This window comes from Paenibacillus sp. FSL P4-0081 (genome assembly GCF_000758565.1).
Classification (GTDB): Bacteria; Bacillota; Bacilli; order Paenibacillales; family Paenibacillaceae; genus Paenibacillus_AQ; species Paenibacillus_AQ phytohabitans.
The window spans coordinates 5,995,162-6,052,832 of record NZ_CP009280.1; the positions used below are offsets into that span (position 1 = coordinate 5,995,162).

At 47.9% G+C, this 57,671-nt stretch carries 44 protein-coding genes (2 of these 44 only partly in view); 11 read left to right on the forward strand and 33 right to left on the reverse strand.

Features of this window, described 5'->3' with window-relative positions; all coding sequences use genetic code 11:
* The 4 genes from P40081_RS25580 to P40081_RS25595 all read right to left on the reverse strand — a co-directional run.
* Window positions 1–619: the 5' portion of an extracellular solute-binding protein gene (locus P40081_RS25580; RefSeq protein WP_042139032.1), read on the reverse strand. The gene continues 953 nt to the left of window position 1, outside the view; the window shows 619 of its 1,572 coding nt (coding positions 1–619); its start codon is at window positions 617–619; its stop codon lies off the left edge, out of view.
* An 80-nt stretch (window positions 620–699) separates the two neighbouring features.
* Complete coding sequence (locus P40081_RS25585) at window positions 700–1,572, reverse strand: carbohydrate ABC transporter permease (RefSeq protein WP_231575194.1); 873 nt, start codon at window positions 1,570–1,572, stop codon at window positions 700–702.
* 21 nt (window positions 1,573–1,593) lie between these two features.
* On the reverse strand, window positions 1,594–2,559 hold the full coding sequence (locus P40081_RS25590; RefSeq protein ID WP_042139033.1) for an ABC transporter permease: 966 nt from the start codon (window positions 2,557–2,559) through the stop codon (window positions 1,594–1,596).
* Window positions 2,560–3,182: 623 nt separating this feature from the next.
* Window positions 3,183–5,399 carry a helix-turn-helix domain-containing protein gene (locus P40081_RS25595; protein ID WP_042139034.1) on the reverse strand — a complete coding sequence of 739 codons (2,217 nt, stop codon included), beginning with the start codon at window positions 5,397–5,399 and terminating at the stop codon, window positions 3,183–3,185.
* A gap of 759 nt (window positions 5,400–6,158) precedes the next feature.
* Here P40081_RS25595 and P40081_RS25600 point away from each other — a divergent pair.
* Window positions 6,159–7,352 carry an IS256 family transposase gene (locus P40081_RS25600; RefSeq protein WP_042139035.1) on the forward strand — a complete coding sequence of 398 codons (1,194 nt, stop codon included), beginning with the start codon at window positions 6,159–6,161 and terminating at the stop codon, window positions 7,350–7,352.
* A 536-nt stretch (window positions 7,353–7,888) separates the two neighbouring features.
* Here the strand turns inward: P40081_RS25600 and gtfA are convergent.
* From gtfA to P40081_RS25665, 13 genes are all read right to left on the reverse strand, one after another.
* The gene (gtfA, locus tag P40081_RS25605) at window positions 7,889–9,358 is read right to left on the reverse strand and encodes a sucrose phosphorylase (RefSeq protein ID WP_042139036.1); all 1,470 of its coding nucleotides are present in this window, start codon (window positions 9,356–9,358) and stop codon (window positions 7,889–7,891) included.
* A gap of 13 nt (window positions 9,359–9,371) precedes the next feature.
* Entirely contained in the window at window positions 9,372–10,328 is a 957-nt protein-coding gene (locus P40081_RS25610) for a carbohydrate kinase family protein (RefSeq protein WP_042139037.1), read from the reverse strand.
* A 32-nt stretch (window positions 10,329–10,360) separates the two neighbouring features.
* Window positions 10,361–11,215, reverse strand: a complete 855-nt coding sequence (locus P40081_RS25615; RefSeq protein ID WP_042139038.1) for an AraC family transcriptional regulator — start codon at window positions 11,213–11,215, stop codon at window positions 10,361–10,363.
* A gap of 152 nt (window positions 11,216–11,367) precedes the next feature.
* Window positions 11,368–12,495 (reverse strand): sialidase family protein, encoded by a 1,128-nt coding sequence (locus P40081_RS25620; RefSeq protein WP_197074268.1) that lies wholly within the window; start codon window positions 12,493–12,495, stop codon window positions 11,368–11,370.
* A 72-nt stretch (window positions 12,496–12,567) separates the two neighbouring features.
* Complete coding sequence (locus tag P40081_RS25625) at window positions 12,568–13,443, reverse strand: carbohydrate ABC transporter permease (RefSeq protein WP_052421997.1); 876 nt, start codon at window positions 13,441–13,443, stop codon at window positions 12,568–12,570.
* A 12-nt stretch (window positions 13,444–13,455) separates the two neighbouring features.
* Complete coding sequence (locus P40081_RS25630) at window positions 13,456–14,415, reverse strand: ABC transporter permease (RefSeq protein WP_197074269.1); 960 nt, start codon at window positions 14,413–14,415, stop codon at window positions 13,456–13,458.
* An 88-nt stretch (window positions 14,416–14,503) separates the two neighbouring features.
* Window positions 14,504–16,075 (reverse strand): type 2 periplasmic-binding domain-containing protein, encoded by a 1,572-nt coding sequence (locus P40081_RS25635; protein ID WP_042139039.1) that lies wholly within the window; start codon window positions 16,073–16,075, stop codon window positions 14,504–14,506.
* Window positions 16,076–16,258: 183 nt separating this feature from the next.
* Window positions 16,259–17,176 carry a 4-hydroxy-tetrahydrodipicolinate synthase gene (gene dapA / locus P40081_RS25640; protein ID WP_231575195.1) on the reverse strand — a complete coding sequence of 306 codons (918 nt, stop codon included), beginning with the start codon at window positions 17,174–17,176 and terminating at the stop codon, window positions 16,259–16,261.
* Window positions 17,177–17,228: 52 nt separating this feature from the next.
* Entirely contained in the window at window positions 17,229–18,233 is a 1,005-nt protein-coding gene (gene pdxA / locus P40081_RS25645) for a 4-hydroxythreonine-4-phosphate dehydrogenase PdxA (protein WP_042141465.1), read from the reverse strand.
* A gap of 4 nt (window positions 18,234–18,237) precedes the next feature.
* Window positions 18,238–19,602, reverse strand: a complete 1,365-nt coding sequence (locus tag P40081_RS25650; RefSeq protein WP_042139041.1) for a four-carbon acid sugar kinase family protein — start codon at window positions 19,600–19,602, stop codon at window positions 18,238–18,240.
* 72 nt (window positions 19,603–19,674) lie between these two features.
* The gene (locus P40081_RS25655; RefSeq protein WP_197074270.1) at window positions 19,675–21,426 is read right to left on the reverse strand and encodes a PrpR N-terminal domain-containing protein; all 1,752 of its coding nucleotides are present in this window, start codon (window positions 21,424–21,426) and stop codon (window positions 19,675–19,677) included.
* 74 nt (window positions 21,427–21,500) lie between these two features.
* Window positions 21,501–22,661 (reverse strand): iron-containing alcohol dehydrogenase, encoded by a 1,161-nt coding sequence (locus P40081_RS25660; RefSeq protein ID WP_042139043.1) that lies wholly within the window; start codon window positions 22,659–22,661, stop codon window positions 21,501–21,503.
* Window positions 22,662–22,901: 240 nt separating this feature from the next.
* The gene (locus tag P40081_RS25665; RefSeq protein WP_042139044.1) at window positions 22,902–23,567 is read right to left on the reverse strand and encodes a TetR/AcrR family transcriptional regulator; all 666 of its coding nucleotides are present in this window, start codon (window positions 23,565–23,567) and stop codon (window positions 22,902–22,904) included.
* 158 nt (window positions 23,568–23,725) lie between these two features.
* On the opposite strand from P40081_RS25665, the gene P40081_RS25670 reads away from it, so the two are divergent.
* The gene (locus tag P40081_RS25670; RefSeq protein WP_042139045.1) at window positions 23,726–24,679 is read left to right on the forward strand and encodes an aldo/keto reductase; all 954 of its coding nucleotides are present in this window, start codon (window positions 23,726–23,728) and stop codon (window positions 24,677–24,679) included.
* 193 nt (window positions 24,680–24,872) lie between these two features.
* On the opposite strand, the gene P40081_RS25675 is transcribed toward P40081_RS25670, so the two are convergent.
* A complete protein-coding gene (locus P40081_RS25675) occupies window positions 24,873–25,559 on the reverse strand; it encodes a DUF8580 domain-containing lipoprotein (protein ID WP_042139046.1) in 687 nt (228 codons plus the stop codon).
* A gap of 195 nt (window positions 25,560–25,754) precedes the next feature.
* Here P40081_RS25675 and P40081_RS25680 point away from each other — a divergent pair, with 195 nt between their 5' ends.
* The 3 genes from P40081_RS25680 to P40081_RS25690 all read left to right on the forward strand — a co-directional run bounded on the left by P40081_RS25680 (window position 25,755) and on the right by P40081_RS25690 (window position 29,958).
* The gene (locus P40081_RS25680; protein ID WP_042139047.1) at window positions 25,755–26,510 is read left to right on the forward strand and encodes a LytR/AlgR family response regulator transcription factor; all 756 of its coding nucleotides are present in this window, start codon (window positions 25,755–25,757) and stop codon (window positions 26,508–26,510) included.
* On the forward strand, window positions 26,497–27,795 hold the full coding sequence (locus P40081_RS25685) for an ATP-binding protein (RefSeq protein WP_042139048.1): 1,299 nt from the start codon (window positions 26,497–26,499) through the stop codon (window positions 27,793–27,795). The genes P40081_RS25680 and P40081_RS25685 overlap by 14 nt, the downstream gene beginning before the upstream one ends.
* A 123-nt stretch (window positions 27,796–27,918) precedes the next feature.
* Entirely contained in the window at window positions 27,919–29,958 is a 2,040-nt protein-coding gene (locus tag P40081_RS25690; protein ID WP_042139049.1) for a serine hydrolase domain-containing protein, read from the forward strand.
* 60 nt (window positions 29,959–30,018) lie between these two features.
* Here the strand turns inward: P40081_RS25690 and P40081_RS25695 are convergent, their stop codons facing one another.
* Complete coding sequence (locus tag P40081_RS25695) at window positions 30,019–31,185, reverse strand: hypothetical protein (RefSeq protein WP_042139050.1); 1,167 nt, start codon at window positions 31,183–31,185, stop codon at window positions 30,019–30,021.
* A 188-nt stretch (window positions 31,186–31,373) separates the two neighbouring features.
* On the opposite strand from P40081_RS25695, the gene P40081_RS25700 reads away from it, so the two are divergent.
* Window positions 31,374–31,910, forward strand: coding sequence for a cupin domain-containing protein (locus tag P40081_RS25700; protein ID WP_042139051.1), 537 nt, complete (start codon window positions 31,374–31,376; stop codon window positions 31,908–31,910).
* 12 nt (window positions 31,911–31,922) lie between these two features.
* Here P40081_RS25700 and P40081_RS25705 read toward each other — a convergent pair whose 3' ends face one another.
* A complete protein-coding gene (locus tag P40081_RS25705) occupies window positions 31,923–32,657 on the reverse strand; it encodes a CPBP family intramembrane glutamic endopeptidase (RefSeq protein ID WP_042139052.1) in 735 nt (244 codons plus the stop codon).
* Window positions 32,658–32,826: 169 nt separating this feature from the next.
* Between P40081_RS25705 and P40081_RS25710 the strand changes: the two genes are divergently transcribed.
* The gene (locus P40081_RS25710) at window positions 32,827–33,231 is read left to right on the forward strand and encodes a hypothetical protein (protein WP_156118689.1); all 405 of its coding nucleotides are present in this window, start codon (window positions 32,827–32,829) and stop codon (window positions 33,229–33,231) included.
* A gap of 50 nt (window positions 33,232–33,281) precedes the next feature.
* Here P40081_RS25710 and P40081_RS25715 read toward each other — a convergent pair whose 3' ends face one another.
* Window positions 33,282–35,399, reverse strand: coding sequence for a serine hydrolase domain-containing protein (locus P40081_RS25715; RefSeq protein ID WP_042139054.1), 2,118 nt, complete (start codon window positions 35,397–35,399; stop codon window positions 33,282–33,284).
* A gap of 383 nt (window positions 35,400–35,782) precedes the next feature.
* Here P40081_RS25715 and P40081_RS25720 point away from each other — a divergent pair, with 383 nt between their 5' ends.
* Both P40081_RS25720 and P40081_RS25725 read left to right on the forward strand, forming a co-directional pair.
* Window positions 35,783–36,694 carry a LacI family DNA-binding transcriptional regulator gene (locus tag P40081_RS25720; RefSeq protein ID WP_042139055.1) on the forward strand — a complete coding sequence of 304 codons (912 nt, stop codon included), beginning with the start codon at window positions 35,783–35,785 and terminating at the stop codon, window positions 36,692–36,694.
* 48 nt (window positions 36,695–36,742) lie between these two features.
* The gene (locus P40081_RS25725; RefSeq protein WP_042139056.1) at window positions 36,743–38,008 is read left to right on the forward strand and encodes an MFS transporter; all 1,266 of its coding nucleotides are present in this window, start codon (window positions 36,743–36,745) and stop codon (window positions 38,006–38,008) included.
* A gap of 59 nt (window positions 38,009–38,067) precedes the next feature.
* On the opposite strand, the gene P40081_RS25730 is transcribed toward P40081_RS25725, so the two are convergent.
* The 12 genes from P40081_RS25730 to P40081_RS25785 form a co-directional block, all read right to left on the reverse strand.
* A complete protein-coding gene (locus P40081_RS25730; protein ID WP_042139057.1) occupies window positions 38,068–39,402 on the reverse strand; it encodes a sigma-54 interaction domain-containing protein in 1,335 nt (444 codons plus the stop codon).
* A gap of 157 nt (window positions 39,403–39,559) precedes the next feature.
* Window positions 39,560–40,519 (reverse strand): DUF561 domain-containing protein, encoded by a 960-nt coding sequence (locus P40081_RS25735; protein WP_042139058.1) that lies wholly within the window; start codon window positions 40,517–40,519, stop codon window positions 39,560–39,562.
* Between the two features lie 66 nt (window positions 40,520–40,585).
* Window positions 40,586–41,824, reverse strand: a complete 1,239-nt coding sequence (locus P40081_RS25740; RefSeq protein ID WP_042139059.1) for an L-lactate MFS transporter — start codon at window positions 41,822–41,824, stop codon at window positions 40,586–40,588.
* Between the two features lie 40 nt (window positions 41,825–41,864).
* Window positions 41,865–43,451 carry an acyl CoA:acetate/3-ketoacid CoA transferase gene (locus P40081_RS25745; protein ID WP_042139060.1) on the reverse strand — a complete coding sequence of 529 codons (1,587 nt, stop codon included), beginning with the start codon at window positions 43,449–43,451 and terminating at the stop codon, window positions 41,865–41,867.
* A 699-nt stretch (window positions 43,452–44,150) separates the two neighbouring features.
* Window positions 44,151–46,538, reverse strand: a complete 2,388-nt coding sequence (locus P40081_RS25750) for a beta-glucosidase (RefSeq protein ID WP_042139061.1) — start codon at window positions 46,536–46,538, stop codon at window positions 44,151–44,153.
* Entirely contained in the window at window positions 46,535–47,641 is a 1,107-nt protein-coding gene (glf, locus tag P40081_RS25755; protein WP_042139062.1) for a UDP-galactopyranose mutase, read from the reverse strand. Before glf ends, P40081_RS25750 begins: the two co-directional genes overlap by 4 nt.
* A gap of 86 nt (window positions 47,642–47,727) precedes the next feature.
* On the reverse strand, window positions 47,728–48,744 hold the full coding sequence (locus tag P40081_RS25760) for a glycosyltransferase family 2 protein (protein ID WP_039293460.1): 1,017 nt from the start codon (window positions 48,742–48,744) through the stop codon (window positions 47,728–47,730).
* A gap of 26 nt (window positions 48,745–48,770) precedes the next feature.
* A complete protein-coding gene (locus P40081_RS25765) occupies window positions 48,771–49,367 on the reverse strand; it encodes a hypothetical protein (RefSeq protein ID WP_042139063.1) in 597 nt (198 codons plus the stop codon).
* Entirely contained in the window at window positions 49,354–51,753 is a 2,400-nt protein-coding gene (locus P40081_RS25770; protein ID WP_042139064.1) for a glycoside hydrolase family 2 protein, read from the reverse strand. The genes P40081_RS25765 and P40081_RS25770 overlap by 14 nt, the downstream gene beginning before the upstream one ends.
* 19 nt (window positions 51,754–51,772) lie before the next feature.
* The gene (locus tag P40081_RS25775) at window positions 51,773–52,195 is read right to left on the reverse strand and encodes a hypothetical protein (protein ID WP_042139065.1); all 423 of its coding nucleotides are present in this window, start codon (window positions 52,193–52,195) and stop codon (window positions 51,773–51,775) included.
* Between the two features lies 1 nt (window position 52,196).
* A complete protein-coding gene (locus P40081_RS25780; protein ID WP_052421999.1) occupies window positions 52,197–55,145 on the reverse strand; it encodes a glycoside hydrolase family 3 protein in 2,949 nt (982 codons plus the stop codon).
* A 33-nt stretch (window positions 55,146–55,178) separates the two neighbouring features.
* A complete protein-coding gene (locus P40081_RS25785; protein ID WP_042139067.1) occupies window positions 55,179–55,796 on the reverse strand; it encodes a hypothetical protein in 618 nt (205 codons plus the stop codon).
* Window positions 55,797–56,041: 245 nt separating this feature from the next.
* On the opposite strand from P40081_RS25785, the gene P40081_RS25790 reads away from it, so the two are divergent.
* Entirely contained in the window at window positions 56,042–56,755 is a 714-nt protein-coding gene (locus tag P40081_RS25790) for a LytR/AlgR family response regulator transcription factor (RefSeq protein WP_042139068.1), read from the forward strand.
* Window positions 56,752–57,671: the 5' portion of an ATP-binding protein gene (locus P40081_RS36645; RefSeq protein ID WP_052422000.1), read on the forward strand. The gene runs 412 nt beyond the window's last position; 920 of the gene's 1,332 nt are visible here — the first part of the coding sequence; its start codon is at window positions 56,752–56,754; the stop codon falls past the right edge of the window. The genes P40081_RS25790 and P40081_RS36645 overlap by 4 nt, the downstream gene beginning before the upstream one ends.

Sequence of the window (57,671 nt, forward strand, 5' to 3'; positions counted from 1 at the left end):
CGCCATTCGTGAACTTGGTCAATACATCCTCCAGCTCCGTCAGATCTTTGGGAGCCTCGCTATAACCAATCGCTTTCAGCCATTGTCCGTTATACCCCGGCATGAAGCCTGTGCTGCCGTTGGACCATACCTTTGGAACTCCCCAGTTCTTGCCGTTATAGCTCCCGGCATCCCATGCCTTGGGATCAACACTCTCCACGTCTGCCACATATTTGGGCATATAAGTCTTAATATCCTCCACCGGAATGCTGGCGATTACGCCCTGATCCGCCCATTGCACCATGTCCCCGACACTTCCATCGACAGCCAGAACATCCGGTATGTTGCCGGAGGCAAGCATGACCCCAAGCTGTTCTTTCCAGGTTGCCGTTTCAAATTTCACATTTTTAATCTTGACGTTGAATTTCTGCTCAATGAATTTCTGCACATAATTATTGTCAGCTTCCGGTGCGTTCCAGTTGTTCGCCCAAGTGATTTCAATTGGCGCTTCCGTTCCCGGATCTGCTGGAGTATTGGATGAAGAAGTACTATTATTTCCGTTATTGCTGCACCCGCTGGCAAGCAACGAGGTGGACAGCAGCAATGCTGCCATACCGGTCAACCATGGTTTTGTTTTCATTTTTCTAATATCCTCCCTTTTGTTCTCTGATGCTTGTTATTTAAACAATCCAGCCTCTACAGCAGATTGAGTAAATCCTGTTAACCTTTGAGCGAGCCTACCATTGTACCCTTGACGAAATATTTCTGCAGGAACGGATAGACAATGATAATCGGCAGAGCCGTGAACATCAGGGTCGCCGCCTTAATCGGCTCCTGATATCCCAAAGCCGTGTTTGTTGTATTGGAGGCGTACATGGACAGGTCCTCGCCTGTGATCACAACTCTCCGCAAAAAGGTGGTTAGAACCTGCTTGTCAGGGTCCTGGATATAGAGCACCGCGTCAAACCAGGCGTTCCAGTGTCCAACTGCCGACCATAGAGACAGCGTAGCCAGAACCGGCAGGGACAGCGGTAATACAATCTGGAAAAGAATCCGCAAGTCGTTCGCTCCGTCAATTTTGGCCGAATCCTCAAGCTCATCCGGAATCGCCTGGAAGAAATTGCGCAGAATGAGCATGGAGAAGGTGCTGACCAGCCCCGGTAAAATGTATACCGCCCGGGTATCGAGCAGCCCGAGATTTTTGATCAGAAAGTAGGTTGGAATCAGCCCGCCGCCGAAGAACATCGTAAATACGATCAGCAGCGTAAACACATTGCGGTGGGGCAGATATCTTCTCGACAGAGGATAGGCGCCCATGGACATGAAGAGAACCGAGCATACCGTACCTACTACGGTTCTGAAGACGGTATTGCCGAAGCCGATCCAGATATCATGTTTCCCGAGAACCCGCTCCCATGCATACAACGATACCTGCTTCGGATAGAGATGGATGCCCAGTCTTAACGACTCTGCAGGACTGCTGAACGAGATCGACAGCATATGAACGAATGGATATAACATGATTATGCAGAGAATAACCATGAACGAAATCAGAAAGATTTGAAACAACGTACTTCCTTTGCCTTGTCTCACTGCCTGGTGCTCCTTTCAAAATTAGAATAATCCGTCCTGCCCCAGCTTCTTCGAGATATAATTGGTGAACAGCACCAGCATAAAAGCGATCACATTCTTAAATAGCCCTACCGCAGTCGTCAGGCTGAATTGAAAATTCTGCAGACCTACCCGGTAGACATACGTGTCCAGAATATCAGCTACTTCGTAGGTTGCGGGTGAGTACAGGTTCAATATCTGGTCGAAGCCTGCATCGAGAATTCCGCCCATCCGCAGGATAAGCATCAGCACAATAACGGGCAGGATGGACGGCAGCGTGATTTTGAGGGTCTGCTTCCACCTGCTTGCCCCATCCATGACAGCCGCTTCATATAAATCGGGGGAAACTCCCGTCAGTGCGGCCAGATAGATGATCGTTCCCCAGCCTACTTCCTTCCAGATCGCCGAGGTCACCAGTGTAAATCTGAAATAATGGGGATCACCAAGAAAATAGATCGGGTCCAGACCGACCAATGTAATTAGATAGTTCACCACTCCCGTGGACGGGGAGAGCAAGGTGATCAGAATCCCGCCCAGAATGACCCAGGAGAAGAAATGGGGCAGATAGGTAAGCGATTGGGCGATCTTCTTAAACTTGGACGACCGGATTTCATTAATCATCAGCGCAAGAATGATCGGCGCGGGGAAACCGAATACAATATGATAGATACTGATGACAACCGTATTCTCCAGAATTTTGAAGAAGTCAGGCGATTGCAGGAACAGAAATTTGAAATGCTTCAGTCCGACCCAGGGGCTCCCCCAGATCCCATCCATAATCCGGAAATCCTTGAATGCCAGCTGAATTCCATACAAAGGCGAGTATGCGAATACGGCGTACCAGATCAGTACGGGTGTAAGTAATAGAAAGAGATACCTGCATTTTTTATATTCTTTCCATACTGCTGCAATCTTTGAGGTTTTCCTCCCGGCCTGGGTTTTCCCGTCCGAAGTGACTAGCGAGGTCATTACAGTTGCTCCTTTCCAAAATAGACAAGCTCGGTATATTCATCATGTGCCGCTCACAAATGTAAGTTTAGATTTATGGAAGCGCTTTTTCTAGTTCAACTTCATTCAATTCCTTATACTTTCTTTCGTTTTACCGCCTGCAGAAGTTCAATTATTTAAGCGGTTATCCACTTTAGGCCGAAATATGAACACATCAGCGACTCTTTCTTATGAATAGTAGCCGCTACTCAAAATGCTGAAGCGCTACCTCCCCTTATGAAATTAAGTGGTAAAACGTATCTTATTTTTGCTATTTTAGTATCGTTGAGATTATTAATTGGATAAACGTATCTTAATTTCGTATATTTCTCCTACTCTTGTCTATTTCCCTAATATTAAGTGCTCTTTTTCCACTTGCTGTTTGACATTGCCTCCTTCGCCCTTTAGCAAGTGTAGAATATCCATCTATTTTTCAGCTGCCGCGGTATCTCGACTCCCGTAGGTGTCTTCCCACGCCGTATAAGACGCTTCTTCACCGTTATCCTCACCTTTTCAAACTGCATCATTTCCTATACAAACAAAAAACCTTCATTGGCGTGAAGGTTCGGGATAATTAATATTTAAGGCTGGCGTTGCTAGGACATTCAATTCTCCAAAGTGATCCAATCCGCATGGTCCTTATGCGATTTCCGGTATTGGACAGGGGTAACGCCGTACCGGGCTTTGAATTTGCTGTGAAAATATTGCGGATTACGGTAGCCGACCTGCTCGGCAATTACCGCGATAGACAGCCGCGAATCGGCAATCAGCAGCTCGGCGGCCTTCTCCAGCCTCAGCTTCGTTACATATTCGGTGAACGGGGTTTTGGTGACTTCACTGAATAGGGTGGAGATATAAGCCGGTGCCAGCGAGACTTCCCTCGACAGAATCTGCAGCGATAAATCCTCATGCAGGTGACTGGATATGAAAGCTTGTAACGTACGGATGACCTCCGCATGGGCATGATTGCCTTCAGCATTCATCAGTTCTGTAATTTCTGTACACAGCTTCCGGATGCTTGTCATCGTTTCGTACAGGGTATCCTTCTTCAGCTCCTCAAACAGATTGGAATACGGAAGCAGATGCTGCAGCTTCAGCTCAATCACACATTGGTACAGCTGGGCAATCAGCTGGAGCACGGCCAGCTCTGCGGCATCAATCTGCACCTCCTCTTTATGCAGCGCAGAGACAAAGGTATCGAGGAAATCATTCACTCCCTTAAGGTCCCCTGCCTTCAGTGCATTGCTGTAATGCTCAAAATTGAAGAACATAGGCTCCGCATTCAGGGACTGCGTCTTGTGAAATGAAATAACCGTGTGCCTGCCGTAGATAAAATGATACCGGCTGGCCTGCTGCGCCGTCTGGTAGGAATCCGGGATGTCCTCAGCAGAGTGCACCTTCCGTCCGATGGCCGCCTGAAAGGTGAAGCCCTCGCCGGATATCCGCTGCAGCCCCTGCAGATCATTGATAAGGAAGGACGGGTCAAATCCATGCTCCTGCTCCAGGTAGTAAAGAATGACCGCCTCTCTTGCATTGAGCAAGATGAATTCTCCCGGAAGCGTGCTGTAGAGCTCATACCTGGCTTTCAACCCCTCCGGCTCCCCTGCGGTAAGCTGAAGGTATGCTGCGCAATAAGCGGTATCGGGCAGTACTCTTTCCTGAGGCTCCTCGCTCTGGCTGACCCCCAGCAGCAGGTTTATAAGCTCACTTTTCCTCGCCTGGGATTCCAGATCCACGATCTTGTCTTTCATTAAGGAAAAGGTATCCCCGATAATCATATACTCATTCCCGCGGGAGAGATGAGAATGGGCCGGCTGGAAGCTGCCGATCTTGGCCATCAGCTGTTTGATGGGAATATAGAGCTGTTTGGAGAACAGGAAAGAGATCAGAAGTCCGAACAGAATAATAATGGCAGAAGCGGTATACAGCCCTGTTTTTAGATGCTCGGTGAAGAGTTCTACGGTGTTGGTTGGCCGGTACATCGCATAGGTCCATTGATGAGCCGAATGAACGGATGGAAGCTGTGATAAGACTCCCGGCACTCCGCCCTCCTTAATCCTTCTTTCCTGGGCAGACCCAGAACCAAGCGCTTCCTGCAAAAGCTCATCGATTCTGCTATTCTCACCACCGGCTGAGAACAGCACATGATCCGCTCCATCCAACACCAGCAGCTTATCTTCCGGAGAACTAAGCATCGGAGCCACAACGGTCTGCAGATAGTTCACGCCTACATCGATGATGAAATACCCCGCAGCCTTCACACTCGGCAGTTGATAAGGAAGCTTAATCACATAGCTGATAACCTGCTCACCGTTTGCGTTGGTCCGGACTGTCCATTTTTTCAAAGGCATATGGGCCAGTTTCCAGTAGAATCCCGATTCCAGCGAATTGGCCGTTTTCATATAAAACTTGTCTGCATCCACCACATAATCATTCCCTGGGAAATATACCGCCACATTAGTGACCCCCGTATTCTCCACCTTGAAGAACTCCAGATCATTATTGAAGGAAGCCGCCCGGCTCAGATTCCCCTTCCAGCCCCCGTACAGCAGTTGGCTCAGGTTGGCGTTGCTTTGGATAAAATTGATGGACAAGGCCTTGTTCTGCAGGTTATCCTCATATTTTTTGAGCAGTGTCTGTTCAATAAACGTCTGAACGGCATTCAGCCGGGTAACACTGTCCTTGGCGATTTCCTGGTCCATCATACGGTTGGCCTGGGTATACCAGTAGCCGCCCATCGTGCTGATTAGAACAACAGAAAGAATGGTATAGGATAAAACCAGGTGATTGAATATGGTTTTTTTATAACCGTATTTGTTCATGCTGCTCCCCCTTTTCTGTGTATATCCACTTACTTTTTGGCATCCGCTAAATAAAACGCTTTCATAAATAATCTTCAATAACCTCCAAGGAAGCAAGCTTCCTGCACTCTCTTCATGATACCAGCTTTTTAAATTTCTTTACTATTATAAAATCTTTCGATTTATTCATTTTATTTGCGAAAACGGTCTATTCTGCGAATAAGCTATCAGGTGAAACATATAACTTCTTATATTTCAAGAATAAAATCGCCCGGAGGGCGAATCAAGTGGCACATCAAAAGTAAATTAACTATCCGGTGAGATCAGAAGGATTTACCCCTTTGTTTTTCCCGTACAGCCCATGTTCAAATGAATCAAAGGAATTCATACCCCATTTGGCTCCACTACCCTATCATTGGCACATTGTATTCGGTTTTTCGCATACATTTGGCTCATCTGCCTATCATTGGCACATTGTATTCGGTTTTTCGCATACATTTGGCTCATCTGCCCTATCATTGGCACATTGTATTCGGTTTTTCGCATACATTTGGCTCCACTACCCTATCATTGGAACATTGTATTCGGTTTTTCGCATACATTTGGCTCATCTGCCCTATCATTGGCACATTGTATTCGGTTTTTCGCATACATTTGGCTCATCTGCCTATCATTGGGATGGCGTAAAATAAGTTGTGTACCAGTATTTGGAGCCTAGTCAGGCAACAAAAAAGTAGGGTATCCTCAGGATTGCGAAACCACCAAGGAGGAACCCTACCAATGACTATTTTACCCGAAAGCTCACTGAATAATCTATTTGAAAAACTTGTTAACGATTTTGTGAAAGACCACTTGGAGTCCATCATGCGTGCAGAAATGCAGGCGTTCATGGCGAGCGAGGAAGCAGGTACACGCAATAGCCGTAACGGATACTACACCCGAAACCTGCACACGAAATACGGCAATCTAGAGGACCTGGAGGTCCCCCGCGACCGCCAAGGATTGTTTCAAACTCAGATGTTTGAGCCGTACCAGCGGCGGGACGGGTGGCTGGAGGAAGCGGTCATCCAGATGTATAAAAGCGGCATGGGGACGCGGGATGTGGCCCGGTTTATTGAAAGTATGTTTGGAAGCCATTACTCTCCAACGACCGTTAGCAACATTACGGCTACCGTCCTGGACGATATCCACCAGTGGCAGAAACGGCCGCTGAGCAAGCGCTACTCTGTGATCTACCTGGATGGGCTGTACGTGAAGCTCAAACGGGGTACGGTCCGCGGTGAGGTCGTTTATTTTGCGATGGGGATTGACGAAGAGGGACAACGTCAAATCCTAGGGTTCTACGTCGGCGGTCAAGAGAGTTCGAACGGCTGGCGTGAGGTGCTGAAAGACCTGTACGACCGTGGAGCGCAGGAAGTGTTGCTCGGTGTGTTTGACGGGCTTCCCGGGCTGGATGTGGCGTTTAAAGAGACGTACCCGCAGGCGGATGTGCAGCACTGTGTGGTGCACAAGGTGCGAGCTACGTTCCCCAAAATCCGGATCGAGCACAAAACCGATGTCCTTGAAGACCTGAAGACCGTGTATACCGCACCGGATGAGGTCGTGGCCCGGGCTAACTTTGATACGGTCAAAGCCAAGTGGAACAAGCTGTATTCGAAAGAAATGAAGTCCTGGGAGGAGCAGTTGTGCACACTCCTGACGTTCTACAAGTACCCGGAGCCCATTCGCAAAGCGATCTATACGTCGAATCCGATTGAGCGAATGAACAAGGAAATCCGCAAACGCCTTAAACCGATGAACAGTTTGACGAATATGGATGCAGCAGAGAAAATCGTGTATCTCGAAATGCTTGACTACAATGAACGTCATGGGCAGCGGGTCGTTCCTGGCTTTGGGATGGAACCCGTCAAAAAGAAGCTAAACGAGTTATTTGAAGCACGCTACCCTTCCTTGCCCACACCCGAAGAAGAATAGCGGATGAATCCAGTTTCTGGGGGTCGGGGTTCCCCCGACCCCCAGAAACACCTGCACCCCCAACCCGTAACCCGGGGAGGTACTTCTACTCTCTTACACAAACTTCTTGACGCTACCATCATTGGCACATTGTATTCGGTTTTTCGCATACATTTGGCTCATCTGCCCTATCATTGGCACATTGTATTCGGTTTTTCGCATACATTTGGCTCATCTGCCCTATCATTGGCACATTGTATTCGGTTTTTCGCATACATTTGGCTCCACTACCCTATCATTGGCACATTGTATTCGGTTTTTCGCATACATTTGGCTCATCTGCCTATCGTTGGCACATTGTATTCGGTTTTTCGCATACATTTGGCTCCACTACCCTATCATTGGCACATTGTATTCGGTTTTTCGCATACATTTGGCATGAAAGTTATCCACAACAGACGAATATCATAATTTCCTATATAACAAAAAAAGCGGTGTCTGACTGCACTTCCCTGTCAGACACCGCTTTACCATTTGATCATGCTATACCTCAAACCTCAAACCTCAAACTGAACACTCGACCCTTCCGGTCCCGCATAATCGATGACCGTCCGGTTAATGGCCAGATCAATATGCAGTGTGCAGCGCAGATCTCCCTTGGTCCACTGCAGCCGGACCTCATGACTTGCCGATTCCAGCACGCGGAATTCACCGTTAAACGCGCCGTATTCGTTGCGGAATCGGATCAGCGCAAGGAGACGCTGGACTACGCCCCTGCCAAGCGCCTGCTCAATCTCGTCTATACTGAAGTTATGACGGTTAATCTCCCGCCCTTCTCCTGTGCGGCGAACCGCTTCGTCATCGTTCTCTCCGGCCAGAAGTCCGGCGTAATACACCTGCGGGATGCCGGGAGCGAAGAACTGGATGGCACGGGCTGCCAGATAAGCGTCATCATCGCTGTTCAGTACGGAGTAGTAGGAGCAGCGGATCTGGTGTACATCGAATCCGTCCTCGGCCTTATGACCCTCAGAGACAATCAGGCTCAGATTGGCGCCGCGTTCAAGGCAAGCATCGACCAGCTTACGTGCTTCCTTCGTGTCGATCAATCCGTCGAGATCTGGCTTGACGGGGATACCGTCATGACAGTCCAGCATCGTGAACTGCTTCGCAGGGCGCGTAGTCAGGTATTCTTTCAGCGCTTCCGCATTTTTGTTGACAAGGGTATCAAGGATGCGGTAAGGCAGAATGAAATCATAGATCCAGAACCCGCGCTCCGCCAGTTTATATTGAATGCTGTAGTGGGAATGAACCTCCGGCAGCAACTCGATATCCAGCGAATCGGCCAGCTCCCTGATCCAGTCCAGGAACCCGTAGATCTCAGGCTCAACGAAGAAGCAGCTTGTACCCAGCTTCTTGATGATGTAACCTACAGCATCCAGCCGCACAATCTTTACGCCGTTGTTACGGAAATTCCCGAAGATATCCGTCAGCAGTTGCTTTACCTGATCCGAATGTATATCGAGGTCAATTTGTTCCGAGGGATCGGTTTTGCCGAAGGTCGTCCATACCTTCTCCTCTTCACCCGTCTCTCCGATCGTGAACGTGGAATAGGGCAAGGGGCGGCGGAGAAACATTTTGCCGATATCGGCCTGCACAGGCTGTCCGTCAGCCCAGACCTTGTCGAGTGTCAGGAACAAATCAGCGTACGGTGAGCGTCTTCCCTGTCTCAGGAAATCCTGGAAATACTCAGACTGCCGGGAAATATGATTAACCATCACATCCAGCAGCACATCATGTTTCTCCCCAATCACCTTAATATCTTCCCAGGAGCCAAAGGCAGGCTCGATCTCAAAATAAGTAAGCGGAGCAAAGCCCCGGTCTCCCGAGGAGGGAAACGGGGGAAGGATATGAATACCGCCCTTGAAAATATCTGAAAAATGCTCATCCAGCACATGGTTTAGGGTCTGCAGGTTCCCGCCCAGCGAGTCGGGATACGTAATCAGCTGCACTTGATTGTGAATTGCCATAACTCTCGCCCTCCTAGATTTGGTACTTCGTCTTGAATGCCTCAAGTTCCGGCAGCTCTACGACTGCCCCTGTATATTGCAGCTTGTACGCGCTGACTGCCAGCCCGAACTCCAGCGCTTTGCGGACCGGATAGCCCTTGATGAGTGCCGTGTACAAGCCGGACCAGAAGGCATCCCCTGCCCCCGTCGTATCTGTCACCTGCGTAGCCAGCGTACCCATCTTCACCGTTTCCTGCCCGTTTGAGGCGATCACGCCGTCTTTGCCCAAAGTCAGAATGACCAGCTTCACACCCAGGTCCAGGAATTTCTGCAGCTGATTCTCCGGGGTGTCTTTCCCGAACAGCCGCTCGGCATCGTCTTCCGACGGCTTGGCGATATCAACTTGCGGAAGGATCGTTTTGATATACTTAACCCCGTCCTCCCCTTTCTCCCATAGTGCCGGATGGTAATTAGGATCGAAGCAGACCAGAACCCCGTTCCGGCGCGCATCCCGGATCACTTGCTCTACCGCTGATCTCACCGGCTGTCTGGACAGGGGCCAGCAGGAAAAATGGATAATCTTCGTCCGCAGCAGGGCTGAGCGCAGCTCCTCGGTGTAGGTGAGGCGGTAATCAGCTCCCCGGTAGAAGATCGGGACCGGCGTGGACTTGCTCTTGGTCACGACCACCAGGCTGGTTGCTTCGTGTACATGCTGTACGCAGCTTGTATCCATCCCCGCTCTCTGCAAATGCTCTACCAGAAACAGCCCAAGCCCATCCGTCCCCACCGCAGACGCCACTAACGGGCGGATGCCCAGCCGCTTGGTATTCATGGCGATATTGGCCGGCGAGCCTCCGAAATATCTGTGGTACCTGCTGTACTCATAGGAGTCACTGTATCCCTCCGATATCATGTCTATCAGCAATTCCCCGACCGTTAGAAGATCCAGGTCCTTCTCATTAAACTTCAGGCTATGCTCAAAATCAAACATGGGTATTCCCCCATTCATCTATAAATATGGCTTTAGTTCAACAACCCCTGGTTGTGTTTCTTATAGGACATGGGAGAGACTCCCGTTACATTCTTAAACATCTTGGAGAAGTAGAGTGAATCCGTGATCCCAACGGAAGCCGAAATTTCCTGAATGTTAAGGTCGGTCTTCTGCAGCAGCATTTTGGCATTCTGGATGCGGATTTTGCTGATATATTCCGGGATCGACATCCCGGTGATCCGCTTAAAGTAACGGGAGAGGTAGGAACGGCTATAGTTGACGTGCTTGCACAGCATATCCACATCAATATGCATGTAGTAGTTCTGCTCGATGAACAGAACGGCCTGCTGTACCACGCTTTCAGAGCCGGTCCGCAGGCCGGCCTCGCCGTAATGCTTCGCCCCCTGCTCAACCAGGTGGAAAATATGCAGCAGATAGCTAATGCACAACAGCTGTCCGTTCCCCGCTTCCGGAAGCTCCTGGATCAGCAGCAGCATTTTGTTAATAATGGTATGTGTTGCAATTCCTTCCATACAGCAGTGATTAATATCGAGCCCCATCAGATTCAGATAATAGGGAATATGCTGGCCGCCAAAGGAGACCCACATAATCTCCCACGGGTCCTCGGGGTCAGCATAGTAGAAATGCTTTTCTCTGGGAATCAGGATAAACATGTCTCCCTGGTTCTGCATTTTGTTGACATGATCGCCTTGGGTTAAATAGCCCTTGCCGCTGAGGACAAACACCATTTTATAAGTCTCCAGGACGCGCGGGCCTACGACATGGTCTTTGCCGCATTTCCGGTGGCCGGCCCAGGTTATATAGGCAGACTGCTCCATTTGCGTTTTGGCCGGTGTGTAAAAATGCTGTACAATATGCTCTTCCATTTCTGCTTCACCTCAATGAAGTTGCCGTAATTTAGGTCTCTCACTGTACCGCACCGCTTTTTCTTTGTCAACCGGCCCAACTGGAAACAGCACTGCCGTCCTTTCATATTTAAAAGAGCCCCGTAAAGGGGCTCAGCCCGGCAGCATTCCGGTTACTCGGCACCGGTAACCCACTGCTCCGTGAAGGAGATAAATTTCATCGTGCGGCGGTTGCCGAAGGAATATGCTGCATGCAGACTTCCATCCTCCGCCTGCATGATGCATGGATATTCGTAGCGGCGGTTGCGGATTAAATTTTTGTGGCCGCTGAAGCCCTCACCTGTCTCCACATGACGGCGGTACGGCCACGTTCTGCCCTCATCCTCTGAAATGGCTACAGTAACAGGACAGCGTTCAAACGGCCAGACGGTAATATCCGGCTTGTCATTGAAGCGCAGATCATTGTAAATGATGGCGAGCTTGCCGCTCGCAAGCTTGATGGCGGAGATGCTGGAGTTGTTGTTCGGCAGCTCGGTGCGTACCGGTTCCGTCCAGGTCTCCCCGTTGTCATCCGATTTGGCAAAGTAAATATAGTCTGCCGCGCGGCTGCGGAAGAGCCCGATCAGCTTCCCTGGCGCCATCTCGATCACGTTGCAGTGCACACGGCCGCGGCTGCCGGGAACCTCGACGCTGCGCCAGGTCGCGCCTTCATCGTCGGAGATGTTCATGACCGTAATATCGCTGCCGTTGCGGGTATCATCATTGAAGCAGATCCAGTTCTCGAAGATCCATCTTCCGCTGGAGAGAATCTGAATTTTCTGGCGGCAGAATGAGCCTTCACGCGGGAACATAACCTCCGCCTCCCCCCAGGTATACCCGTTGTCCCTGGAAACCTTGCGGTAAATCTTGGAGGTGTACTGCAGATTGAACTCCGGCGGCTCATCGGCGGTACGGGCCCGCTGGGCCGTGTACATCACCCACAGCTCACCGTTTGGATGAAGAAACAGGGACGGATTCTGCTCGCTGAAGCCGTTATCGTCAGAAATTCTCACAGCGGGTGTCCAGGCATCCGCCCCGGCGTTCAGACGGGACATCACGATGCTGACATCCGGGTTGCCTTCATCCGAGCCGGCAAACCAGACGCAGAGCAGATCGCCGCCGGGCAGCTCCTGCAGGTCACAGGCATGGCTTGTTTCGAAATCACAGGGCAATAGGGATTCCGCCAAGCCGAGGCGGCGGTTGAAATACAGCTTTCCGTCTTCAGTAAGGTCATTTAATTCAATCATTGGATTATTTAACATAATGCACTCCTTTAGATAAAATATAATAATTCATAGGTTTCACTCGATAATATATCCTTCTCTATTAGTGGCTTATTTCACGGAGCCAAGCAGAATCCCTTTCTTGAAGTACTTCTGCACAAACGGATAGATCAGCACAATCGGCACCATCGCTACGAAGATGGCCGCTGCCTTCAGGTTGCCGGGGTTCAGCATAATGCCGTCCTGGATAATCGTGCGGAAGGCCGTATTGGAATCGCCCGAGCTGATGACAAGTCTTTTCAGCATAACCTGAATCGTCTGCAGGTTCGGATTTTGCAGGTAAATAAGCGGCATCAGATACTGGTTCCAGATAAATACGGCATAGAAGACGCCGATTGTGGCCAGAATCGGTTTGGAAATGGGAAGAAAGACACGGCTCATAACCTGAAAATCGTTGGCGCCGTCTATTTTGGCTGCTTCCTCAAGCTCTGTTGGCAGACCATCCAGGAAGGTCTTGGTAATAATCAGAAATTGTACATTGATCGCATTGGGAATAATCATTACCAGCCAATTGTCCACAAAACCAAGCTTATTCAAGACAATGTAGGCCGGAATAATTCCCGCTTCAAATACCCAGGTGAACACGAACAGGCTCATGATCAGAAAGCGGCCCTTAATTTGCTTGCGGGACAACACATAGGCCGTCATATACGTCAGCATAAGCGCAACAACTGTACCAATCGCCGTATAGATGCCCGAATTCAGCAGCCCGCGGAAAATGCCAAGACTGGAATTCGTCAAAATATATTGATAAGCTTCAAAGTTAGGGTTCTTCGGAAAGAACACGACGTCTCCTGAGGCGATGCTTCTTCCGTCACTGATAGAGAGAAAGAATATATACAGGAAAGGATACGTGCAGACAAGAGCGATCAATAGCAGAAAAATATTATTGCAGATGTCGAACAGACTGATCTTTGTTCTCATCATCCTTCTCCTTTCTCAGAATAGCCGTGTATCGGAATATTTAGTGGACAGCTTGTTGGTTCCGACAACCAGAACGTAAGCAACAAGCGATTTCAGCAGATTGACTGCCGTGCCGTAGCTGTATTCCGGGAATCCTGTGCTGGCAAAGGCCAGGCGGTATACATAAGTCTGAATAACATCAGCCGTCTCATAGACGCTTTGATTGTACATAAGCAAAATCCGGTCCAGATCGACCGTGAAAATGTTGCCGACGCTGATAATCAGCATAATGGCAAGCGTTGGCTTCAAGGAAGGTAGCGTGATGTGAAACATTTGCTGAAAGCGGCTGGCACCATCCAGTGAAGCGGATTCATAGACGGATGGATCAATAGCTGCCATTGCTGCAATATACACGATTGCCGAATAGCCGAAGGTCTGCCATACCTGGAGCAGTACATAATTGCTGCGGAACCATCCCGGTTCAGCCATAAAGTAGATGGTGTCCAGGCCAAAACGGGCCAGAATATCGTTAACCAGGCCGGTCGAAGGCGAGAGCAGCGTGTACAGAATGCTGACCATAACGGCCGAAGAGATGAAATAAGGCAAGAAGCTCAGGGATTGCACGCTTCCTTTAATCCAGCGGACCCGCACCTCGTTCAGCAGCAAGGCGAACAGAATCGGAATGGGAAACGTGAATAGCAGGGAATAGAAAGCGAGAATGAGCGTATTTTTGACTAGGGTCCATATATACGGGTCTTCAAAGATTCGCTGAAAATGCTCCAGACCGACAAACGGACTGCCCAGCACCCCTCGAAAAGCGCTGAAATCCTGAAAAGCGATAATCATCCCGCCCAGCGGAGCCAGTTTGAACAATACCAGGCTGATCAAACCGGGCAAAAGCATGAGCAGCAGGAGCTTGTTCGTATTCATATAGGCGAGAAAACGGCGCATCCCCGTTTTTCGGGGAAGAGGCGTCATTCTGTCACTTGTTATCACTTTCTCCACCACCCATTTGATCTGAATTTGTACCCTGTATTTAGGTGCCGCGCCTTCCGGGGGGGGAAGGCGCGGCCGGTGCTGTTGTTTACTTGTACATGGCGTCGTACGCTTCTTGCTGTAGGGCTACAATCTTCTTATACCCTGCTGTTTCCATTTCACCGAGGAAGGCATCCCATTCGCTCATTGGGCGTTTGCCGTTGACGAATTCCGTCACCCCTGCGGTAACCGCCTCATTGACCTTGGCGGAAAGATCAGCCAATTGTTTAGCCTGATCAGCCGAGTATGTCACCTGTACACCGGTTTTCAGACTTTCGTCTGTGAACAGCTCCAGTGCAGCATTGCGTACAAGCTCGGTATTCCAGGAGTAGAATGCGTCGTTGTCAATCGGCTTGACGAAGGTGAGACGGTCGTTAAGGAAAGACCAGCGCGGTTCTCCTGCGGGCGTTGCTTCCTGCTCCGTGAAGTCCACCGTATACTGCTTATTTCCGCCCTCATCTTTATAGCTTTCCCCTTCAACGCCCCATGAAACCAGCGTCTGGCCTTCATCGGAATAGAGATAGTCCAGGAATTTGATAATCGTCTCTGCTTTGTCTTTACTGTCTGCGTTAATAACCATCGCTCTTAGGGTGTTGTATTGGGTTTCCGTTGTCTGCACGGAAGGATTTCCGTTCAGGTCCTTCAGATAAGGCAGGATGGCAATCTTGTAGTCCGGATCGTTGTCCGGTCCTCCATTATCCATGAACCAGGATGGACGGGTCAGGTAGTCATAGCTGATGGAGCCTTGTCCTGTCAGCATTTTGGATTCCCAGCTTTCCTCCGTGCCGGAGCCTGCCACCCATTCAGGGTCGATCAAGCCTTCGCTGTAAAGGGTTTTATACCACTCCACCATTTTCTTGTATCCGTCGGAATACAGGTCAGTGCCTGTTTTGCCGTTGCCGTACACCCCTCTGGATATGCCGTCATCGTAATTCGCGGCTGCATTGAACGCGCTCTGGAAGCGGATATAGCCTTCACGGCCGACCATCGGATAGTAATTCTTATCCTCCTTGCCGTAATACGCTTTCAATTTGCGCATCGCATCGGTCAGCTGGTCAATCGTCTGCGGAGCCTCGGTAATGCCGGCCTTCTCGAAATGATCGGCGCGGTAGAAGATGAAGTCTGCAAAACGCGGAGCTTCGGCAACCAGTCCGAATATTTGTCCGTCCTTATCGGTAATCAACGTTTTGTAACTGGGGTTCTTCTCGATATAGCTCTTGATATTAGGCCCGAACTCTTCAATATAAGGAGCCAGGTCGACAAACGCGCCTTGGGCACCGTATACGGTAGCCTGTGAAACGGAAACAATACCTGAATCAGGGAAGGTACGGCTAATAATTTTCTGGTCCACGGAAGCGTAATACTCATCATCGTTAGAGCCGCCGGGAACAAATTCAACGGTCGTGCCTGTTGCCGTTTCCACATGCGGATACCACTTGTCTTCCTTCAGCCAGTTGATAAATTTATCATGCATCAAATAAGAAAAGCTGCTGCTTCCTTCCGCCCCGCTGTTGCCGTTGTTAGCGGTATTCGTTTTTGTATTTTGTGAGCAGCCGGCCAGCACAGACCCTGAAGCAAGCAGAGCAGCAAAGACTAAATAAAACGCTTTCTTTTTTCTCATTATTAGTTCCCCCTCGAAGTGTAATTTGAAATACTAAGAGTGTCTTCAGAAGTAGTATCTCATGACCCAAGTATAAAATTAATGCAAAAATAGCTATACCTCATGGAAAATTGCGCACAAAACCTTTTTTGTGCTACTGATTTTTAGTAGGAGTTGCAATTTGCAATACAATAGGCCGAAAAATTACAATAACCCTCTCGCTGTATAATCGGCCACCATACGGCGCACCTCCTCCAAGGCCTGGGGGGTGAGCGGAGCTACCGGCCGCCGGGCCGGACCTGCCGGCAAGCCGATTTCATCCAGCACAGCTTTCAGCACGGAAGGCAGGGTACCCAGCGCAAAGGCTGCCCGCAAACCGCGGAGGACACGCTGCGCCTGCTCTGCCTGCTCATATTCACCGCGGCGCCAATGCTCATAAATGGCCACCACTGTCGCCGGGAAAATATTGGCCGTTGCTGCAATAGCCCCGGTGCCGCCCGCCATCAGCGTGGACAAAATCAGCGAATCCGTTCCGGCAAGCACGGAGAAGGATTCAGGTGTGCGGTCGATCAGCTGCAAAATGTTATCGAAGCTGCCGCTGCTGTCCTTGATGCCAACCACATTCGGCAATTCCGCAAGCCTGGCCACAGTCTGCACACTGAGGGTATTGCCTGTACGGACCGGAATCGTATACAACACAAGGGGCAGCGATGTATCCCCTGCTACGGCTTCAAAATGGTATTGCAGCTCAGCCTGCGTATAGGTAAGAAAATAAGGGGTAATCACGGAAAGTGCGTCCGCTCCCGCCTGCTCCAGTCTTTGCGCCAGACGGCTGGTCTCGCCTGTTCCGGAACAGCCTGCACCTGCATATACGGGCACACGGCCGCGGGCCTCATCAATGACGATTTGCGCTACCTCCAGCTTTTCTTCAAAAGAAAGATTAAAGAATTCGCCGTTGGTCCCCAGGCAAAACAGCCCGTGCACTCCGGCATCAATGTAACGGTTCACCATCTTCCGCAGTGCCTTCTCGTCAATCTCCTCCCGCTGATCCAGCGGAGTGACCATCGCAGGTATAATTCCCTTCACTTCCAGCATGGTTCCCAGTCCCTTCCTGTTATTCATTCAGATTCATTCAGATCTATTTCAAGCGCAAACCTTCCCGGTATGTTGACGCTTAAACCGTCTGCTTCGGGGCCAGTTCAACAGCCGAACGGATCGCCTCCAGCATGCTTTTCTCATCCGCAATGCCTTTTCCCGCAATATCAAACGCTGTGCCGTGATCAACAGAGGTACGGATAATCCCGCCCTTCAAACCAACGGTAATATTAACGCCGTCCTCTATGCCCAGCACCTTAATGGGCGCATGTCCCTGATCGTGGTAGCAGGCGACAACAATATCAAAGTCTCCCCGCATGGCCCTGTAAAAAAGGGTGTCCGCCGGAGCAGGACCATATACATCCATTCCTTCCATCCGTGCTTTCTCTACGGCCGGAAGCAGCTTCTCTTCTTCCTCTCCGTTTCCGAACAAGCCGTTCTCCCCTGCATGGGGATTGATGCCGCACAGGGCAATCCGCGGGTTATTATTCCCTGCTGCCCGCAGCACCTGATCCGCGAGCTTCAGCACCTTATACGTCCGTTCCGGCGTAATCAACTCCACAGCCTTGATCAGCCCGACATGGGTCGTCAGGTGAATAACCTTGAGGCGGCCGGTGGACAGCATCATCGAGAAATCCTCCGTCTCTGTCAGCTTGGCCAGAATTTCGGTATGTCCGGGATAGAGATGCCCTCCCTTATGCAGCGCCTCCTTATTCAGCGGGGCGGTACAAATGGCCTGGACTTCACCGGACTTCGCCAGCTCAACAGCCTTGGCAATATAATGGAAGGCGGCATTTCCCGCCGCTGCGGACAATTGCCCGAAAGGAACGGCATCCGGCAGAAGCTTCAGGCTGATGCAATCAATAATCCCATGCTGGAAAAGCGCCTCAGCGGCTCCTTCTATCGGGCGAATCTTCATTGCATCCCGGCTGGAGACGGCAGCCGCCCTCTCCAGTGTTTCGGTGTCACCGACAACGAGCGGGCGGCACACCTCATAAATATCTGGATGCGATAACGCCTTCACAATAATCTCAGGACCAATACCGGCCGCGTCCCCCATAGTAATGGCAATAATCGGCTTCATCATGTCACACCTCTCTCTGCAGAGCCTTCACGGAGCGTACCAGTACCTGATCGCTTCCGAAAGCCCCCGCTTTCGTAATAATATATCTGCCCGATTCACCCGGCGTCCGCCCAAGCGGGACTCCGTTCTCCACCTCATTAATGAGCTTGATCTCCACGTCGCTTAAATGGTGGCAGACCTGCTTCGCGGTATCGCCTCCGGTCAGTACCATATGGCGGATACCGCACTCGGCGATAATCTCAGCAGCCACCCGGCCAAGCGCCGCGCTGATGCGCTCGCCCACTTCCGTAGCACTCAGGCCACCGGTGCGCCCAAGCTCATTGACACGGTCGACCTCTTCCGGATCGCCCGGCGTATAGAGCGCCACATGCCTTCCCTCCCGGGAGATGATACCGGTTGCAAGCTCACGGACCCGGTTCAATTCCACAGCGCATGTTCCCGGGAAGAGCAGCTTATCCGATTCAACCACGAGAGCAGAGACACCGTCTTCTTTGACCAGCTCGGTCAGCTGTCGGCGCGACCACGGATTGACGCTGCCCACCACAATAAGCACACATTTCGGATCTGAATACAAGGTATTTTCCCAGTGTGTTGCCTGTCTTTTGTCCGGCCTCTCCAGTATAGCACCAGCTCCCGCTTGCTTCGGGGCTTCCCTGATGCTGCAGAGAATCTGCGTTGTCAAGGCGCCGGCCAAACCCGCTGAACCGGCCCATACCACTTTCGGACATCCCGGTCCTCCGGGGAACAAGGAAGCGATCAAGGCCAGATCCTCTTCCTGCTCCGCATCGAACACAAGGTAAGGAATGCCTGACTGGAGGCAGCCGGCAATCCGCTTATCCAGCGCAGCCCGCCCGCCTCTCAGCAGTTCCAGCGGAATAAGGGCGGCCGGATAACGGCTTTGCCGCTCAAGAATGGCAGAGAAAGCAGATTCCGTGGCCGGATGCTTGGGATCATGGGCCATCTCCGTCTCGTGCAGCGGCATCCCGTTCACATACACAACTCCTTCTGTCAGCGTGCGTCCCACCTTCGGGAAAGCCGGGGCAATAACAATGAAATCAGGCTGCAGCGTCTCATAAACCGCGTCCAGCTCACTGCCGATATTTCCGCGCAGCGTAGAATCAAACTTCTTATAGATGACAGGAGAGGTAGCTTCTCCGCCGCGCCCCAGAAACAGACATACATCCTTGACTCTCTGATAAGCCTCCTGCGGAGGAAGAGAGCGGCTGTCGGTATCAAACACAACCGCCTCCTGTTTCCCGCCGCCCGTCTTAAGCTCCAGGAGTACAGAAGTGGACAGGCCCTGACGGGCCATTTGCACCCCTGTATCATTCGCCCCGGTCAAGTCATCCGCGATGACGGCGATGTTCATTTCCTAACCCCCTCCATACAACAGCAATTACACATATACAGCAGAACGCTGCTCCAGGGAGCAGCCGCCCTGTCAATCCTCTTTTAATTTGCGCCACAGCGTTGAGCGGTTGATGCCAAGCCGCTTGGCGGCCAGCGACTGGTTCATATTCTCCTGCTCCAGAACCGTCTGGATGATATCCCGTTCAATGTCCTCCAGCGGCTGATACAGGTTCAGTTCTTCCCTGCCGGGCACCGGGGTAAGTCCGCTGCGTGCCTTCCGGCTTCCTTCCTCCAGCAGCACCAGCGCCTCTGGTTCAATGAACGGTCCCGCTGATGCCGCTACAAAGAGATCCATCACCGTGCGCAATTCGGTAAAATTACCCTGCCACGGATGCGCGAGAAGCGCCTCCATGACCTCGCTCCGGATACCGGCAATCTGCTTGCCCTGGCGTTCATTCGTCCAGATCAGGCAGGCGCGGATGCTGCGTTCCAGCCACGGCGTATCCTGCAGGGCCGGAAGCGGGATTCTCCGGTCCTGTAAGCTGCGCAGCAGCTTGCCGGCCAGCCGGTCCTCAGCAGCGAGCACCTCCGGATCCCTGTCGAACAGAAATACCGTCTTCATCTTACGCTTGATAATGAACTCAGCCAGCTCTCTCTGCTGCTTGGCAGAGAGCAATTCCGCTCCTTCTATGGCAGTAACGCGCCCGCCGCCGTACAGCATCAGCTCCATCATGGCCTTCAGCACCTCTTCCGATGATCTGCGGATATTGAGGTACAGAATGCCGTCCCTTGATTCGGAGAGGGCGGCGTTGATAACGTACCGCTTGCGCCCGCTGCCTTTTTCGCCATATACAGCTGCTGGATAAGCCTGAAAGTCCGTCTCCAGCCCGCCGTCTTCCCGGTGGGAGAAAAAAGGGGCTGCCGTCAGAAGGTAACTGGCCGCAAGACCGCTGCGTTCCGGTTCTTCCTCCGATGAATGCAGCATATACAGCAGGCGTTCATCCGCGGCAGGCAGCATTTGCGCCTGCAGGTACAAGCCCTGCTCCGGTTCATAAACGGATGTCACCGTGTCAAAGTCTGCCCCCCGGCCGGCGTCCCTGAGCATTTCCCGCAGACCGGGATACATGGTATTCAGCGTATCTGCTGTTTCAGGAAGCCGCAGAAGCTGCTTGAACGAAGGATTGGCAAACTCCAGCTTGCCGCCTTGATCCACCGCCGCATACCCGTCCTCCAGCTTACCGAGCATGGCTTCATACATTTCATTCTTGACCTTCAGCTTCCGGGCTGATTTATAGAGCTGTCCGGCCCGCGAGAACGCTTCCATTAATGACTCCCTGCCGGAGGTAATTAATACGCCCTGCAGACCGCTTTCGGCCGCGATCTTGACCGTAATGCTGTCGCCAATGATAACCTGGATGCCTCTCGCTTTGGCGTCTGCCAGGGCAGCACTGACTTCCTGCTCCTGATGGATAACCGTGTATGAAATATCAACCTCCATCAAGCTGGACACGGACATAAAGCCTTCGATGATATTGGGAAATCCGATCATTTCACATTTGGCATTGTATCCCTGTACCAGCGTCAGGATCCGTAATATGTCGAATCCGGAAACGGGAATTTCCACAACGGGCAGATAGGAATGCTTTTGCAGCAGCTTTGCCGTCCCGCCTCTGCTGATAATGATATCGTAGCCTTCCGAGTGAATGCGGCCGATCAGCGGCAGCACCCTCGACAGATCTCCATGCTCCACTACAATCTCAAACTCCTGCAGCTCATTCTGTAAGCTTAACGTTAATTCAGATAACCCCGGGTAAGGAGCAATGACAATTGCTTTAATTTTCATGCAGCTATTCATCCTTGTTTTTTTAATGCCATTATAACCCAGCCGCCATTCATTAAGCAGCATCAAACCATTTCTTAGTGAAACAGCTTGCCGTATACCGCACCGATGTCATCCAGCGTCATCACCTTCGGGTTGTTAGCCATCAGCCGGGTAACCTGCGAGGCCGCGAGTGAAAGCCCGGGAATATCGCCGCGCGCAGCTCCGAAGAGTGTCAAATCCTGAGGAATGCTCATCTCCTGCGTCCACAGCCGGATTTGCCCGATCACCTGCTCTGCATCCCGCTGTTTTCCCTCTCCGGTCTGAAGCCCCATCGCTCCGGCTACAAGAGCCAGCCGTTCCACAATCGCATCGAAATTAAATTCCATTACATGCGGCAAAAGCATGGAATTGGCTACTCCGTGAGGCACATGAAATTTCCCGCCAATCGGATAAGCCAAGGCATGTACAGCTGCCGTTCCGGCGCAGGTCAATGCCATTCCGCCGTACATGGAACCGATCAGCATATCCTCCCGCGCTTTTCTGTCGTCTCCGTGGTGATAGGCCTGCAGGATACTGGCAGAAATGCTGCGGATGGATTCAAGTGCGAACATATCGCTGAACCGGTTGGCCTTGTTGGAAATAAATGATTCAAGCGCATGAGTATAGGCATCCATTCCTGTCGCGGCTGTAATATCACGAGGTAAACCAAGCGTCAACAGCGGGTCCAGAATGACTAATGCCGGGAGCAGATACCGGCTGACAACACCGATCTTCAGCTCCTCCTCCGGTAAAGTCACAATAGCGTTGGGTGTCACTTCCGAGCCTGTGCCCGAGGTGGTGGGAATCAGGACCGTCGGAATGCCCGGATTCGGGATCAGATCCGTCCCCAGCATGTCACGGACAGAGAGGCTGTTGGTTTTCATGACAGACAGAAGTTTGACAACATCCAGCACACTGCCTCCGCCGATACCTATAATCGCATCGCAGGGAACTTCGGCCATTGCGCCGGAGAGCGCTTCCAATTGGGCGATGGTCGGTTCTGGCTGAACATCGGTATTCCAGTGCACGGCGATTCCGCCGCTCTTCAGGCGGTTTGTAACTTCATCCAGCGTGCCGCTGCTTTGAAGAAAGGGCTGGGATACAAGCAGTACCGATTTCAGAGATCCCAGTCTTTGCAGATGCTCCACAATCTGCTCCAAGGAGCCGCAGCCCGCTATAATGCTGCGGGCCGTTTGAAAGAAATACTGTTCCATCATATCTTCTCCTCTGGAAATCTTGATACATCGTATTCGAATTCAGTATAGCATATCGTTGCAATATTTCAACATTTAATTGTTTATACGAGAGCAAAATTAATTAACGTTGCTTTTTGCAACATTTTAAAGCGAAAACGACGAATACAAAGCTTACTGTGTGATCCATTAAACAAGAAAACCCGCGGAGTACTCCGCGGGGATCACACAAGCAATTTTTTTTAGAAGAGGATTTAGTGAAGGTTAAAAAAGGTTTTTGGTCACTTTTTGAGTTAAATGTTCTATTTTCGGCATCAACACTTCATCATCAATTGCTGTCAGCTTTTCGGGCTTAAACAACTGAATCCTCTTTAATTGAAAATAATCATATAAAACTTGTTGAACCGTGAATTGATTGGTCATCAGATATTTAACATCGAACATCCCTCTTAGAATTTCATCCTGCTTTATTAATAGCCTGCCGTTAAGTTGATTGAAAACCCCTTTTTGTTTACCTTCCTCAAAGAAAGCCAGTATCTTCTCTTCTCGCTCCCTCATAGCTTCATTAAAGCGATCAAATAAATCAGGGTAACTGGTTTCGAGGTCCTGAAGGATAATATCCGAGAAATAAACGACTAGAGATATGGTTTGTTCAAATATTTGCAAAAAGCGAGTGCCGAAACTTTGAACCGAATCCAAAGGATTGTGGGTCAGTTCCTTCATGTATTCAATAAAACCATCTACGATGAACTCGACAATTTCTTCCTTGGTTGAGAAATACTTATATAAAGTTACTCGGCTTATCTCCATTACTCTAGAAATTTCGTCCATCCGAACGGACTGAAGGCCATTTTTTCGTAAATAAGGAAGCAGCTTATTCATAAGCTTAACTCGTGTTTCGTTTTTTTTATCTGATATCTGGCTATTCACATAAAGCCCCCCTTACCTTTATTATAACCGGAATTCCGCTTTCGCCACAAACATTATTTTCAAATTATACAAAAATGATTAAAAGTGTTTACTTTGTAAATTTCTTTATGCTAAGATGTAACTCGAAGCTAAAACATATAAAAAGCGAGGTAACTAATATGAAAACGCAAAAGCTCGGTCACAGCGATATTGCCGTTTCTTCTATTGGATTGGGTATGATGGGCATGTCCCCCGGCATGTATGGCACCATTGATGATGAGGAGTCCATTAAAACCATTCATCGGGCGCTTGATCTCGGGGTAACCTTGCTTGATACTGCGGATACATATGGCAACGGCCATAATGAGGAGCTATTAGGAAAAGCGTTGAAGGGACGAAGAGAACAGGCAATTGTCGCTACCAAGTTCTCGTATGGTCCAAATTGGGAATTCATCGGAGGACACCCGGACTATGTAAAGAAAGCTATTGACGAAAGCCTTCGACGTCTTGGTCTCGATTATATCGACCTGTATTATCAACATGCGGTAGATCCTAATGTTCCAATTGAGGAGACAGTTGGTGCTATGGCTGAATTAGTTAAAGCAGGTAAAGTACGTTATCTTGGTCTTTCTAATGGCCTAAATGGATCAGTTATTAGTGCATCTACACTTCGTAAAGCGCATGAAGTACACCCTATTTCCGCAGTCCAATCGGAATACTCCATTTGGAGCCGGGAAATTGAAGAAGAAGCTCTACCTACCGTAAAAGAATTAGGAATCACCCTTGTAGCTTACAGTCCTCTAAGCAGAGGCTTTATTACGGGGGAACGTCATATGAATGAGAACTTCCAAGCTGATGATATGCGCAATCTTTTTACACGTTACAAAGGTGAGAACTTCCAAAAGAATATTAAAATCGTTGATAAACTAGCGGAAATCGCCAAAGAAAAGAACTGTACGGTACCTCAACTAGCAATTGCATGGACAGTAGAAAGAGGCACATTGCCGATTCCTGGTACGAAACGCCGTAAATATTTGGAGGATAATATCAAGGCACTTGATATTCATCTTACGTCTGATGATTTTGCCCGTATTGATGCTTTTAGTCCAAATGCGTTTGGTGGTCGTTATTAATGTAAGCTCAAACAGCCCTCATCTTGGTGTCAAGGTGTGGGCTGTTTGAGCTTACCGCGTTTACCTCAAGGAGACTACGAGACTTCTCTCAGTTATCTGCACCTTCTATTCCATCCATCCTGACCTAGGACTTTGCCTGCAAGCCCTTCGGATTCTTCCTCATGGAAGACACCCTGCCTATCCGGGCAACCTTTTAATTTCTTTCAAGTGTCGCCAGGGAAACCATTACCCAGGGAGAAAACTTATTGGACAATGCGCCCTTAGGATTGTGTATCCGGAAAAGAAAGGCTTCCCCTGCCTGATTCTTCCATACCATATAATCTACTACTCCTTTATCACCAGTAGCCTGCAAATACAATTCTGCAAACCCGAGCGGATGTTCAACCAATTCCCCGCTATAATCTTTAGCACTGCCTGTAGCGGAAAGCTCAGTTTCACCTTGTTGCTTCAGCGCAGTGAGATCGTATTCAGAAGCCAAACTTTCAATTTCCGCATAGTAGGCCGGGTCCTCGGTAAGTGATAAACGGTTAGTCTGTGCATTCAATTTGAAATCCCCAGTGATATAAAGGGAGTATCCATCACCTTGCTCCAGTGTAGCCGTTTGCCCGCTAACCCCACCCTCCTGTTCACCGAATTCCCGGGTCTCTGGCCGTTCAGAGGTCTGAGGATCAGTAGGGTCAGGAGCTGCGGACGCTGGTGCCTCCGTGGCGGAGGGAGTGGCCGAAGGTACTGGAGTGGCTGTAGCTTCAACAACAGGCATAGTCGCTGCACTTGTTGCTGATGGCTCTGTCTCATTTGTAACTTCATTGTTGCTGCACGCGCCTAAAATTGAGGCGGATAGAATAATAGTGGCAGCTGCCGTAATTAATTGTTTGTTCATTGTATACCTCCTCTATCTGGATAATAGTTATTACCCAAAACCTGCAATCCCTCCCCCCAGAGCCCCCAATCCGAATGTATTCCAGGGATTCCAATTTGCATTTGATCCAAGAAGTTGTTTGTCATTATTAATAATGCTATATACTGTTATGAATACATTTTTAGGATATTGCGCGGAACGAAAGGGGTGGCATTCATGTATAGAGTAGCGATATGCGATGATGAGGAGAAGCAGCGGGAGCTTGTTAAGAGAACTCTGATAGGCTTATCCATCAAGACAAATATAGAATTCGAGATGGAGTTATTCCACTCGGGAGAGCAGCTGGCCGCTCATTATGAGCGTGGCGAAGTGCCCTTCCATATTCTAATTCTTGACGTGGAGATGGGCGGAATGAATGGGATTCAGACGGCACGGAGAATCCGCGAGCTGAAGCACTTTGATGAACAGATTATTTTCCTTACCAGCTACCCTCAATATATGGTGGAGAGCTTCGATGTCATCACATTCCAGTATTTAATCAAACCGGTAGCGCCTCTCCTCCTGGAAGAGAAGATCACCAAGCTATGCCAATATTTTCAGGCCCAAGATAAGAAATTCATGGTCATTAAATCCGGTTATGATGAAGTTGTATTAAGATATGATGATATTATTGCGATTGAGGTTGCCAAAAGCCTAACGATAAAAAGCAAGCTGCATGTGATCACCAAAGCCCAAATCTATGAGAGCAAGGGCATTATTGCAGATTATGCCGCAGCTCTAAAAGACAGTAACTTCCTGCACATCCACCGTTCGATTATTATCAACCTGCTGCATGTGAAGAAGTTCGCCAGCGGCTCCGTTCTCATGTCGAATGGGATGGAGCTTCCTATAGGCCGGTCCAAGATCAAAGAGGTTAAAGATTACTACACCAAATTTATGATCATGAAGGGTAATTCGTATGATTCTATATAACCTGCCGATCGTCCTCTGTGTGCTGCTGGTGATGTGCTTTCAAACCAACTTTTTCTTCAATTCCGTCTTTGACAAGTCTGCCAGGAAGACTAACCGTATCGTTTACTTCATCATTTACGGATTGCTTTGTTTCATGTATCTAGTCATACCGATGAATTCCTATATAGCCTCTTGTGTCGCATTGCTGATGATCTTTGGTTTGGCGCAATCCTATGATGTGGAGATTAAGACCAAGATCATTTTTTCTATCCTGTATGCGGTTTTGATGACGATGGTCAGTTTTATCTCGCTTTATATTTTCTCAAGTCTAGATTCCATAGATTTCACTACCCTGGATTCGGGTAACGGGCAGGACCGGCTGACCTTTACGAAGGCATTAATCCTTAGCTGTGTGATTATGTTTGCTGTTATTCAGGTGATCAGATTCATTTCCAAACGCAGAAGCTTCTCTTTGCCTTACCGTTACTATATTTTCTTCTTGATCGTCCCCCTGATCAGTATTTATCAGATCAATGTACTTACTGTCACCAGTGAGAAAAACATCTATTATTTCATGGCGATTATCGGATTCCTGTTCCTGAATGTGATGGTCGTCTATATTTTCGATACGATTATTGATAAATTTCAATTCATGCATGAGAATACACAATTGCAGCACCAGATGAATTATCAGGATGCGAACTATGAGAAAACAGTGCACAGCTTCAAATCCATTAAGCGGATTATTCACGACACCCACCAGCAGTTTCTCTACATTGAAGAGTGTATTAAACGAAATGATTCAGCGGCGGCACTGGAGCATATCAGGGTTACCTTAAATAAAGTCGAGGATTCCTATCAGCGGGTGAACACCGGACATCTCGTTATAGATGCTCTGGTCACGAATACCCTTAATATTGGACAGGCCAACGGAATTAGAATAGATACCAGGCTTCAGCTCTATTCGCTGGAAGTAAATATTGACCGTTATGACCTGTGTGTAGTTCTGGGCAATATGCTGGATAATGCGATAGAAGCCTCTAAGAAGGTTAAGGTGGCAGAGGACCGGTACATGCTCATCCAGATTCATTCGAATGAATCTGCGCTGTTCATCCACATCCTTAATCATATGGACAAAGTGACCGCCCCCCTGCACAGCCAGAAGCCGGACCCGGAGTATCATGGCATCGGCTTAACCAATATAGCCAGAATATGCGATAAGTACGGCGGCAACATGACCATCGAGTCCGGACACAAAGTCTTTAACAATATGGCCGTCCTCCCCTTTCACACGGACAATCCTTAGACAAAACCATTGTTTAGGGATTGTTTTTTTCGTTTCAGGGTACTTCAGACCTTCTCCCTCCTTCTTGCTTGTATGATGAATCCAGGATTACATTTCGAGCAGCAACAGGAGGAGGAAATAAGGATGAAGAAGTTGATTGCAGCAGTATTGGCTTCGGTGTTAGTGATCCCCATGGCCCAGGCCTCGGCACAGGAGAAGGGGACAACCGTGGAAGAAAAGGCCCGCGCGCTGGCTTCAGAGATCATCTCCAATTATGGGGTAAGCGGACTACAGTATGCCATCAGGGATAAAGGCTCTATCACCCTGTCCGGGGGTGCCGGTGTGTACGATAAAGCCACTCAGGCACCGGTAACGAAAGATACGATGTTTGGGATTGGCTCGGTCAGTAAAATGCATGTCTCTGCCGCGGCGATGATCCTGGCGGATTCCAAGGCCATTGATATCGACAAACCCCTCACTACGTATTTACCGCAGTTTAAGATGGCCGATGCCAGATATAAGGACATCACACCGCGGATGTTAATGAATCATTCGTCAGGTCTTTACGGCAGCCACTATGGCAACAGCATGCTGCTGGATGACAACGACACACAGAATCATGATGAATTACTGTCAAGACTGGAGTCCGAACATCTGAAATCCGATCCCGGAGAATATTCCGTCTATTGCAACGATGGGTTCCAGCTGCTCGAGCTCATGATTGAGCAGGTGAGCGGTTTAAGCTATTCCGAATTCCTGGACCGGTACCTGAGCAGTCCACTGCAGTTAAGCTCCACCAAAACGCCGCTCGATACGTTTGACAGACAGCAGCTGGCCAAAACCTATTTCCCGGGGCTGGAGCAGGCTCTGCCCGTTGAGAACGCCAACGTTATTGGTGCCGGTGGAGTCTATTCCACGGCAGAAGAACTGACCGAGTTTGCTGAAGTGCTGATCGGAAACCGTACGGATATTTTATCCGAAGCCTCCGTCAAGGCTATGCAGAAGCCTGAATATAAGAATGGAATCTGGGTACCGGATGAACGAAACACCTTCAGCTATGGTCTGGGCTGGGATGCTGTGAGTCTGGCCCCGTTCAGCGATTACGGAATCACTGCTCTAACCAAAGGCGGGGATACCATTATGTATCATGCTGCGCTGACTGCAATACCCGAATCGGATATTTCGATTGCTGTACTCTCCTCCGGCGGGAGTTCGATCTTCAATACGATTTTCGCCTCGAATATCCTGCTGGAGTACTTGAAGGATACCGGGAAGATTGACAAGCTCCTGCCGGACTCAACCTTCGAACCCCCGGTAAAAGCGGCCATGCCCGCTGAGTTGAAATCCTATTCGGGATTATACGGCACAGTAGGCGCTACAACAGCCATAACGGTTAAGGACGGGGAGCTTGACCTGCCTGCCCTGGAAGGCGGACTGATCCCCGCACAGAAATATATCTATACAGGCAACGGGCAATTCAAGAGCAGCGATGGCCGTTCCGCCGTAAGCTTCGATCTGCAGAAGAACGGCATAACCTACCTAAAGCTTAATGCCGAGTTGGATTTCCCCGGAGCCGGCCAGATGGTGATGGTAACCTACGAATATCAGAAGCTGGAGTCCAATCCTCTAACCCCAGTGACGAAGCAGGCCTGGGAAAAGAGAAACGGGAAAAATTACTATGCTTTGGATGAGAAGATCAATTCATTATTTTATCTGTCCCCTGCGATCCTAATGAAGAATATCGCTGTGGATGAGGGGTATGCCTCAGGCACCCGGATTGTGGATGAGCACCAAGCCGTCAATGCGGCTGAAATACCGGTCATGAACGGAAGAGATGCGTTTGACTTGAATTTCTATACGAAGAACGAAGCGGAGTATTTAACCATCGATGGCAATGCTTATATCAGCGAAGATGCGGTTCAGCCTATATATGGAGGCCGGTCATCAATCAGTACGGTACCCGCTAATGGTCAAGGGATATGGTTCAAGATCGGTGAGAAGTCAGCCGGCAAAACGATGACTGTAACTGCTCCGGCAAGCGGCGGCTTCGCTGTCTATGATGCCGACGGGATGATCGTAAACTTCTCTGTGGTGACCAAAGATTCTTCGGGAGTCTTGCCGCAAGGCGGTATGGTTGTGTTTGGCGGTCAGGCCGGAGATGTATTTAAGATTAATATCAAATAACAGAACAGCCGCAGGGCACCGGTATGATGACGGTACTCTGCGGCTGTTATTTGTTCATGATTAATTATTAATGAAGACAACCCCGTATTCGGGAAAAGCCTCCGTCCATTTGGCAATCGTCTTCGGCAGTTCAGTTGTATTCGGCACGTTGGTGTAGAACCGGACAATGGCAATATCGAATTCCTCTAGGCTGTTCTCCTCATCCGTGTCGAGTACCGCTGCCCAATAGTGGCCCTGTTTGTCATACATAATAATCGCTTCTGTCAGTGTAAACAGTCCGCGCACGCCGCCTGAGATTACGCTTGCACCCAGACCATCCAGATCCTTCGGCTTATCCAGCAGCTGCATGCTGTACAGGAACAGATCGTAATCATCGCCTACCACTGTGCGGAAGGCCTTGTCTTCTGCCGCTGTCTTGAATACACCTGTATCCTTCAGCGTGTAGACGCCCTCTTTGTACGGACCTCGGGCATATTCGCCGGTGTAGGTTACATTCGCTCCCGCAGAGTATACTGGCGAAGGGCTGGTTACATACAACTGGCCGTTCAACAGGTAGAAAAAGACAACTGAACCGTCCTCTTCCTTGTATACAGCCATCCGTTTGCGGACCACGGCTGACTCCTCATACAGCTGGCCGGAATGGCCGCCATCAAATGCATCGATGGAAAAGGTCAGCTTATCGCTTTTGACGTTGCTGAATTCTACATACCCCCCATAGAAAGGCGATTTGCTCGCCATATACCATTCGCCGTTCCACTCGGCAGCTGCCGGAACCTTAACACTCTTGGCGGCTGTTGCCGTCAACGCCTCTACCGGCAGCTGGCGGGTACCGTCCGGATTGCTCCATACCCCGGCAAAGCCGGTGCCGGCAATCCACCAGCCCTCGAAGCGGCCCGTTTCTTTGCCTTTGGCATCGTATTCATACATATTGACTATTTTGCCGCTGACATTACCTGTGAGCTTGATCGTCTTTTTGTATTTGTCGTAATAATAACTGCCGGTCAGCTTCCCGCTGCTCTCAATCTTGACCGACATATGAATCGGCAGATTTCCATTGATTGCACCGGTCAGCGGCACCAGTCCGTTCGTAGCCGGACTCTGTGTTGCCGCCGCTGCGACCTGAACCGGAGCAGCCTTGTCTTGTACCGGAGCGGCAGCCGCCGGGATACTGAAGAGTGCGGGCAGCAGCAGCGCGGCAGCCAGCAGTGTACCTATTTTACGTATCATAATGGACCTCCCTCTCATGCCATCTACAACAGATATATTACACTGTATGCCATGAATTACCCTATTGTTGTCAGATAGACCCTCAGATTATCAAGACTCTGGAGAAAATTAACGGCAAGCGGGTACTCTATGATGTGCAATCTAAATGGTTTGGGTAATGACAACTAAAGAAAAGGAGTTGATTAGGGATGCCAGAATCTCATCATGACAAACCGAAGCAGGAGGTCTCTATAGAAACCTTCGCCTTCAAGGCCGACAAGCTGCTGCCGAATAACCCGGAGCTTCCGGCAGTTCTGTATAAAGGTGCATTTAAGAAGAATCCGGAAAGCGCAGAACAGATCTTCAATGACAACGGCTGGCGGAACAGCTGGGTGAACGGGGTATTCAGCTATCACCATTACCACAGCAATGCGCATGAGGTGCTCGGTGTGATGTCCGGCAGCGCCAGCCTGCAGCTGGGCGGCGATGCCGGCTGCAGGGTTGAAGTGTCGGCCGGAGACGTACTGGTGCTGCCTGCCGGTACAGCGCATAAGCGGCTCACTTCCTCGCAGGACTTCCGCATCGCCGGCGCTTATCCCGGCGGAGCAGATTACAACACCCGCCGGGCCACGCCGGACGACTTCGCAGCGGCGCTCCCTGAAATCGGCCAAGTGCCGCTGCCGGATAGTGATCCTGTTTATGGTGAGGCAGGTCCGCTGTTGAAGGTGTGGAACGTCCGGGAATAATCAATAACACCATTAATGGTGCATGGAAGACATAAATGCAATTCCAAAAAGTGTCCAGTCATTTAGCACATGCACTATGAAAGATGTCCAAATATTTTTAGTCTTAATGTATGGATACAGCAGAACAACCCGTGCAATCCCAATACCGAGAATGGCTTGGGCCATGTTCCAATTATAGGTTTGTAAATGGTATGCGCCAAAAATAATGGAGGCTACTATCCAGGCTAAGATGATCGCAGACTTTCTGCTCAGTTTAAATTTTTGTACTCCCAACGACAGAATCACCAGGAAGGGAAGTATTGTTATTAATTCTTCCCCAAACAGCATCGGGATCATTTTCAGGAACGCTGGAACAGCATCCAAGAAATTACCATTAAATCCTTCACTTGCAGGATTTGCACTAACATTAAATAATTTTGAAATAATGAAACCCGCAACTAATGTTACAATAAGATTCGCAATGTACGTACCCAGAATTAAAATAATATCTTTGGCTACCAATTTTCTGAATAGAGAAGTCCAATGGCTACGTGCAACGAAGATCACTGCTGCTAACGGGAAAATCACATTCATAAAGGGCTGTACATAAGTCCCCCCAAATCCTACCAGAAATAGAGCGAAACCCACAGCAACCGCAATCAGAATAATAAGGCTGCTTTTCAAATTTAAAGTAGGGGATTGCAATTCACTGTAGAATGGAAAATCATCGTTTTTACGCTCGAATCTAAAGAAATTACTTTTACTCATAACTACTCAAATCCTTCCGCTTAACTTTATTGTTTCTTGTACTACCACACTATACTTCAATTGTTTTCAGAAAACTTTACATTATTTTCAGAATGTAATTACAATATTCACACATGTATAATAGACTGCAATCAATAAAAATACATACGAAAGTGGTGTAACAAACAATATGAATATACAATTGTTAAGAAAAATAAAGATGATTAATTTCATCATCTTCATGTCCTTCTGGACTCTCTTCTTTTTTGCTCTTGCAGATAAGCCTCCACCTGCAGGCTTCTATGGGCTTATTGCCATATTATTAGTGTATGCTGTTTTGATTTATATCTATTTGGACGATTTTATTGAAAGCATCATTAAAAAGCGCAGAGGCGTTTTTCTGCTCAACCTGTTATATTTCACTCTCGGAGGATTCGCTTTCAGTCTGATCCTCTCCATTATTGTCATTAACCTTGTTTCTAATGTACCGAATGAAGGATATCTAATCTCAGCCTACACAACAACCGCAGTGGGTTTCCTGAACGGGTTATGTTTCTATGGGTTCAACAAGCTGCTGTTGAAGAAGTACATTTGAACACAAAGAAAGAGCACATCCCTTAGAATGTGCTCTTCTTTGAGTCAAGATTATTTACCCGCTTCGCCGGATTTCTCCGCCAGTTCGGCCACGATCTGATCTATCGGATTGGTGAACAAGGCATACAGAATGGCAGCATTCTCCTGTTTGCTCAGGGCTTCTCTGGACTTGAAGTCAACAGCCCCCTTGGCATCCGCCTGGATGTCCGGTCCGTATAAACCAAGAGCCACGGCCATCTTCACAGCCGGAATAGCCCATTTATCCGTATTACCGGCCAGCTTCACATCCTGGAACAGCTTATCCGGGTATTGTGCACTGAGCAGTCTCCATACCATGACCGCCGCCTCCTGGCGGGAGATGATCCGGTCAGGCTGGAATTCTCCGCCTGCTGTTCCCTCTACCATTCCGAGTTCTACAGCCATTTGTATATAGCCGGCATCCGGATGTCCCTGCAGATCAGGGAACGCCAGCTTTGTGGTCTTGCTCTCTTTGACACCGCTGCTCTCCAGCATCAGCCGTACATACTCAGCCCGCGTAATTCCCGCCGCAGGCTCGAAGCGGAGCGCCGCATCATTCGGCAGATAACCCAGCGACTGCAGCATCATAACCGGGACCGCATAAGGATGACTTGCGGTGACATCGGCATAACCTACGCCGTCCGGCCCTTTCTGCTCATAGCCGTAAGGATTAAGGTATGGCTCTTTCAGATAAGCTCCTTGTCCGCCCGGCGTCAATTCAAAACCGGTAAATTTCTTGGTAAGCTCATCGATGAACAGATTATCGTCTACCTGGCGCAGCTGGCGGGTACCCAGCAAGGCATCGCTAATGGTAAGCGCACCCTCATGCACAGCAACTGTAGAGACCAGGCTCTTGAGTCGAAGATCCGCATAGTATCCGGTGAACGCATCCAGAGCTTCAGCGCTCAGCGGCTGGAAGGCGTCCAGCTTCGCCGGTGCGGCGTATTGCGGGAAGAACGCCTGGATGAACGCCGGATAGAACATTTCCCGCAGTGCGCTCTGCTGATTATAGGCAATGAACACCCCCGTGTTCTGCTCAGGGATCAGGAACATATAAGTGCTGAAGCCGATTAAATCGCCTGCTTTGGTGATAATCTTGGAGCTGCTGCCGGCACCGGGAAGCTGAATCGGCGCTTCGAAGCCGTAGGTGGTATTCGGCAGCAACGGGTGGATGGAGGAACGGTATTCCTCCATGGCATCTACGGTACTTGCAGCCAGAATGCGGCTATTCCCGGAAATGCCCCCATTCAGAAAAGCAGTCATGAACTTGCCGATATCATCTGCAGTAGACAGCATACCTCCATGCGGCATAACAGTAGGAGTTACTGTATACAGATCAAGCGCCTTGCCAGTGGCATCATAGGCGGTAGCCAGCTCTTCTTTCAGCTTGCCTTCCAGCAGGTAGCCGCTTGAATCCATATTCAGCGGGGAGAACACATACTTCTCCATATAATCCTCATAAGGCATGCCGCTGGCCTTCTCTACCACCAGACCCAGCAGCAGTGAAGCGAAGTTGTCATACATATAGGAAGTCCCCGGCTCACGGACAACCGGTGGCATATTCCGCAGCACATAATCCTCAATCGATACCTTGGTTTCGAAGTCATCGTTGATATCTTCCGGCTGCGGGTCCTGAATCCGGAAGCCGGTGGTGTGGGTCAGCAGATCCTCCACCGTTACCGGAACGCCGAAGGGATTGTCGAAGACAATCGGTCCGGTATAGACTTGAAAATCCGCTTTCAAATCGATTTTGCCTTGCTCTACCAGCTGCATGGCGGCAGCGGCAGTGAAGGTTTTGGATACCGAGGCCATGCGGAAGACCGTTTCATCCGGGTCTACCGCTGTTTTGGCAGCCTTGTCCGCATAACCGAAGCCTTCTTCTATTACCGTCTTGCCATCCTTGACCACAATAACAACCGCACCGGCAAGCTGCGCTTTCACCTCATCTGCACTGAAGAATTGCTTGAGGAATGCTGCCGCATTCTCCGTTGTTAACGGTTTGGCCTGTCCGGTTACAGACGCCGGAGGTGCAGATGCCGCAGGAGCGGCAGATGCTTGTACCGCCGGGGCAGCAAGCGTCAGGACCAGGGCAGCAGCAAGCACTGTCCTCGTCCAAAAGGCAGAACGGTTACGCAATAATGACAACTTCATTCACTTCACTCCATTCCATGTAATAGTAGATATAGTTGTTTCTACGGCATTTCATGGAAATGGGTTCAGATAAATATCAATCTGGACGCAAAATATCAATATGTGCAAACTGTGAGAGATCCTCTACCAAATACCTCTTCCAAATTGTCCGTGACCGGAATGGCCGCCGCATGCCCTTCCACCAGCTCTGCTGCAACTTTGCCCTTATGCAGGACAAAATCAACAATCGATAGACTTAACCGATTAAGCTGATACTACAATATTTTACATATTATATCAACAGCAAGAAATAAAAGGTTTATTATGACACATCACATCCAGGATTGACGACTGACCCAGCTAATGTTAATCTTTAGGAAATCAACAGACAGGAGATTGGTGCTTTGAAAAAAACGACTATGAAGGACATCGCCATCCGTGCTAACGTATCCGTTGCCACCGTAAGCTATGTGCTGAATCGTGTGGATAATCAGACCATTCCTGAGAAGACGCGCCGCCAGATTATGGAACTGGCTAAAGAGCTCCGCTATATTCCAAACTTAGCAGCCCGCTCACTGGCAAACCAAAAAACCGGTCTGATAGGTGTATTGGTCCACAAATCCAAGTCATTGCCCTACTGGAAGCTGCATGCCCAGCTCGCCTTCATTCATGCTTTGGAGCAGCGGCTTACAGCGGCCGGTTATCATACGCTCCTCTATTCTCTGGATACCGACACCCCTTCGCTGGATATTATCGTTGAACGCAAGCTGGAAGCCGTGTTTCTCATTGATGCACAAGACCATTCCTTCTACTCGATCTCCAGACACTTTGTCGAGGGCATCCCCCTGATTCTGATCGACAGCATGATAGAGGATAAGCTGTTCAAGCAGGTGGTGTTTAATTACCGCTCAGCGCTTGAAAAAGCTCTTCCGGGCGATCTGTCGCAGGTCTGCTTGATTATGGAGGGCTTCAATAATTCGCTCCTCACCCGCTATATCCGCAGCAGTGTTCCTCTGGCTGATGATGCTGTCTTTGAGATCCGTGAACTTCAGGATTTGCTTCCGGCAATGGAGCATCACCGCTTCAAGCAGGCAATTGTGATCAATGAATTCATTGGCAGCTACGTGGAGAAGTCTGGAAAGTTCGAGCATCTTACGGTAATCTGCACATGTAATTCCCCGGAAATGCTGGGTGTGCATGTGAAGAAGATTCTTTTTCAAGGAGACAAAGCGGAGATTGCCTATGAACTCATGCAAGAGCTGTTGCACCATACAGACTATTCCGAGCAAGTGAATAACTGTTATTATGTCGACTAATTTTTTTTGAGGGTTAACTTAAGCGTTTAAGCTGAAAGGAGAGTAACTATGCCAGAACCCGTTATAGCCAGCCAGGCGGCCCCTGCGGTACACTCCTATCCAAAACTGTGGGCCAACAAAAAATTCATGCTGCTGCTCTGCTCCTTTTCCATTTCCCTGTTCGGCAACACCTTTCACAGTATCGCTCTCAGTCTCTGGGTGCTTCAGACCACCGGCAGTGCCAAACTGGTGGCTGTACTGACGATCATTAATCTGTTGCTTAGCTCGCTGCTCGGATCAATAGGAGGAACGTTTGCGGATCGAACCAACCGCAGAACCATCATGCTGGTCACGGATCTGATTAGCTGCATACTGGTAGTATCACTCGCCCTGGTCATCTCTCTTCCTTCCGCTTCCTTCATTATCGTGGCCCTGCTTACTGCGTTGACCACTGCATCTGCCCTTTTCCAGTCCCCCGCCTACCAGGCCTCTATTATCACCGTGGTCGGCAAAGAGCATATCCAGCAAGCCGTAGGCATGCTTAACCTGTCAGAGAATATTTGCCGGACAGTCGGCTTTTCCATGGGCGGAATCTTTGTAGCGGGCTTTGGTGCGGCGGATGCCATTTTATCCGATGGAGTCACGTTTGTAGTCTCCTTCCTGCTGGTTCTTGCGGTGCGTTCCCTTCCCGTGCCGACACGCGTGAATGCTGAGCCCGGGCAGAAGAGGAATTTTATTCAGGACCTTGGGGAAGGCATACGGTATATCTGGAAATTCCCTTTTGCCAAAGCCGTCATCATTATGCTTCCGACGCTCACTCTATTCTTCATGCCCTCGCTGATGCTGACCCAGGTTATGGCCGTCAACGTCTGGAAGGCAAGCCCGTTCCAGTTCGGACTCATGGAAGCTTGTATCCCGCTCGGCTATATGATCGGCTCAGGCCTGATTATGATCCTGGGCTCCAGAATCAGACGAAGAGGATTATTTATTATGAGCGGTCTGTTCTGTCTGGGCCCGATGTACATCCTGTTATCCTTCATCACTTCTGCAGCCACAGCCATTCCTGTCGTTCTGCTGATTGGATTCATGTTCTCGTTCTGCACACTGCTGATCAATATCATCCTCAGGCTGGAAATATCGGAAGAGATTCAGGGCCGGGTCTTCGGAGTACTTGGGTCGATTATGAGTGTCGCTCCGTCGATCGGTCTAACACTTGTCTCCTACCTCTCGGATTATTTCAGTCCGGGTCCGGTCATGGGTTCCATTGGTCTGCTGCTGTTCCTGTTCGCCTTATATGCTTCCACCAGGCTCAAGATCATTCGAGGTTATAAATAAAGCAGCAAAACTGCGTAGCCGAAGCCCTCCTCAATTACCGTCTTGCCATTCTTGACTACTTAATTCCGCAGCACTTCTTCCATTTTCTTCAGCTTTCTGTAAATAACCGACCGGTCCACACTTAATTTTTTGGCCGCTTCTGTACCGTTTCCATAACAATCCTTCAGCACTTTTACAATATAACGGCCCTCTGCTACTGCAGTGAAATCTTTCAGCGCAGACAGGTGATGTTTGTTCTTGGCTATGAAGTGGTCAATTGCAAACCAGTCCGCCACCTGATCCTCTTCCTCCTGGCTAATTTCCAAATATTCCGTAACCACAAGCCGTTCGATATAATTCCTCAGCTCTCTTGCATTCCCGTGCCAGGGCTGACTCAGCATCTTCTCAAACTCTTCCGCACTTAAGACATATTTCTTCCCGTACATTTGATTGAAGCTGGCGATATAACTGGAGATTAGTCCTACAAGGTCCAACTTGCGGTTACGGAGCGGAGGAATATGAATCGGGATCACATTAATCCTATAATACAGATCTTCCCGGAATAGCCCTTTCTTCACCATACTCCACAGATCCCGATTCGTAGCTGAGATCACACGGCAATGGACCGGTATATTCACGATGCCGCCGACGCGTCTTACTTCATTATTCTCCAGAACCCGCAATAGCTTGGCTTGCATCTCAAGCGGCAAATCCGCTATTTCATCCAGAAAAAGAACCCCGTCATTCGCAATTTCAATCATGCCCGCCTTCACTTCCGTCTGTCCTTCCATGACTCCTTTTTCGTATCCAAACAATTCATATTCGAATAGAGCCGGAGCTATAGCTGCGCAATTAATCGCAATGAAGGGCCCCTTCCACTTTTCACTTCTCAGATGAATATATTTGGCTATAACCTCTTTACCGGTCCCGGATTCACCATAGATTAACACCTTGCTGTCGTAGGACGCGATCTGGTTGCAGACTTTAATGATCTGTTTCATGGCCAGGCTTTCGGCTACAATCCCTTTGCCTTCCCCCGCCGCTGATTCACCGAGCTGCTTGCTGATCTGCTGGGTTACAGGTACATTTGCTTCATAATAGGCGTGCTCCTGCTTGAATTCATTAGAAGTGGTGACTACCAGCTGCACCTCCCCATCCTTATCCAGAATAGGAATCGCTGTTGAGAAGATATGGAATCCTCTTGAGGTGATGACATTCTTCGAAACCTTTTGTTTACTTTGAATGGCCTCCATCGTAATCGAATGAGGATAATAGCCGGCCTTCACCAAGTCCTGGACATTCGCCTTCAGCAGCTCCTCCAATTGAACTCCGATGGTTAAAGCGGTAAATTCATTGGAGATTAATATATTTCCGTGTGGATCGGTCACAAATAAAGTGGACGGCAGCTCTTCCATAATTTCGTCTATCGTACGTTTACCTGATTTTTTATTTCTTTTAGTCAAATTTATCAGTCCTATACTATTATATTAACGCTTACATCCTTATTTAGAAAAAAAGCCAAACGATATCATTACGTAAATGATACCACTTGGCTTATGATATGACACTTTATTATGCGCCTACAACTGATAATGGTCCCAGCTGTAAATGCCCCAGCTTCCCGAGGGTTTCCTGCGCCTCTTCGAACATAGTAGTAATCATCTCTTCAACCGTAGTAATCTTATTCACCATCCCGCAAATCTGTCCAGCCATTACGGAGCCCGTATCTGTATCTCCTTCAAATACGGCACGGCGCAATGATCCCAGGCTTAATTTCTCCAGCTCTTCGCGTGAAGCCTTCTCATTCTCAAGTCTCAGGAATTCAGCAATCATACTATTCTTAATGCTTCTTACCGGACCGCCCAGGCTGCGGCCAGTCACCGTTGTGCTCGTATCATCAGCAGCAATGACGGCTTGTTTGAAGTTCTCGTGAGTAGGACATTCCACGGTAGCCAGGAACCGGGTTCCAACCTGAACGCCCTGTGCTCCAAGTGCAAATGCCGCTGCGATGCCACGGCCATCCGCAATCCCACCGGCTCCGATTACCGGAATCGACACTGCACTGGCGACTTGAGGCAGAAGGGCCATCGTCGTGGTTTCACCCACATGTCCGCCTGCTTCGGTTCCCTCTGCAACAATTGCATCCACACCTAAGGCTTCCATTTTCTTGGCGATTTTGACCGAAGGAACTACCGGAATGACGATAATGCCATGCTCTTTGAGTGTCTTCATGTATGGAGCAGGTGTGCCTGCACCTGTGGTCACAATCTTCACGCCTTCTTCGATAATGACCTCAATAAGCTCAGGGATATTGTTCATCATCAGCATCAGATTTACTGCGAAAGGTTTATCGGTGCTTGCCTTCACCTTACGAATCTCGTCACGAAGACGGTCCGCAGTAAATCCGCCTGAACCGATAATGCCCAGCCCTCCCGCATTAGACACAGCACCTACCAGAGGAGAAACTGCGATTTGAGCCATCCCTCCCTGAAAAATCGGATATTTAATCCCTAATAATTGTGTAATCGACATTGTGTTAACCTCCATTTATATTGTTCGTTAATGTAACTCAGTTATTCATTAATGTAACTCAGTTTCTTAAGCGGCTTGGGTAACTTCAGGCTGTGGCGGCTGTTGTTTATCCATTGCTTTGTACACAAAGGTTAGAGCAAACCCAACCAAAGAGATCACCAGCGCGATGTAAAAAGCATTCGTGAACATTCCGTCATTGGCCGCTGCCACCTTACCGGCAATTCTCGGTCCGAAGAAGGCCGCTCCTGAATAACCGATAAAGGTAACACCATAGTTGACACCGTAATATTTCATCCCAAATTTCTCGCCGACAATCGAAGGGAAGATGCCCATGGTTCCGCCGAAGCACAAGCCAATACCTGCGATGGCTACCGCAAATCCGGCGATGGATGTCGACAATGCTATAGTCAGCATCATGGCCGCAATGACCAGGTAGATCATGAGCAGACATTTTACCCGGCCGATTTTGTCGGATACAGCGCCCCAGAATACACGGCCGATGCAGTTACTGAGTGAGTACAGGCTTACATATAGTGCTGCGGCTGCGGCGGAGAGGCCAAACATCTTCTGTCCAATGACAGATGCGTTGGCGGTTACCATCATTCCTGACAAGGCACCGATTAGGAACAGGCAGGCGATGACATAGAATAGCGGCTTCTTGATCATTTCGTGCCATTGTACATTAACGCCACCCTTGGCAGCTCCGGCAGCCGGAGGCGCCCAGCCCTCAGGAGCATAACCGGCCGGAGCAGGTTTAACGAGCAGACCCAGGCTCAGAATAATTACCAGGAAGACGGCACCGAGCATGATCAATGCCGGCTGCACACCCTGACCGCTGATTAACGCGTTGGCTATAGGTGCGATAACGATAGTTCCGCCGCCGTAGCCCGCTGTAACAATTCCTGCAGCCAAGCCTCTTTTATCCGGAAAGAGCTTGACACTGTTGCCAATGGTAGAGGAATATACAATCCCCTGGCCGATCCCGGTAATAACACCGTAAGTGATATACAGCATCCAGGGTGCGGTTGCGAGTCCCGACAGAATGAAGCCAATCCCGAACATGGCTCCGCCGATAAAGATAGCCTTCCTCGCTCCCCCTTTATCGACCAGTTTCCCTCCCAGGATCATTGGAATTGGAGAGATTGCTGCATTGATCGTAAAAGCCATCATAATATCAGGCATCGAGACGTCAAACACTTTGGTTAATGGAAGGGCGAAAATACTGAATGCGTATATTGCACCTACACAGATATTAATGATGGCCGATGCGATCAGTATCCTCCAGCGGTTTAACTGAATATTCATGAGATCATCCCTTTTTATAGTGTATTGAAGCACTGATAGATTAATATACTTCCAATAAGACCCGGTTTTTCTCTGCAATGATAGATTTCAGCTTCCCCCAGTGTTCGTGGAACATGGCTTGATCCATTTGCTTGAGCGCAGGTGAGATCACCGGTACAAAGTCCATCTGATCCAGAATATGCGTCTGCAGGTCAACACCCGGTGCGATTTCAGTTAAGGTTACTTTTCCATCCAGCAGCTCAAATACCGCACGCTCCGTAACATATACAACCAGTTGCTCTACTTTGGCCGCATAAGAACCGCTGAACGTGATCTGCTGCACCTTCTTAATGAACTTTTTCACTTTTCCCTCTTGAAGGATGTGCAATTTCCCGTCTTCAACCTTGATCTCCAGACCGCCGGCGGTAAATGTACCTGCGAATACCAGCTTTTTGGCTGCCTGAGAGATATTAATGAATCCGCCGCATCCGGCTACCCGGGTACCAAATTTGCTGACATTTACGTTCCCGGACTCATCCATTTGAGCGAGGCCAAGGACAGATAAATCGATACCGCCTCCATCATAGAAATCGAACTGCGCGTCATGATCTACAATGGCCTCAGAGTTATAGGCATGGCCGAAGTCCTTCAGACCTGCGGGAACACCCCCGATAGAACCGGCCTCCGTGGTTAGAATCAGCTGGTCACTTACTCCCTCCTCTTCTGCTATGTTGGCAACATTAACCGGAATTCCAACCCCAAGATTCAGGATCGCATTCGGCTGAAGCTCAATTGCTGTGCGGCGGGAGATGATTTTGCGCTCATCCAGCGGCAGCGATTCAATAGATTCGGTAGGCACCTTAACATGACCGGAGAATGCCGGATTATATTGGGTGTTCTCTGTCTGGTAATGATTCTCCGGCTTGGACACGACAATATAATCTACTAGAATCCCTGGAACTTTAACATCCTTAGGGTTAAGGGTGCCGCGCTTGGCAACCGTCTCTACCTGGGCGATCACGATGCCTCCCGAATTGCGGACTGCCTGGGCGATAGGCAGAACCTCCATATGCAGGCCTTCCTTTTCCAGCGTCAGATTGCCATTCTCATCAGCCACGGTTCCGCGGATCAAGCCGACATGAATAGGAAAGGATTTATAGAATAACCACTCCTCGCCCTCTAGCTCGATAACCTTTACAATGTCTTCCTTCGTGGACGGGGACATTTTGCCGCCTTCGACCCGGGGATCAACGAACGTCTCCATGCCTACTTTGGTAATCACACCCGGACGCTTGGCGGCAATTTCCCGGTAGAGCTGAGTAATTACACCCTGGGGCAAATTGTACGCTTCACATTTGTCTTCTTCGATCAGCTTCGCCATCCCGGGGGAAGCAATGGCAATTCCGCCAATCCAGCGTTTAATCAATCCTTCATGGCCTAAATGGCTCATCCCTTTGTCGCGGCGGTTGCCGACTGCACTGGCGTGCATGACCGTCAGATTTCTCGGCAGCCCCGTTTGCATGAAGCGGTCCTCAATGGCTATCCCCATCTCTTCTGCCCAGCAGGACAATCCAAATCCGCTGGCTGCCACTGTATCTCCGTCTTTGATGAGTTCCGCTGCTTTGGCGGCTGAAATTACTTTGGTCATTTCATCTGCTCCCTTGTATGTGAATAATTTCACTTCGCTGATTAAAAAAATAAAACGCTTGATTGATACGTCTTAAAAGTATTGTGAAATATTTCGCAATGTCATCGTATTACAGAAAAAAGGACCGGTCAACCGGCCCAAAATGGCTTTAATTCAAGGTTTTTTTCTGTTGTTTTTTTGCGACTGGCACTGTTGAACGCATCCCCTTCAAGCACGTTTTGTCTGCAATGCCTGATTAGCAGGCCTGAACAAACAGCTGAAATACACGGCTGAATATCCCCCACCCGGTCTAGAGGTATGAGTCGCAAAATAACCACACTATTTCATCCCCCATAGTCTCGCCGTTAGTGACAACAACGCGGAGGCGGCCTTTCCTAACCGGCGGATAATACAAATGGATGCAGAATCGAAATTAATATTCCGTATCTGTCCAGAAAAAATAAAATATTTTTCGCATATTGCGTAAATTGCATTTTTGCAACAGCGGATTGTTGCGGAAGTATTCAAAAAATAATTCAAATCCTTTTTATGTGGACGTAACCTTCCTTTTCACTGGTGCACCAGACTGTAGTCAAAGAAAGGGCATTACCATGCGCATGTCCTAAAAATGAACGCCCGCTGATAATGCCCCCTAATATAAAAATCTGAAAACTTAATTTTTGTTGAATGATTTTGTTCATCCTAATGCATGGATCAAATCTACTTTGTATATTTTAATACATGACTTAATCCTCTAAAAAAACGACCATTTACCATCATCAAAATCCCATCCAGCATCTTCATATTCACAATTCCGCCTGTCATTCTCGCAATACCTCTGAAGGGCATATGATAAATAGACATCATGATGATATTAGCTGTGCTTCTCTTTTCGATCTTTATTAAAAACCAATGAACAAAAACTATTAAATGGTAAACAAACCTCGCACTTCTTCCCTTTGCATACTGGCACTGGGCAATCGTATCGTTGTACCCCAGAGGCTGTGACCGGTCCCATTTAGAGACAGGTATTTTATATCCAAGCAGATATTCAAATTCAGCTGAGCTGACATTGTTGGCTTTTCCCGAATAATAGGCGGGAAGCATGTCCTTATCATAAGGAGTGTGTGCACCTGTCCCTTCTACAAACAGGGTGTCTGCCAATCGGATGTCTGCACTTGAAGCACCGATACTGATCTCATAGTCCGCTGCTTCGATTTCCCATTTATTTGTCTTCACGTTGAAATAGCGGAATGTTTTATCATCAAAAGGCAGCGTTACTTTCCGGGTCTCTCCCGCAGCCAGACACACTTTGGCAAATCCTTTTAATTCTTTAACCGCTCTAAATATTTCCTGCGATTTACAGCCTACATATAGCTGAACAATCTCCATTCCGGGAACATCTCCGGTATTCGTTAATTCAAATGTTACCCCTTTACTGGAAACCTCAAGGTTGGAGTACTCATATTGGGTATAGCTTAGTCCGTAACCGAACGGGAAAAGCACGTTCTTATTTGCTGTATCATAATAGCGGTAGCCCATATAAATGCTCTCTCTGTATTCTACGGTGGCTTCCTTACCCGGGAAGTGGTGATAGGAAGGCGTATCTTCATAACACAGGGGATAGGTTTCTGCCAGTTTCCCTGAAGGATTCACTTCTCCCGTTAAAACCCTCCCAATAGCCCCCGCTCCTGCTTGCCCCGATAGATAACCGTGGATTAATCCTTTAATCTTATGAATCCACGGCATCTCTACCACAGAGCCGCAAGCGAGCACTGCTACAATGTTGGGGTTAACTTTATATAATGCGTGTAATAGGTTAATCTGATTCCGGGGGATCTCCATGCTTCGTCTATCTAATCCTTCAGTTTCAGAAGCTTCGTCCAGACCCATATATAGAAGAACAACATCAGCTTTTTGGGCAAGAGCACAAGCCTTATTCAGTTTTTTCATATTATTCTTGCCTTGACGTTCAAAACCGGGCTCATATCCAATACTGATCAAATTTGATTGTTCTAGATCATCTAACAGATTACCGGTAATTGTTGGATTTACAATAGAAGATCCAGCCCCCTGGTATCTTGGATTTTCCGCAAAATTACCGATTACGGCTAACTTCATACCTTTTCTAAGGGGTAATATATTCCCTTCATTTTTAAGAAGCACCACAGACTCTTCAGCAGCTCTCTTTGCCAGCTTATGATGCTTTTCCACATCAAATTTCCCAGGTCTGCTGGAAGCTATTCTTGTTGTAAAAATAAGCTCAAGTAGTCTGTTCACACATTCATCTAATCCTTCTTCCACGATTTCTCCGCTCTGGATGGCCCGGATGATTTCAGCATTCGTCTCGCCTGCGGTTGTCGGCATCTCGAGTTCATTGCCAGCTAACAATCCTGCTAAGCGGTCATTACTGCCGCCCCAATCAGTGACAACAACCCCTTGATAACCCCATTCATCACGCAAAATATCCCTCATTAAATGGATGTTCTCATTCGTGTAACTTCCATTAAGAAGGTTATAGGAAGACATAAGCGTCTTCGGCTTGCCTTCCTGAACAGCGATTTCAAATGCAGTCAGATAGATTTCCCTAAGCGCTCTTTCATCTACACATGCATCTATTGACATCCGTCTCTCTTCTTGATTATTTACTGCGAAGTGCTTTACACATGCTGATATTCCCTGTGATTGAATGCCCCGGATGTAACCAGCAGCCATTTTACCGGCAAGATGCGGATCTTCACTGAAATACTCGAAGTTCCTTCCGCAGAGAGGGTTTCTCTTCATATTAATACCAGGCCCGAGAAGAACATTGACTTGCTGCGAAGCAGCTTCCTCTCCAAGATACTCTCCAATCCTCTCACCAAGCTCCACATTCCAGCTGTTAGCTACAGTCGCAGCGGTTGGGTAACAAGTTGCTTGAATGCTGGCATTTAGTCCAAGATGGTCTGCTGCTGCTGCCTGCCTTCTAACACCATGGGGCCCATCCGCCAGATACAGGCTGTGGATTCCCAGACGGTCGATGTTTTGAGTCGTCCAGAAATCCTTACCTGACATTAACAATGCTTTCTCTTCTACACTCATTTGGTTAATTAAAGTTTCATACTTCATCTGAATTCTTCTTGGACTAAGCTTAAGGCTGCTGCAATGACTTGATGCATATCGAAATATTTATACATACCCAGTCGTCCCCCGAGCACAATATTGGGCAGATCCTCCGCTAGCTCACGGTACTTTCTATATTTCTCATTATTACCGTCATCATTTAAAGGGTAATACGGCTCGTCACCCTTTCTCCATGTTTGCGGGTACTCTCGAGTAACGATGGTCTTTGGCTGTTCGCCAAATTCAAAATGTTTATGCTCAATAATCCGCGTATATGGGGTTTCTGCATCCGTATAATTGACCACTGCATTTCCTTGATAGTTTTGCCGGTCCAAAGTAACGGATTCAAATCTTAAACTCCGGTATTCTAATTCACCGTACCTGTAATCAAACAATTGATCGATCATTCCTGTATAAACAATCTTGGGGTATTCTTCTAAGTAAGCCGCTTTATTTGCAAATAAGTCTTGATTCAACTCTAGGTCAATCAATTCACTAGACAGCATTTTTTCAATGATTTGCGTATAGCCGCCGATAGGAATTCCCTGATACCGGTCATTGAAATAATTATTATCATAGGTGAAACGGACAGGGATCCGTTTGATAATGAAGGCAGGCAGCTCTGCTGCTTTACGCCCCCATTGTTTTTCGGTATAACCCTTTACCAGTTTCTCATAGATATCGAGTCCAACTAATGAAATAGCTTGTTCTTCCAGGTTATTCGGATCCCCAATTCCAGCGGCTGATCTTTGTTCAGCGATCCTTGACTGTGCTTCGTCAGGCGTAATCGTCCCCCATAATTGATTAAATGTATTCATATTAAAAGGCAAGCTATATATTTCACCTTTATAGTTGGCAATGGGACTGTTGGTATAGCGGTTAAATTCGGCAAACTCATTAATGTAGTCCCAAATCCCTTTGTTATTCGTATGGAAAATATGCGCCCCGTATTGATGTACCTGGATACCTTCAATATTTTTGGTGTATACATTACCGCCCAGATGATCCCGCTTATCGATTACCTTTATCCGTCTTCCCCGCTTGGCTGCTTCATAGGCAAAGATACTGCCGAATAGTCCGGAGCCCACAACCAGATAGTCGTATTTCATATAGGTTCACCCTGCCTTTTATCAAAATTTGCGACGTAAAAAAATAAACCTGCAGATGAAGGGTCACATCCACAGGTTTGCAGCTTTCAATTGAATCCCACAATCTTCTGTGAGACTTTATAGGCAGATACCGTTATACTGCGGCCCAAATACCCCGGAATATTCATCATTCTTCCCATGACTCCGTATCTGATCGTATTGTATAACTCAATATCTTTTTCATTCATATACTTCCACAGCTCTTTTTTCTTCTGCAGATTTTCTTTCTTACGTGAACGGATTAACAGGATTGTAGAAATAATTGTGATAATCTCAAGGTAATTGAGCATATATTGGCGAAGCTTAGGACTTTTAATCTGTTCAATGTTCATTCCATCGATCATGAGCTTATTCACTTTAAGCTGCTGGTCTATTCTTTCAATCATCACTTTCTCATTAACCGACTGATCTTCTCGTCCAATGAAATACCGGTAGAAATCGACGTTCACATAATAAATCCGCTTCACTTTTTCAAGTGGTTTAAACACAAACAGATTGTCCACGTAGAAGGTATGCTCGGGAAGTGTGAAGCGGCATTCTTTTAACAAATTCGTGCGATAGATAATGGAATGCATTAAAATATACTGGCCTTTACGGAAGGATTTAATTTCATCCCAGGTGAACACCCGTCCCTCAGGAAGGTTCCGGTCATACTTCATTACCTTCCGGTGCCGTTTACCTGTTTTCTCATATACGAAATTGCTGACAACCATATCGACGGCCTTGCCCTCAGCGACCAGCGCCTTTAGCTTCATCCGGATTTGTTGATATGCCTCCCGGTCCACCCAGTCATCACTGTCCACCACTTTAACAAACAAGCCGGCAGCAACCTTAATCCCCGTATTCACCGCACCGCCATGGCCTTTGTTTTCTTGATGTACCACTTTGACCATCGATGGATACATGCTCTCGTAGCTGTCTGCAATCATTCTAGTGCCGTCGTTGGAGCCATCATTAACAATAATGATTTCAATTTCTTCGTCATTAACTAGCAGGCTGCTAATACAGCGGTCCATATAATCCTGTGAGTTATAGCAGGGTACAATGAATGACAATAATTTCATTATTACTAACCTCTTTTTATTCTTTTTTAGGCCACCTTTTGCTGTTTATCTTCTTTGAAAATGATCTTCAGGATCGGGAAATACACCCAGAACGAGATGGCAGCATTAATAATCATCGTAATCAAATCTGCAGCCGTTTCACCGGTTCCTCCAAACCTATCAATAAAGAACTGGTAGATCGGGTCCTTGTACCACCCCTGAAGGGCACCCGCGCAAATGGTTATCAGAATATAGGCGATAAGATACCAGACAGCCGCTTTGTAAATATTGCTTTTGGATCGAAAGGTAATATTCCGTTGAGCAAAGAAGTTAATCACCTGGGCGATCCCCAGCGTCAGTTGAACAGCAAGGAAGTAGGATAGTCCACCGCCTCCACCAGAGGCGATTGACCCTGAAGGATAGTTGAAAATATAGTAGGGAGATCCATCAGTATTATGTCCAACCGGTAAAATCTGAAAATCATGAGCTTCCAAAGCAGATCCGCTAAAAACTGCCTTCAAAACCGGCATAAGGATCATCTGAAACACCGTAATGCCATTGCTTAATAACAAAAACATAATAAATTGCGCGATTTGGGGATGTTTAAGACTGTAGTTACTCCAGAACGCTTTAATACCGCTCACTAATACCACTTCCTTCTATTTTCACACTAAAGCGCAACTGGACTGGTTCTGTCTGATTGGAAGTAATCGTCAATGTCCCTTCTCCAGCTATCCCTGTTGTTTTAACATAGGTGCCGCACATGCCCCCTTCGGCAGTGACACAATCCGGACCTACGATTTCTATTGCACCTACTGCTTTTAAGAAGACCGGCAGATGTGAGTACGTGGCATTGTTGTTATTCGCATCTACAACCCGAATACGGACGGACGCGACATCATAGGTATCCGCTTCGGTTAACTCCGTTCCGCTAACTATAGTTTCCAGATGAATGCTCGCGTTAGAGGCCTTGACTACCTCAGCGACCACCTGTCCATTCTTGACCGCTTCAAAGCGGTATACAGGTGCGGACACGCCCCAATTTTCAATGTATTTGAAGAACAGTTTGTAAAAGGTTACGGGTGAAACCAAATGACGAAGCATTACCCACAACGCTTTGAAAATATACTTTGGAGGTAATGCAGTACCAAACCGTTGAACAGCCAGCAGACATTCTTTAATGGCTTCGGCTTTTTGGTGTGAATACTTTTCTCCTTCTTCAATCACATTGCCCACGGTGTCGTAGAATTCGATTGGCGGATGCGGTAAATAGCGGTATTTTTTGTTGACCGGCTTAAATTCCCGGATCATCCGTTCATTCTTGTATAGACGAACCGAATCGGCATTAGTGAAAATATAATTTTCACCGACAGCACCTCCCGGGTAATCGCCGATATGCATATCTGAACCGACTTCCAGAACCGGGGTTTCCTCTGAGAAGCTGGCATAGACTTTCGTAGCCAGTTTATGATTGCGGTACATGTCCATGATGCCGTGATAGCATATCCGGTCACCTGATCCGAAATCACCATGAGTTTGATAATCGAACATACACCACCCGAAGGCTCCTGCAATATCTTCTCTTTTATATACCTCATTTAGCACATTGGCATGGCGCATAGCGTGGGACAGCCGGTGGGTCGGCGTATCCGTCGCCTTGGTCGGAAACATGTGACCATTGAACTCGGCAATGAGATAGGCTTTATTCTTATTAGGCGATATCAGCCACCTTGGCAGTAATCCGCCATTCTTCCCTGTATGAGAAAAATCATTGAAGGCATAAACATCTTCTAATAAACTGCTTCTCCATAGAAAGCGGACTCCGCTTGTCTGTCTGCTATGATCCAGACGGCGGGCAATTTCATTGGTCTTGGAGTACAAGACATCATCATCTTGCGATTCGTTCACACGGACTCCCCAGAGAATAATCGAGGGATGGTTACGATACTGCAGGATCATTTCTTCAACATTATCACAGACGATCCGCTTCCACTCTTCATCGTTCTTGATATGCTGCCAGCCCGGTGTTTCTGTGAACACAAGCAATCCCAGGCGGTCACACGCATTCAGAAAATGCTTGGACTGGGGATAATGGGAGGTGCGGACCGCATTCACATGAAGCTCTTCTTTCAATATTCTTACATCTTCCACCTGCATGGATGCCGGCATAGCATAGCCTACATGAGGATAGCTCTGATGGCGGTTTAATCCGCGAATCTTATATTTTTTTCCGTTTAAATAGAACCCGTCACTTCGAAAATCTGCCTGCCGGAAACCAAAAGATACATGGTAATCATCGATAATTTCCCCATTCCTATTTCTTAACGAGGCTATTAGTGTGTATAAATATGGTGTTTCCGGGCTCCACTCGTGGGGGCTTGTAACATCGATGCTGCATGTACTGACTACTGCCCCTGATACCTTGAGGCTCTGTTGGCCGACTGTCTTTTGCTGTTGATCAAGTATGCTCAATTCCAGTGTGCGGGCTATATCCGGCTGACTGATGGTCACATCAATAACTGCCTGATTCATATCCGGTGTCCGTACAAACACATCTTCAATGTAACTTTGATCCGCAAGCAGTAGCCACGCTTCACGATAGAGTCCGCCATAGGTCATGTAATCAATAACATGGCCGAATGGCGGTACATTGGCATCTTCCCGTGTATTTAGACGAACGACAATTCTGTTCTCTTGCCCGTATACCAGCTTATCTGTTACTTCTACCCGAAATGCAGTATAGCCACCGTTATGAGTCATTAACTGCTCGCCATTGACAAACACCTCTGCCACATGAGCAGCACCATCGAACTGCAGGAACAGACGCCGACCCTTTAAGGACTCAGGAACCTCAAGATTACGTCTATAACCGCATATCATCTGACAGGAGCTTTCCTCCATATAGTGCACAGGTACTTCTTTACAAGTGTGGGGCAGCCTTACGGCTGTCCCCTCTCCTGTAAAGTTAAAGAATTCATCAGTTATATTCTCTATAAAACCCCATCCGTCACAGATACTAATCTTTTTCATTTCCGATTCTCCATCTTGTTCATTTTGAAGTATTTACGATGTAGATTAAGCCTTCTGACCTTGATTGTTTCATGAAGCAGGAAACCAGGGAGGCAACCGTTCCGATCGCAAAGGCAATCCCGAAAATAATAACAGCCTGCGGGTTTCCTCCGATGAAATTAACCCCGTTGATAACATCAGACAGCGTTGGAAATCCTAAATACAGATGCATAGAGAGCGCTACGCCAAAACAGATCGATGGTAGAAGCGGCGCGAAACTATAGCTTTTAACCAAAACCAGCAGTTCTCCCAAGACACCTGCTATGATTAGACCAAAGGTTACAAAGGAAAAGGTCCGATCGCCATAATCAAAAATGATAAATGCAATATTTGCTGCAAGCATCAGGCAGGCAGCCAGAAAGCCAATCCAGAAACCTGACGTCCGATCTTTAAATAAGACCATTCTATTTTCCCACCTTTACCTTTACATTTCTTCTGAGACTGGATCTGATGAACAGCAATACACTGATCAGCAGTAATGCACCAAGTGTATAATTAATCACTTTCAGCAAGGTTTGCCACCATGGTGTAAACCCTTCAACTTCAGTGTCATCCGTTAATCCATTAAGCAGATTCGATTTGGCCAGTGAATAATAGAAATGTTTATTGGCCCGTCTCAACTCCTGCAGAACATAACCGTCCTTCTTACTTGCTAGGTACTTATGAACTTCGCTCGCACGGTTAGTGTCTGCATTGAACGTGTCTGTTCCCGCCACGAGCGATTCAATCGTTGGAATATTCGGATTGCCTTTGACAGAGTCCGTAATGGTTACGCCTTTGAAGCCCCATTCATTTCTGAGGACTTGTTTCAACGTTGCCGAATCTGCATAGGCCAGCCGGGCACCAATCCGGGAGAATGACATCATCGTGCCAAGCGAACCTCCTTGGGTAAAGGCGCCTTCAAAAGCTTTCAGCGGACCTTGGCGATACGCCTGTTCCGTCATAAATGTAGACAGCTCTTGTCTGTTCGTTTCCTGATCGTTGGCTACGAAATGTTTAATGGCAGCTGTTAACCCCTTGGCTTGCATCGCTTCAGTTTGATTAGCTCCCAAAAGATAAGCAAGAATACTATCCTCAGAGTAGTATTCAAAGTTACGTCCGCTAAACGGTGTCCGGTGTAAATTCCCGCCTGGTGACCATAGCTGTGAAGTGCCGCTGAATAGGCAATCCTCTGCAATAAATTTGCCTCGTTCTGCTAATAATTCTTTATTCCAGGTTGCAGCTGCCACGACTTGAACAACATGGAAGGTTGCCGGCTGATTGCCGCCATACAAATAATTAGATTGTGAGCCCGATGGGCCATCCGTATTTTTGTTGACCGGTTTATTAATCGACTTAACTGCTGGTTGGCCAAAATTCTCGCCAATTGTGGCACTTAACTCGCTTAGCGTTAACTGATCAAGGAATTTATTCCATGTTGTATCATCTTCAAATGGAACATCCTTCATATCCAGCAGCTTGAGCGTAACCTCTGCACCTTGAGTAATGCTGTCGTATGCAGGTGCATCAGCTGGTTTTACATATTTTTCGTTGTACATTACATCTTTCAGTTGATCTGTTGCCGTAATATTATTATAGGGCTCAGGATAAGTGTTCCAATCGTTGCGCGTTAAATACGTTACCGTATCCCCGGCAAAATGGTTAATATCAACCTCTGTGAATTGGTTGGACACGATTTCGTCCGTATACGCTGACTTGGCATAGGTTACATTGTCCAATGATTCCAGAGGAACAGCGACTGCCTTGTCCGGCTCTCCAGCTACAGCAGTACCGTCTGCGGCAATTAGCTTTCCTTGTACATTGGCGCTTTCCTTATTAGCCAGTATGTTATTCAGAGCATCATGACTGTCATTTCCAATGGCGAAATAATAGTCGCCCGGATCAAAAACATAAGTACCTTTCTTGCTTGGATCAGCACCATTGTCAGCATTAGCGTCATAAGTAGCAAATAAATATTCATCTACAGTGACTGTTACTTCTTCCGATTCGCCTGCGGCTAACTCACTTGTTTTTCCGAAGCCGATCAGCTGGATCGCTGATTTCTCAGCCTGACCTTCTTCGTAGGGGAGCTGAGCATATACCTGCACTACGGACTTCGACTTTCCGGTATAAGCTGATTCTTGCGGATATCCTTCATTGGTAACTTTCACGGTCGCCGTCACCGTTTTTGCTTGTCTATCCCATTTCAGAGATGTTAACTCTTGGGAGAACTCGGCATAAGAGCTGCCATATCCAAAGGTATACACCATTTCATCTGCATAGCTCCAGCTGTCTTTATTAACAAATGCCCCCGCTTTGCTGTCTGCATTATGGAGTCCTAGAACAGCATCCTGATACCTTGTTTCGTAGTATTTATATCCTTGGTAGATACCTTCCGCTTCAACAATATAATGACCATCGTCATTACCGTATTGGAAGTCTCCGGCGTTTCTGACCGCCGGGGCAGACAGTGAATCTGCGGCGAAGGTATCAACCAGCCGGCCTGATGGATCTGCTGCACCTGTCAGTACATTGGCGATTCCGGTGAAGCCTATTAATCCGGGATTGCCAATCCAGAGTGCGGCATCTACTCCATACTCCTCTTCTTCAATCCAGCCAAGTTCCATGGCAAACGCACTATTGATCAGCACAATCGTTTTGGCGAATTTGCCGCTGTCCTTAATCATCTTCAATAAATCTTTTTCGGTGTCATGAAGCGCCAAGTGAGAGATTCCATCCCTGTCCGATGTCGCCAAGTCTTTGCCCTCTCCGCCATCACGCGACAACATGACTATAGCCGCATCGTTGAAATCATTCTGGTATGTGGCCTGCAGCTCACTGGTGTAGAAGCTTGAATCAACCTCACCAATGAACCAGTCAGGAGCTGCTTTTACTCTGGCCACCTCACTCTTTGCATAAGCATCGAATAACGGGTCATTAATCTTAAAACCCGCTGCCTCAAGTGCGCCATGCAAACTGACTTTACGTGCCTCATCCATACCCGGTCCGCCAGCATTCCCGCTGTACACAGGATCGGCTGTCGAACGGCCAAATAAGGTAACACTGCGTTCTTCTGTGCTTAATGGCAGAGCCGCCTGCTCATTTTTTAATAAAACTGTACCCTCTTCCATAGTCTGTATGTCATGTTTATCAGAATCCACTAACATTGCCTGCAAACCTGCATCCGATAGCTCGTAATCGCTCTTATAATGCATCGAGCTGGCATCCGCTTCAAGTACAGGTGCTGTGACATTAAGAAAGACATTAACTTGACCGCTCCAGCTGATTAGCAGTTGGGTCATGAGAATACTAAAGGTTAATAGGACTGCAGTAACTGCAGTAAACCCGCGCCATACATTCGATTTGCTTTTCAATGTGTTACCTCCCCCGCACAAGCGCTAGTTATCTTAATTCGCTGTTTCACCACTGGTTAATACGGTATAGTCGAAGCTCGCTTTGGCACCATCTACAATAATTGAAGCTTCAGGGAAAGCCACGGTTTCCAGATACTCTTCAGCAGTCAACGCAGGTCCTTCACCGCCAACAGCTGTACCCATTTCATCAGTCCAAGCTTTAGTATTTACATAACCAATCGGATTTGCGCCTGCTGAGTAGGAACTGTTCGCGATGACTGCTGTAGGTTTGGATAATTCCAGCGTGATTAGTCCTCCTTCATCGGTTGAAGTTAAGGTCCCATAGTATTTAGTGATGTTCGCCCCTCTGGGTACTACATCGTATTTACCATCATCAGCGAATTCCAAGGCTCCGGAGTAGAACGTTTCAGTGCTCGTTAAGCAGTACGTATTATCTGCAAAGGTCTCAATATTTTGCACACCGAAAGTTGCCTGCTTGAAGGTATGCTCCGGGTAAGCACTCATAAATTCAACATTAGTTCCAGAAGCATAATACCCTGTCAGTTCACTGGATCCGGAAGACTTCTCACCATTTCCGCATGCTGTGATTCCTATCAACAATGCCATCGCACAAATTGCAGTAAAAGCCTTTTTCACCGTTTTGTTTTTCACGAAAATTACCCCTTTAAATAAATTTTGTATACGCTTTCTAAAGCGCATGATTATTGTATAAGATCACGTTTGTCTTGTGTGGCTTTTAGCATAGGCTCATATAATTCAAGCAAATTCAGTAAGGTGGATTTTAGTTTATGCGGTATTTTTTTAGTCTGCGAGATACCAGAGTTATCTTATTGACAAAAGAGAAAACGCTTCCTATAGTAAAAAAGACCCTAGATCAACAACTGGAGAGATGAAAGATGATAATCACAATCGCCATTGTGGAAGATGATATTAATCAAGCCCGTTTGTTAGAAAGTCATCTGACAAGCTTTGGCATTGAAAAAGGAGTTTCTTTCAACATCATGCATTTCCAGCATGCTGTTGCACTGCTGGAAAATTACACTGCCAATTTTGATATTATATTTATGGATATTCAGTTACCTTATATGAACGGAATGGATGCTGCCCGAAGCCTCAGAGCCCTTGATAAGGAGGTTATCCTAATTTTCATTACTAATCTCACCCAATATGCGATTCATGGCTATGAAGTGGAAGCGCTTGATTATATCGTAAAGCCCGTTGAATATTATGATTTCGCATTGAAAATGTCCCGTGCCATCCGCAGAATTGATGAGAAGCCTGGACATGATATGTTAATAGCAACAGACAAGGGCATACGAAAAATATCGCCCAAAAGCATCCGGTATATTGAGACAGAAGGACACCACGTCATTTACCACACCGCAGAAGGTGACTTACGGCAGTATGCCACAATCTCATCGATTGAGGAGAAACTGCAGGAATATGATTTTTACAGATGTAACAATTGTTATTTAGTTAATCTGGCCTATGTACAAAGAATTCAGGGTTATACTGTTGTGCTGGATGGTGTAGATTTGCGGATCAGTCAGCCGAGGAAAAAAGCGTTTGTGGAAAAACTAATGTTATATGTAAGCAAGAAAAACTCATGAGTGAACTCATCAATAATTTATTAGGTGTCTACTCTAAACAGTTTATTATTCGTTCAGCCACTCTGATTGAGTTTGTATTTTGTGTGTTTCTACTAACACTGCCTTTTCAAAAGAAAAACGACTTTGGTATTAGATTAAGTATCATCACTCCATTCACCTTGCCGCTTATTTTTTTGATGTCGGTAATTAATTCGCTCTATCCCCAACTGTTTTCCAGTATGACGAATATTTTCATGTATTTATTTGTTTTGACCGCTCTATACCTTCTTTACCGGGAAACCTTTACTGAGCTGTTGCTGTGTCTTTGCGGCGCAGTAGCGATCCAGGTGATTGTTGGGCGTTTATACGAAATTTTGATTATCATATTAGACAAAAACCCCTATGAAACTCTTTCGTTTTTTCAAGAAATGGTTCCATTGCGGGATTGGGCATTATACTATTTGATTCATTTTATTTTTTGTTCCTTACTTGCTCTTCTTTTCCGCCGAAAGAGGGTGTATGACCATGACAGGGCTAACAAGCGGTTAATCATTTCTTTTTCGTTAATCTTTATTCTTGTTACAATGATACTTACCTCGGTCAGCCGTACCTTTGAGGGCGAGAACAATGTCCTGGATTTTATTATCCGGACTTTTGCAATTCTGTATGCTTTGCTTACTCTATTACTGCGTACAAGAATACTGGAGACTAGCAAGCTTAAGCAGGATTTATTAATCATGGATGAATTGCTGTATGCGGAGAAAAAGCAGTTTGACAACATGCGCAGTGAAATTGACATTATTAACATGAAAACTCATGACCTGCGTCAGCAGCTGGCAAATATCAGCTACAAGCTGACTAATAAAGAAATTGAATCTTTGAAGGCCGCTATTGAGGTTTACGATACAACCCACAAAACTGGGAGCGATATTCTGGA

Excerpts from the sequence above, each read along its gene's own strand:
- dapA (WP_231575195.1), bottom strand. The coding sequence starts at position 17,176 with ATGAATAACAGGAAGGGACTGGGAACCATGCTGGAAGTGAAGGGAATT.
- P40081_RS25705 (WP_042139052.1), bottom strand. The coding sequence starts at position 32,657 with ATGAGTAAAAGTAATTTCTTTAGATTCGAGCGTAAAAACGATGATTTT.
- P40081_RS25620 (WP_197074268.1), bottom strand. The coding sequence starts at position 12,495 with ATGTTAAATAATCCAATGATTGAATTAAATGACCTTACTGAAGACGGA.
- P40081_RS25690 (WP_042139049.1), top strand. The coding sequence starts at position 27,919 with ATGAAGAAGTTGATTGCAGCAGTATTGGCTTCGGTGTTAGTGATCCCC.
- P40081_RS25750 (WP_042139061.1), bottom strand. The coding sequence starts at position 46,538 with ATGAAGTATGAAACTTTAATTAACCAAATGAGTGTAGAAGAGAAAGCA.
- pdxA (WP_042141465.1), bottom strand. The coding sequence starts at position 18,233 with ATGAAGCCGATTATTGCCATTACTATGGGGGACGCGGCCGGTATTGGT.
- P40081_RS25670 (WP_042139045.1), top strand. The coding sequence starts at position 23,726 with ATGAAAACGCAAAAGCTCGGTCACAGCGATATTGCCGTTTCTTCTATT.
- glf (WP_042139062.1), bottom strand. The coding sequence starts at position 47,641 with ATGAAATACGACTATCTGGTTGTGGGCTCCGGACTATTCGGCAGTATC.
- P40081_RS25695 (WP_042139050.1), bottom strand. The coding sequence starts at position 31,185 with ATGATACGTAAAATAGGTACACTGCTGGCTGCCGCGCTGCTGCTGCCC.
- P40081_RS25595 (WP_042139034.1), bottom strand. The coding sequence starts at position 5,399 with ATGAACAAATACGGTTATAAAAAAACCATATTCAATCACCTGGTTTTA.
- P40081_RS25740 (WP_042139059.1), bottom strand. The coding sequence starts at position 41,824 with ATGAATATTCAGTTAAACCGCTGGAGGATACTGATCGCATCGGCCATC.
- P40081_RS25715 (WP_042139054.1), bottom strand. The coding sequence starts at position 35,399 with ATGAAGTTGTCATTATTGCGTAACCGTTCTGCCTTTTGGACGAGGACA.
- P40081_RS25615 (WP_042139038.1), bottom strand. The coding sequence starts at position 11,215 with ATGGAAGAGCATATTGTACAGCATTTTTACACACCGGCCAAAACGCAA.
- P40081_RS25650 (WP_042139041.1), bottom strand. The coding sequence starts at position 19,602 with ATGAACATCGCCGTCATCGCGGATGACTTGACCGGGGCGAATGATACA.
- P40081_RS25685 (WP_042139048.1), top strand. The coding sequence starts at position 26,497 with ATGATTCTATATAACCTGCCGATCGTCCTCTGTGTGCTGCTGGTGATG.
- gtfA (WP_042139036.1), bottom strand. The coding sequence starts at position 9,358 with ATGGCAATTCACAATCAAGTGCAGCTGATTACGTATCCCGACTCGCTG.
- P40081_RS25710 (WP_156118689.1), top strand. The coding sequence starts at position 32,827 with ATGAATATACAATTGTTAAGAAAAATAAAGATGATTAATTTCATCATC.
- P40081_RS25725 (WP_042139056.1), top strand. The coding sequence starts at position 36,743 with ATGCCAGAACCCGTTATAGCCAGCCAGGCGGCCCCTGCGGTACACTCC.
- P40081_RS25775 (WP_042139065.1), bottom strand. The coding sequence starts at position 52,195 with ATGGTCTTATTTAAAGATCGGACGTCAGGTTTCTGGATTGGCTTTCTG.
- P40081_RS25610 (WP_042139037.1), bottom strand. The coding sequence starts at position 10,328 with ATGTTTGATTTTGAGCATAGCCTGAAGTTTAATGAGAAGGACCTGGAT.
- P40081_RS25760 (WP_039293460.1), bottom strand. The coding sequence starts at position 48,744 with ATGAAATTATTGTCATTCATTGTACCCTGCTATAACTCACAGGATTAT.
- P40081_RS25635 (WP_042139039.1), bottom strand. The coding sequence starts at position 16,075 with ATGAGAAAAAAGAAAGCGTTTTATTTAGTCTTTGCTGCTCTGCTTGCT.
- P40081_RS25700 (WP_042139051.1), top strand. The coding sequence starts at position 31,374 with ATGCCAGAATCTCATCATGACAAACCGAAGCAGGAGGTCTCTATAGAA.
- P40081_RS25730 (WP_042139057.1), bottom strand. The coding sequence starts at position 39,402 with ATGGAAGAGCTGCCGTCCACTTTATTTGTGACCGATCCACACGGAAAT.
- P40081_RS25625 (WP_052421997.1), bottom strand. The coding sequence starts at position 13,443 with ATGATGAGAACAAAGATCAGTCTGTTCGACATCTGCAATAATATTTTT.
- P40081_RS25660 (WP_042139043.1), bottom strand. The coding sequence starts at position 22,661 with ATGATGGAACAGTATTTCTTTCAAACGGCCCGCAGCATTATAGCGGGC.
- P40081_RS25655 (WP_197074270.1), bottom strand. The coding sequence starts at position 21,426 with ATGAAAATTAAAGCAATTGTCATTGCTCCTTACCCGGGGTTATCTGAA.
- P40081_RS25745 (WP_042139060.1), bottom strand. The coding sequence starts at position 43,451 with ATGACCAAAGTAATTTCAGCCGCCAAAGCAGCGGAACTCATCAAAGAC.
- P40081_RS25790 (WP_042139068.1), top strand. The coding sequence starts at position 56,042 with ATGATAATCACAATCGCCATTGTGGAAGATGATATTAATCAAGCCCGT.
- P40081_RS25675 (WP_042139046.1), bottom strand. The coding sequence starts at position 25,559 with ATGAACAAACAATTAATTACGGCAGCTGCCACTATTATTCTATCCGCC.
- P40081_RS25735 (WP_042139058.1), bottom strand. The coding sequence starts at position 40,519 with ATGTCGATTACACAATTATTAGGGATTAAATATCCGATTTTTCAGGGA.
- P40081_RS25770 (WP_042139064.1), bottom strand. The coding sequence starts at position 51,753 with ATGAAAAAGATTAGTATCTGTGACGGATGGGGTTTTATAGAGAATATA.
- P40081_RS25600 (WP_042139035.1), top strand. The coding sequence starts at position 6,159 with ATGACTATTTTACCCGAAAGCTCACTGAATAATCTATTTGAAAAACTT.
- P40081_RS25590 (WP_042139033.1), bottom strand. The coding sequence starts at position 2,559 with ATGACCTCGCTAGTCACTTCGGACGGGAAAACCCAGGCCGGGAGGAAA.
- P40081_RS25680 (WP_042139047.1), top strand. The coding sequence starts at position 25,755 with ATGTATAGAGTAGCGATATGCGATGATGAGGAGAAGCAGCGGGAGCTT.